This window comes from Burkholderia sp. MBR-1 (assembly GCF_013822785.1).
In the GTDB taxonomy this organism is placed as follows: Bacteria; Pseudomonadota; Gammaproteobacteria; order Burkholderiales; family Burkholderiaceae; genus Burkholderia; species Burkholderia vietnamiensis.
Genome location: NZ_CP053612.1, coordinates 283,500 through 340,506 on the forward strand (window position 1 = coordinate 283,500; position 57,007 = coordinate 340,506).

Annotated in this window: 54 protein-coding genes and 3 pseudogenes; 25 read left to right on the forward strand and 32 right to left on the reverse strand. The window is 61.4% G+C overall.

Going from position 1 to position 57,007, the window contains the following annotated elements:
• Positions 1–488 precede the first annotated feature (488 nt).
• Positions 489–1,448 (forward strand): DUF4268 domain-containing protein, encoded by a 960-nt coding sequence (locus tag MBR110_RS31045; protein WP_181709866.1) that lies wholly within the window; start codon positions 489–491, stop codon positions 1,446–1,448.
• Between the two features lie 546 nt (positions 1,449–1,994).
• Here the strand turns inward: MBR110_RS31045 and MBR110_RS31050 are convergent.
• From MBR110_RS31050 to MBR110_RS31085, 8 genes are all read right to left on the reverse strand, one after another.
• Positions 1,995–2,345: a hypothetical protein gene (locus MBR110_RS31050; protein ID WP_181709867.1), complete on the reverse strand. Its 351-nt coding sequence runs from the start codon at positions 2,343–2,345 to the stop codon at positions 1,995–1,997.
• Between the two features lie 143 nt (positions 2,346–2,488).
• Positions 2,489–3,481, reverse strand: a complete 993-nt coding sequence (locus MBR110_RS31055) for an IS5-like element ISBmu2 family transposase (RefSeq protein WP_006415802.1) — start codon at positions 3,479–3,481, stop codon at positions 2,489–2,491.
• A 153-nt stretch (positions 3,482–3,634) separates the two neighbouring features.
• A complete protein-coding gene (locus MBR110_RS31060) occupies positions 3,635–3,931 on the reverse strand; it encodes a hypothetical protein (protein ID WP_181709868.1) in 297 nt (98 codons plus the stop codon).
• Position 3,932: 1 nt separating this feature from the next.
• Positions 3,933–4,235 (reverse strand): hypothetical protein, encoded by a 303-nt coding sequence (locus MBR110_RS31065; RefSeq protein WP_181709869.1) that lies wholly within the window; start codon positions 4,233–4,235, stop codon positions 3,933–3,935.
• 284 nt (positions 4,236–4,519) lie between these two features.
• On the reverse strand, positions 4,520–4,903 hold the full coding sequence (locus tag MBR110_RS31070) for a hypothetical protein (RefSeq protein ID WP_181709870.1): 384 nt from the start codon (positions 4,901–4,903) through the stop codon (positions 4,520–4,522).
• Between the two features lie 98 nt (positions 4,904–5,001).
• The gene (locus tag MBR110_RS31075) at positions 5,002–5,625 is read right to left on the reverse strand and encodes a hypothetical protein (RefSeq protein ID WP_181709871.1); all 624 of its coding nucleotides are present in this window, start codon (positions 5,623–5,625) and stop codon (positions 5,002–5,004) included.
• A gap of 326 nt (positions 5,626–5,951) precedes the next feature.
• Positions 5,952–6,146, reverse strand: coding sequence for a hypothetical protein (locus MBR110_RS31080; RefSeq protein ID WP_181709872.1), 195 nt, complete (start codon positions 6,144–6,146; stop codon positions 5,952–5,954).
• A 228-nt stretch (positions 6,147–6,374) separates the two neighbouring features.
• Positions 6,375–7,838 (reverse strand): DNA cytosine methyltransferase, encoded by a 1,464-nt coding sequence (locus MBR110_RS31085; protein ID WP_181709873.1) that lies wholly within the window; start codon positions 7,836–7,838, stop codon positions 6,375–6,377.
• A 211-nt stretch (positions 7,839–8,049) separates the two neighbouring features.
• Here MBR110_RS31085 and MBR110_RS31090 point away from each other — a divergent pair, with 211 nt between their 5' ends.
• On the forward strand, positions 8,050–8,460 hold the full coding sequence (locus MBR110_RS31090) for a hypothetical protein (protein ID WP_181709874.1): 411 nt from the start codon (positions 8,050–8,052) through the stop codon (positions 8,458–8,460).
• 287 nt (positions 8,461–8,747) lie between these two features.
• On the opposite strand, the pseudogene MBR110_RS31095 reads toward MBR110_RS31090, so the two are convergent.
• Positions 8,748–9,160: pseudogene (locus MBR110_RS31095) on the reverse strand (EamA family transporter); the annotation flags it as partial.
• A 68-nt stretch (positions 9,161–9,228) separates the two neighbouring features.
• Entirely contained in the window at positions 9,229–9,663 is a 435-nt protein-coding gene (gene merR / locus MBR110_RS31100; RefSeq protein WP_027813560.1) for an Hg(II)-responsive transcriptional regulator, read from the reverse strand.
• A 70-nt stretch (positions 9,664–9,733) separates the two neighbouring features.
• Here merR and merT point away from each other — a divergent pair, with 70 nt between their 5' ends.
• From merT to MBR110_RS31145, 9 genes and pseudogenes are all read left to right on the forward strand, one after another.
• Positions 9,734–10,084, forward strand: coding sequence for a mercuric ion transporter MerT (merT, locus tag MBR110_RS31105; protein ID WP_027813559.1), 351 nt, complete (start codon positions 9,734–9,736; stop codon positions 10,082–10,084).
• A 14-nt stretch (positions 10,085–10,098) separates the two neighbouring features.
• Positions 10,099–10,374, forward strand: coding sequence for a mercury resistance system periplasmic binding protein MerP (merP, locus tag MBR110_RS31110; RefSeq protein ID WP_027813558.1), 276 nt, complete (start codon positions 10,099–10,101; stop codon positions 10,372–10,374).
• A gap of 18 nt (positions 10,375–10,392) precedes the next feature.
• A pseudogene (merC, locus tag MBR110_RS31115) lies at positions 10,393–10,826 on the forward strand (organomercurial transporter MerC).
• Positions 10,827–10,871: 45 nt separating this feature from the next.
• Positions 10,872–12,551 (forward strand): mercury(II) reductase, encoded by a 1,680-nt coding sequence (gene merA / locus MBR110_RS31120; protein ID WP_027813557.1) that lies wholly within the window; start codon positions 10,872–10,874, stop codon positions 12,549–12,551.
• Positions 12,552–12,568: 17 nt separating this feature from the next.
• Positions 12,569–13,150 carry an organomercurial lyase MerB gene (gene merB, locus MBR110_RS31125; protein WP_080324417.1) on the forward strand — a complete coding sequence of 194 codons (582 nt, stop codon included), beginning with the start codon at positions 12,569–12,571 and terminating at the stop codon, positions 13,148–13,150.
• Between the two features lie 74 nt (positions 13,151–13,224).
• On the forward strand, positions 13,225–14,907 hold the full coding sequence (locus tag MBR110_RS31130; protein WP_011875634.1) for a Mu transposase C-terminal domain-containing protein: 1,683 nt from the start codon (positions 13,225–13,227) through the stop codon (positions 14,905–14,907).
• A 2-nt stretch (positions 14,908–14,909) separates the two neighbouring features.
• Positions 14,910–15,818, forward strand: coding sequence for a TniB family NTP-binding protein (locus MBR110_RS31135; protein WP_009687862.1), 909 nt, complete (start codon positions 14,910–14,912; stop codon positions 15,816–15,818).
• A complete protein-coding gene (locus MBR110_RS31140; protein ID WP_038442277.1) occupies positions 15,815–17,032 on the forward strand; it encodes a TniQ family protein in 1,218 nt (405 codons plus the stop codon). Before MBR110_RS31135 ends, MBR110_RS31140 begins: the two co-directional genes overlap by 4 nt.
• A gap of 61 nt (positions 17,033–17,093) precedes the next feature.
• Positions 17,094–17,717 (forward strand): recombinase family protein, encoded by a 624-nt coding sequence (locus MBR110_RS31145; protein ID WP_003155741.1) that lies wholly within the window; start codon positions 17,094–17,096, stop codon positions 17,715–17,717.
• 173 nt (positions 17,718–17,890) lie between these two features.
• Here the strand turns inward: MBR110_RS31145 and MBR110_RS31150 are convergent, their stop codons facing one another.
• From MBR110_RS31150 to phnC, 5 genes are read right to left on the reverse strand one after another with little or no spacing between them, the layout of a single operon-like run.
• The gene (locus tag MBR110_RS31150) at positions 17,891–18,775 is read right to left on the reverse strand and encodes a LysR family transcriptional regulator (protein WP_080324167.1); all 885 of its coding nucleotides are present in this window, start codon (positions 18,773–18,775) and stop codon (positions 17,891–17,893) included.
• A complete protein-coding gene (locus MBR110_RS31155; RefSeq protein WP_009238667.1) occupies positions 18,772–19,782 on the reverse strand; it encodes a phosphonate dehydrogenase in 1,011 nt (336 codons plus the stop codon). The genes MBR110_RS31150 and MBR110_RS31155 overlap by 4 nt, the downstream gene beginning before the upstream one ends.
• A gap of 24 nt (positions 19,783–19,806) precedes the next feature.
• On the reverse strand, positions 19,807–20,604 hold the full coding sequence (gene phnE, locus MBR110_RS31160) for a phosphonate ABC transporter, permease protein PhnE (RefSeq protein ID WP_024569577.1): 798 nt from the start codon (positions 20,602–20,604) through the stop codon (positions 19,807–19,809).
• Positions 20,605–20,616: 12 nt separating this feature from the next.
• Positions 20,617–21,477, reverse strand: a complete 861-nt coding sequence (phnD, locus tag MBR110_RS31165) for a phosphate/phosphite/phosphonate ABC transporter substrate-binding protein (protein WP_038442281.1) — start codon at positions 21,475–21,477, stop codon at positions 20,617–20,619.
• A 2-nt stretch (positions 21,478–21,479) separates the two neighbouring features.
• On the reverse strand, positions 21,480–22,298 hold the full coding sequence (gene phnC / locus MBR110_RS31170; protein ID WP_020200553.1) for a phosphonate ABC transporter ATP-binding protein: 819 nt from the start codon (positions 22,296–22,298) through the stop codon (positions 21,480–21,482).
• 517 nt (positions 22,299–22,815) lie between these two features.
• Between phnC and merE the strand changes: the two genes are divergently transcribed.
• Positions 22,816–23,052, forward strand: a complete 237-nt coding sequence (merE, locus tag MBR110_RS31175; protein ID WP_027813555.1) for a broad-spectrum mercury transporter MerE — start codon at positions 22,816–22,818, stop codon at positions 23,050–23,052.
• A 492-nt stretch (positions 23,053–23,544) separates the two neighbouring features.
• Here merE and MBR110_RS31180 read toward each other — a convergent pair whose 3' ends face one another.
• The 3 genes from MBR110_RS31180 to MBR110_RS31190 are packed head-to-tail and all read right to left on the reverse strand — an operon-like array spanning position 23,545 to position 25,362.
• Complete coding sequence (locus MBR110_RS31180) at positions 23,545–23,769, reverse strand: DUF1289 domain-containing protein (protein ID WP_027813965.1); 225 nt, start codon at positions 23,767–23,769, stop codon at positions 23,545–23,547.
• A gap of 3 nt (positions 23,770–23,772) precedes the next feature.
• Complete coding sequence (dmeF, locus tag MBR110_RS31185) at positions 23,773–25,080, reverse strand: CDF family Co(II)/Ni(II) efflux transporter DmeF (RefSeq protein ID WP_027813554.1); 1,308 nt, start codon at positions 25,078–25,080, stop codon at positions 23,773–23,775.
• A 9-nt stretch (positions 25,081–25,089) separates the two neighbouring features.
• On the reverse strand, positions 25,090–25,362 hold the full coding sequence (locus tag MBR110_RS31190; RefSeq protein ID WP_027813553.1) for a metal/formaldehyde-sensitive transcriptional repressor: 273 nt from the start codon (positions 25,360–25,362) through the stop codon (positions 25,090–25,092).
• Positions 25,363–26,070: 708 nt separating this feature from the next.
• Here MBR110_RS31190 and MBR110_RS31195 point away from each other — a divergent pair.
• The 3 genes from MBR110_RS31195 (at position 26,071) to MBR110_RS31205 (ending at position 28,403) form a co-directional block, all read left to right on the forward strand.
• On the forward strand, positions 26,071–26,211 hold the full coding sequence (locus MBR110_RS31195; protein ID WP_164531308.1) for a hypothetical protein: 141 nt from the start codon (positions 26,071–26,073) through the stop codon (positions 26,209–26,211).
• Between the two features lie 113 nt (positions 26,212–26,324).
• Complete coding sequence (locus MBR110_RS31200) at positions 26,325–27,983, forward strand: NRAMP family divalent metal transporter (RefSeq protein WP_027813552.1); 1,659 nt, start codon at positions 26,325–26,327, stop codon at positions 27,981–27,983.
• 198 nt (positions 27,984–28,181) lie between these two features.
• Complete coding sequence (locus MBR110_RS31205; protein ID WP_027813551.1) at positions 28,182–28,403, forward strand: hypothetical protein; 222 nt, start codon at positions 28,182–28,184, stop codon at positions 28,401–28,403.
• 566 nt (positions 28,404–28,969) lie between these two features.
• Here the strand turns inward: MBR110_RS31205 and MBR110_RS31210 are convergent.
• The 9 genes from MBR110_RS31210 to MBR110_RS31250 all read right to left on the reverse strand — a co-directional run bounded on the left by MBR110_RS31210 (position 28,970) and on the right by MBR110_RS31250 (position 39,673).
• Positions 28,970–29,572 carry an undecaprenyl-diphosphatase gene (locus MBR110_RS31210; RefSeq protein WP_027813550.1) on the reverse strand — a complete coding sequence of 201 codons (603 nt, stop codon included), beginning with the start codon at positions 29,570–29,572 and terminating at the stop codon, positions 28,970–28,972.
• A gap of 31 nt (positions 29,573–29,603) precedes the next feature.
• Entirely contained in the window at positions 29,604–30,809 is a 1,206-nt protein-coding gene (locus MBR110_RS31215; RefSeq protein ID WP_046196988.1) for an MFS transporter, read from the reverse strand.
• 108 nt (positions 30,810–30,917) lie between these two features.
• Positions 30,918–31,418 carry a DUF2127 domain-containing protein gene (locus MBR110_RS31220; protein ID WP_034176083.1) on the reverse strand — a complete coding sequence of 167 codons (501 nt, stop codon included), beginning with the start codon at positions 31,416–31,418 and terminating at the stop codon, positions 30,918–30,920.
• 63 nt (positions 31,419–31,481) lie between these two features.
• A complete protein-coding gene (locus tag MBR110_RS31225; protein ID WP_027813547.1) occupies positions 31,482–34,619 on the reverse strand; it encodes an efflux RND transporter permease subunit in 3,138 nt (1,045 codons plus the stop codon).
• A 65-nt stretch (positions 34,620–34,684) separates the two neighbouring features.
• Positions 34,685–35,752 carry an efflux RND transporter periplasmic adaptor subunit gene (locus tag MBR110_RS31230; protein ID WP_027813546.1) on the reverse strand — a complete coding sequence of 356 codons (1,068 nt, stop codon included), beginning with the start codon at positions 35,750–35,752 and terminating at the stop codon, positions 34,685–34,687.
• Positions 35,752–37,146, reverse strand: a complete 1,395-nt coding sequence (locus MBR110_RS31235) for a TolC family protein (RefSeq protein ID WP_027813545.1) — start codon at positions 37,144–37,146, stop codon at positions 35,752–35,754. The genes MBR110_RS31230 and MBR110_RS31235 overlap by 1 nt, the downstream gene beginning before the upstream one ends.
• A 161-nt stretch (positions 37,147–37,307) precedes the next feature.
• The gene (locus MBR110_RS31240; RefSeq protein ID WP_046543880.1) at positions 37,308–37,589 is read right to left on the reverse strand and encodes a DUF4148 domain-containing protein; all 282 of its coding nucleotides are present in this window, start codon (positions 37,587–37,589) and stop codon (positions 37,308–37,310) included.
• A 124-nt stretch (positions 37,590–37,713) separates the two neighbouring features.
• Positions 37,714–38,994, reverse strand: a complete 1,281-nt coding sequence (locus MBR110_RS31245) for a sensor histidine kinase (RefSeq protein WP_027813544.1) — start codon at positions 38,992–38,994, stop codon at positions 37,714–37,716.
• A complete protein-coding gene (locus MBR110_RS31250) occupies positions 38,984–39,673 on the reverse strand; it encodes a response regulator transcription factor (protein WP_027813543.1) in 690 nt (229 codons plus the stop codon). Before MBR110_RS31250 ends, MBR110_RS31245 begins: the two co-directional genes overlap by 11 nt.
• Positions 39,674–39,926: 253 nt before the next feature.
• Between MBR110_RS31250 and MBR110_RS31255 the strand changes: the two genes are divergently transcribed.
• The 8 genes from MBR110_RS31255 (at position 39,927) to MBR110_RS31290 (ending at position 47,880) form a co-directional block, all read left to right on the forward strand.
• Positions 39,927–40,907: a chromate resistance protein ChrB domain-containing protein gene (locus tag MBR110_RS31255; RefSeq protein ID WP_027813542.1), complete on the forward strand. Its 981-nt coding sequence runs from the start codon at positions 39,927–39,929 to the stop codon at positions 40,905–40,907.
• Positions 40,904–42,088, forward strand: coding sequence for a chromate transporter (locus tag MBR110_RS31260; RefSeq protein WP_027813541.1), 1,185 nt, complete (start codon positions 40,904–40,906; stop codon positions 42,086–42,088). The genes MBR110_RS31255 and MBR110_RS31260 overlap by 4 nt, the downstream gene beginning before the upstream one ends.
• Before the next feature lie 34 nt (positions 42,089–42,122).
• Positions 42,123–42,587, forward strand: coding sequence for a hypothetical protein (locus tag MBR110_RS31265; protein WP_269150517.1), 465 nt, complete (start codon positions 42,123–42,125; stop codon positions 42,585–42,587).
• Between the two features lie 203 nt (positions 42,588–42,790).
• A complete protein-coding gene (gene istA / locus MBR110_RS31270) occupies positions 42,791–44,347 on the forward strand; it encodes an IS21-like element IS408 family transposase (protein WP_011875599.1) in 1,557 nt (518 codons plus the stop codon).
• Positions 44,348–44,363: 16 nt separating this feature from the next.
• Complete coding sequence (istB, locus tag MBR110_RS31275) at positions 44,364–45,113, forward strand: IS21-like element IS408 family helper ATPase IstB (RefSeq protein WP_006397350.1); 750 nt, start codon at positions 44,364–44,366, stop codon at positions 45,111–45,113.
• A 73-nt stretch (positions 45,114–45,186) separates the two neighbouring features.
• A complete protein-coding gene (locus tag MBR110_RS31280) occupies positions 45,187–45,549 on the forward strand; it encodes a Fe-Mn family superoxide dismutase (protein WP_226233923.1) in 363 nt (120 codons plus the stop codon).
• Between the two features lie 49 nt (positions 45,550–45,598).
• Complete coding sequence (locus MBR110_RS31285) at positions 45,599–46,840, forward strand: MFS transporter (RefSeq protein ID WP_046196987.1); 1,242 nt, start codon at positions 45,599–45,601, stop codon at positions 46,838–46,840.
• Positions 46,837–47,880, forward strand: coding sequence for a YncE family protein (locus tag MBR110_RS31290; protein ID WP_027813538.1), 1,044 nt, complete (start codon positions 46,837–46,839; stop codon positions 47,878–47,880). The genes MBR110_RS31285 and MBR110_RS31290 overlap by 4 nt, the downstream gene beginning before the upstream one ends.
• A gap of 161 nt (positions 47,881–48,041) precedes the next feature.
• On the opposite strand, the gene MBR110_RS31295 is transcribed toward MBR110_RS31290, so the two are convergent.
• The 4 genes from MBR110_RS31295 to MBR110_RS31310 are packed head-to-tail and all read right to left on the reverse strand — an operon-like array spanning position 48,042 to position 54,328.
• On the reverse strand, positions 48,042–49,727 hold the full coding sequence (locus MBR110_RS31295; RefSeq protein WP_027813537.1) for a TniQ family protein: 1,686 nt from the start codon (positions 49,725–49,727) through the stop codon (positions 48,042–48,044).
• 5 nt (positions 49,728–49,732) lie between these two features.
• Positions 49,733–51,223, reverse strand: coding sequence for an ATP-binding protein (locus MBR110_RS31300; protein ID WP_046196986.1), 1,491 nt, complete (start codon positions 51,221–51,223; stop codon positions 49,733–49,735).
• Positions 51,220–53,424 (reverse strand): Mu transposase C-terminal domain-containing protein, encoded by a 2,205-nt coding sequence (locus MBR110_RS31305; RefSeq protein ID WP_027813535.1) that lies wholly within the window; start codon positions 53,422–53,424, stop codon positions 51,220–51,222. Before MBR110_RS31305 ends, MBR110_RS31300 begins: the two co-directional genes overlap by 4 nt.
• A 1-nt stretch (position 53,425) precedes the next feature.
• Positions 53,426–54,328 carry a TnsA endonuclease N-terminal domain-containing protein gene (locus MBR110_RS31310; protein ID WP_223274428.1) on the reverse strand — a complete coding sequence of 301 codons (903 nt, stop codon included), beginning with the start codon at positions 54,326–54,328 and terminating at the stop codon, positions 53,426–53,428.
• A 236-nt stretch (positions 54,329–54,564) separates the two neighbouring features.
• Here MBR110_RS31310 and MBR110_RS31315 point away from each other — a divergent pair, with 236 nt between their 5' ends.
• Positions 54,565–54,873: a hypothetical protein gene (locus tag MBR110_RS31315; protein ID WP_258570028.1), complete on the forward strand. Its 309-nt coding sequence runs from the start codon at positions 54,565–54,567 to the stop codon at positions 54,871–54,873.
• A 232-nt stretch (positions 54,874–55,105) separates the two neighbouring features.
• On the opposite strand, the pseudogene MBR110_RS31320 reads toward MBR110_RS31315, so the two are convergent.
• A pseudogene (locus MBR110_RS31320) lies at positions 55,106–55,408 on the reverse strand (H-NS histone family protein); the annotation flags it as partial.
• Between the two features lie 311 nt (positions 55,409–55,719).
• Here MBR110_RS31320 and MBR110_RS31325 point away from each other — a divergent pair.
• Positions 55,720–56,973, forward strand: a complete 1,254-nt coding sequence (locus MBR110_RS31325; protein ID WP_181709876.1) for a site-specific DNA-methyltransferase — start codon at positions 55,720–55,722, stop codon at positions 56,971–56,973.
• The last annotated feature ends 34 nt before the right edge of the window (positions 56,974–57,007 follow it).

The window sequence follows — 57,007 nt, forward strand, 5'->3', positions numbered from 1 at the left end:
CACGACGTTCTATCTACCGCCACTCAAGAGCCTGGCAACTTGGCCGATCCGACCGACGTCCAGCGATTTCTACGCGCAGCTGGCCGCAAGGCGCGCGATCAATTCGCGATCGTACTCGGTCAGCAGCTTGGCGCCCCGGCCGACGGACTGGCCGACTGCGTTCCACGTGCGCTCGTGATTAGGATGGCCGCCGCAACGCTGCGGACCCCGGCGCACCGCGCTGTTGGCTAACCTTGTCTTTAGGGTCGTGGACGACGTCATCCTTTCCACGCAACTGATGCCGCTGCGGCTGGCAATGTCGCGCGCCAGGGGATCGAAGGGTTGGCGATGCCGCTGCTCTGCTCGGTGGGCCGGGATCTCGTGATCAAGCATCGTCGCCGGCGAGCGCTGGAGCTGGTAAGCCGCGACGACGGACTGCCCGCGCGCGTCTGGGCGACCTTCCCAGCGCAGTACAATTCGGGACTTCTCTCCTCTGATCCCGCGCCAACATGGAATTTGGAAAAATAGTCAATGTGCCACTGCGCAATGTGTGGAACGGGGAAGCGACCGATTTCACGCCTTGGCTCGCCGAGAATCTCAAGGTGCTCGATGCCGCGTTGGGCATGGATCTCGTCCTTCAATCGCGAGAAGTGAGCGCCGGCGATTTCAGCGCTGATATCGTCGCGCTCGACATTTCAACGAACCGCCGGATCGTTATCGAGAACCAATTTGGCGCGACCGATCATCGTCACCTCGGCCAGATCATCACCTACGCGTCGGCGCTGAACGCGAACGCAGTCGTGTGGTTGGCTGAACGCATCCGAGCCGAGCATAAGGCCGCGATCGACTTCCTGAATGTGAACCTGAAGGAGTCGCTGCAGCTATTTGCGATTGAAGCATCACTGATCAAGATCGACGACTCCCGGCCCGCGTTGAACTTCTCGATTGTGTGCGCACCGACCGAATCACCGATTGCCGATGCGCCCGATTCCGGCGAAGTCAGCGACTTGAAGCGGCGGTACCAGACGTTCTTCCAGGGCCTGCTCGATGAACTTCGAGAAAAACATTCGTTCACGAACGCGAGAATGGGCCAGCCGCAGAACTGGTATTCCTTTTCGTCGGAAAACAGCCGGGTCTACAAATACTCGGTCAATTTCACGAACGACAATCGCGTGAAGGCAGAGATCTACATCGATACGCAGGACAAGGCGCAGAACGAGGCGATCTTCGATCTTCTCCTCCAACAGAAAGACGAGATCGAGCGTCAGTTTGGTGAGCGGCTCGAATGGGAGCGGCTCGACACGCGACGTGGCTGCCGTATTGCGGTGTACCGGGATGGTTCGATTGACGCCGAGACGGCGGAACTGATAAGCATCTCCCATTGGCTCGTAGCCAAGTTGCTCAAGCTGCGGGAGGTCTTCCCGAAATTCCTTTCAGTAGCAGTGCGGTCGACCAAACCGGCCATCTAGCGCACGGTCGGTGGCTCCTCCGCTGAACCCGGTTACATGAAATGAGTGCATTGGCAAACGCCCTGATCGTGGCTGTAGCGCTCATTGTGGTGTTGGGCTTCGCCAGCTTGTGGTTGGTTTTTCGTCCCGACGGAAAGTGGCCCGACTGATTCGATGGGCCGGTGAGAGGTCGCGCACGCTGATCAGGCGTTCGTCGCCGGTCTCCCGGTTCGTCTCGACGAACCGATGATCGCCTCCGTGCTGACGTCGCGAGCACGTCGGTCTGCCGGTCGTATTCCTTGTGCATCGGAGGCCGCCAGTCAGGGTTGGGCGGACTGCTCGACGTTCGGTCAAATCAGGGCGGCAGCGGTGCAGGTACAGCACGCCGTCTTCCATCTTCTCCATAGCGTCACGTCACCGTACCTGATCCACTTGATGCCCCAAGTGCTTCGCTACCATCGCCCACTAGAGACTGTCCAACCTATGGGGTGAGCTAGTGTGCTGCTGATCACGTCGCTCTTGGCGTCCCGGCGAACACCGCTTCTCGCACGAGCGCGCACGCGCTGATCAGTTTGGAATCGCCCGATAGGTCTCGCCTACGCACTCGATCGAATACCAACGCGTCCCTCCGTACTCCGGCCGGGTACTATCGAGGCGCGCGTAGCGCATAGCAAGCATGCGCACTGTCTCGCCTGGTTCCGGAAGCCGATCGAGATCGCCACGAAGAACGAAACCTTTCCCATCGATACTTACCGAGAGCGTTCGCTTCCGTTCGAGCGGCTTCGTCGCAGCCAGATCTCGCGAGCCTGACGAACCATCACTATCGCCTTCGGCAAAAGCCCACAGGGCAAGGTCGCCGATCGACGGTGTGTGCCCCAGTATTGCAGTTTCAATGATCCAACCTTCGAATAGAGGCATTTAATCCTCTAGGGAAACGCTGATCAATGGACCAACTTCCGAAGTTGCAGGCGAGATGGCTTCAAATTTTCTGGATGACGAAGCGAATCGGCGCTCAATTCAGTGAATTTGGCGCGTAAGCGAGCCTCCCCTGCTCGCATTTTTCATACGCATGACGGACTGCTCCCATGGACCGATCGCAACAGATTTCGCGCAATCACCAGATTCGCCAGAGCGAACAGGCTGAACAGTTGCGCGGTGTTCTTGGCCAAGCCCTTGTATCGGGTCTTGCGATGCTGAAACAGATTCTTGACGATATGAAACGGATGCTCAACCCGCCAACGGATCTGCGCCTTGGTTCGCTCGAGCGCGATCACCAGGTCCTTCAGCGCTCCTTCTTGCATCGCCTTGATCTTTCCCCGCCTGGCAGCGACGTGCCACTTCACGGCCTTGCCCGCCATTTCCTCGCGCTTGTCGACGCCAATGTAGCCCGCGTCGGCGAACACCTGCTCTTCATGCCCGTGCAGCAGGGCATGAGCTTGCGATACATCCGACACGTTGGCCGCCGTGCCAACCACACTGTGAATCAGGCCCGAGTCGGCGTCGACGCCAATGTGGGCTTTCATGCCAAAGTGCCATTCGTTGCCCTTCTTCGTTTGATGCATTTCCGGGTCACGGCTCTTCCCGGCATTCTTGGTCGACGGCGGCGCTTCAATGATCGTCGCGTCAACCAGCGTGCCTTCCTTCATCATCAGCCCACGCTCGCACAGCGAGATGCCAATCTCGTCGAACAACTTCCGTGTCAGTTCGTGTTCGATCAGCAGGCGCCGGAACTTCAACAGCGTGGTTGCATCAGGCACGTTCTCGATCGCCAGATCGATGCCGGCGAAGGCTCGCAGCGTGATGCTGTCATACAGCGCGTCTTCCAGTCCTTCGTCCGACAGTCCGTACCACTGTTGCACGAAGTAGATTCGCAGCATCCGCTCAAGGCCAATCGGCGGGCGACCTCGCGTGCCCTTCGGATAGTGCGGTTCGATGGCCGACAGCAAGCGCTGCCACGGAACGACCTTCTCCATCTCTTCCAGGAAGCGTTGGCGCCTCGTCACTCGCTTCTTGCCTGCAATTTCCGCTTCCGCGAAGCCGATCTGCCTCTTCATCGTCGTGGGTCCGTTCCGTGAGCTGTCTTCTAAACGTCCTCGGCTACGTCTGCGATGACCGCCGAGCCGAATAAATCAGCGTTTCCCTAGATCAGTTAGGACTTAATTTAACATAATAACTATCAACGATATTTTGAATTGAATTGCAGGGTTCTAGGTATTGCATAGCAATACCGCGCAAGCGATTCCGTTGAACGCCACCAGGCCAGCCAAGTAGATAACCCACGCGCGCCAGCCATCTGCAACCCGAACGCCGAACAAGCTCGTCACGTAGGCCCACAACACCGACACGGAGAGTAAGACCTTCGCGGCTAGATTCACCTCGAAGCCCCAAAACTGCGTCCAGTAGAGCAAGAAGACTAAACCGGCTGCATAGAGCACGGCCAGCGCCGTCGCGCGCCCAGAAGTCGGTCGATGCAGCTCGACTCCGAAAATCGTCTTTTTCAACATATCAGGGCTTTACGGCTTCGATGATCTGGTAGATCGCGATCACGTAGCCGAGCGCAATCGCCAAAGAGCAGACGATCCGCGCCGACAGCGTGTTCGATAGCCGCGCCTTCACCCCTGCGATCAAGAGTCCGAGACAAGCCCCACCTGACGCCACAATGGACGCCCAGTGAGGGAATACAACCCCGCTCCCATCGGGCAACGTTGAAACCACCAACGGCGCGAGCACCAGAATGAAGCTGGCAACGAGTGGGCGCGCCCAATTATTTCTGCTGTACCACGACTCGATTTCTGTCTTCGCTTCCATAGTTCCTCCTGTTTCGGCCTCAAACGTTCGAGGCAGCGGCAAAAAACATGCGCAGCTCAGCCAGCGGCATCAACTATGCTCGCTCGATGATTGCGTGAGCCAAATCTCCCTTTACCGGCACTCGCTCGCGTTTTTGTGCGTCGCGCCGCCATGCCTTGATGGATTCTTGAATTTGCATCTATCCCCCTTGCTGAGTTGCGACGTGACGCAGAAAGATCTCTCCGCTCGACTGAGCACTCCCACACTTGTGCCACCGAAGAGGAGCGCAGCCGCTACCGGCATTCCTAGAGGATCCGAAGCCTCGACAGCATGATCTCGCGCCGCCCCCGAGTGAGCGTGTTCTCCTCCCCACTTACGCCTCCCGGGCTGCCAGAATTCTGCGAAAACGCGGCAAGGCACACCATGAGTTCTTTCGTGGCTCCTAGACCGAACCCGAGTTCCGCCGCTTCCGGATCCAGCAATGGCCCCCGCATCAAAACATTGGCGAGATCTCGAATCGTGTTGACCATCAGATGGTCCTCGGGCTTCCATTGCTCCGGTTGGAGATTGAGAAGTTCCCTCAGCCGATGGGGCATCGCCCGTCGTGCCACCTTTGTGGCCGCGCCGTTCGTGATCGGGTCAACGGTCGTCGTCCCGACCATCAAGTCCCAGAGAAATTCTGGATTCATCTGTTCTCCTTTTCGATCTCGTAAACTTGATTGTGTGTAACGAGCGCCACCTCTCTCTGCCGCTACACCTCCATACCACGCGTATCGACGCAGAGACACTACGCGAGCGTGCGTACTGGCTCGGCCCGCCACAGTGCGCGTGGTGACGCGACACCAGAATTTTCAGTGGCCCGAAGAGGTCTGTCGAACACGTGGGCGGCAAGTCGCACCAGCTCACTTCGTCCGGAGATTTGATCTGCGACTGACTCTCCTGTCGCGCGCGGTCGCCGTCTCCCAATCGACGAAAGAAGCATCTCCCCCTTCTGCGTCAGGCCGACCTTCCACTCGCGCGACCCGAGTTGCAGAGATTGCGCCACCACCGCGCAAGCTTCATCGGTCTCGAACATCAGGTCATCTCCGCGCAGTGCAAGGACGCCTCCCTGCACCGTCGCGGATTGGTACACGGCTGTGGTTTGTGTTGAGCGTCGGAAATGACGCCAGAGATCCCGCGTGGCGTCCCCGATCTCTTCGGGCGTCGCAAGAAGCCACAGTTGCTGCGCGGCATGCGTCCACGCGTGAACGTCCGATACACGAAGGGCGACTCGGCGGTTCATTAGGTCGGCTGCTACATGCACCGCGGCGCAGTACGCGAACGTCTGACCACCCAGGGCTTTAGCGACATCCGCAACCGCGTGCTGATACGCTTCAAGCCCCGCTTCCCGCGAACGTGAGACCGTATGCATAGCCACTCCTTTAAGCCTGGATTCCCGCCGCGCCCGATCGTTGTATCTTCGTGCGTGTGGCGCCCAATCCCAGAAAGTTTCCCTTCACATCTTGATTGCGGTACGGAGCCAAGGTGGCCACGTCCCAACGTCGCCCTTCACTTGAATTGCCCGCTCGACCGTCCCGTGTGGCCCGCTCAAGTATCGAAAATGGTCGGTGGCAATAAAGCGACCTTGTACCGCCAGATGGAATGCGACGTTCGCCGGTATCCAGGGACTGGCGATGGAGAAACAGCAATGCGTGCCGCAGAACGCCGCGAGGGCGACAACTGGAACTAACACTCTGCCTAACCTCGCCGGGGAAAGCCATCCAACCGTCGAAGTTCGGCGACCATGGCGTCCCCCCGCGACCTCAGCAATTCTGCGAGAATTTCCGCGTCGTTAGCCGCATCGATCGGGTCGCGCTGCAGGGCGCTCTCCAGAGCTCTCTTTAGCCAGTCCGACGCGCTCGGGTCGCGTATCACCTGCTCGATCGGTGTCATGCTGCCTTTCCTGCTCGGTCACGGTATGCGGACGTAGCGTGGCACACTTTCCCGAAACGCAGAAATCATACGACTCGGCCCTCCATGTCTGACATACCTGGTCGGGCCACCCGCGCAACATGCGCGAAAAAAAAGCCCCATCAGAGACGGGGCGTGAGATCGATGCTGTCGACAAGAGACTTCGCTTCATCCGTCAACGCGGCCCAAGCGCGCACTCGCGCGATTGTGTCAGTGGCATGAGTGGTTCGCCTCGCCCCGTTCCTCGGAGTCCTCTCCTGCAGCATCCGATAACGTGGCTGTTAGCGGTACGACGCCCTGGTGTCTCGCTTGCACAAAGCCAGTCAGCGTCTGTCCGATCAGGCGTCCGATTGCCGAAAACGCCGGATAGACGACTGACTGCCCGAGCATCTCATGCGCAATCGTGTCGGACAGCCCGTCGATCAGCTCCGGTGGGACGCCCTTGCATGCAGCATGCTCCCGCGGGGTCGGATTTCGGAGCAGATCCGGGTTGTTCGGGTGTCGGATCTTCGGATCGCTGCTCCGATTCCGCGCGATGCCCTTCGTCAACGTCGGCATTCGTACCGAGGCGCGATCGACGATCTGCATGTGAAAGTTGTGGCCCGGTTTGAGGTTTTCCTCTCGCCGTTTCAACCCCGCCATCGGATTCCAACGCGGGTCCTCGTCGTCGAGTGACTCCAGTACCTCCCCAAGCGTTCGCTCCCGGACAGCCGGCCTTTCCAGCTTCCCCCAGTCAAAATCGATCCCCCGCGTCATCGCGACCAACACCCATCGGACCCGGTGTTCCAAAACGTTCCACTCAGCACCGCTGACCTGCGCCTCGTGGATGTCATAGCCCATCGCCGAGAGCTGCGTACGCATAATCTCCGCGCTTGCTGAACTCGAGTATGCTGGGACACACTCAACGACCGCGACCACCGGCTGGATCCTCGCGATCAACGTGAGCGCCGCGAACACGAGGTGCCCTACTTCGGGGTGCGATTCTGGAAGGTTCAAACGACGCTTCGCTCGTCCCGCCGGTGATGCACCAGAACACGGTATGCCGATTTCCAGCGCCTCCGCTTTCGGCATCACCGATAGTGCCCACGGGTCAACGGCCACTTCCTCCATTGGGGAAATAAACGCCTGTGTGTGTTCCGACCACACGGGATTTTTCTCCATCGCCTGTTCGATGAGGTCGTTGCGGACGTCGTTTGCGAACACGAGGTTGGAAGTCACCCCCGCCTCATGCAACCCCTGATGAATCGCATGGGACATTACGCCGCCGCCGTGCGAAACACTCGCGATACTGATCGGCTCACCGTTCGTCATTTTCTCCTCGAGCCGCCCCAACCGCTCCTGCCGGAGGTTCTCGGTTGCGAGCGGCAGGATGTAGATCGTGCCCGCACCGATCACAACCCGGATCTCGTCCATCCCTTCGAACTGCTCCAGCAGTTCGCGGCTATTGATGTCGATCACGGGATACTGCCGTTCACCCCGCTTGCGTATCGAGACGGTCCGTGTGCCGTCATCACATACCGAGAGCACGAGCCGCCGCCCCTCGGATACCACCTCGAACCGCCGGCCCGACGTAAACCCAGCGCGTTGCAACTTGGTCCCTTCGAGCCAAAGGCGCGGCCGGCCCCGTTGAGCGCCAACCTTCGTCGTCCAGTACGTCTGCGTCTGAAAGCCCATTTTTTCTCTCCTGAGCGCCCCGAGGTGGGGCGAGTTGACAAAGCGTCAGGAGATACGGGTGTCCGCCTGGAAGCGGCGCTCGGTTCGCGTCCGAGCGAGTGAGATCAGACCAAACGAGATTCCTGCATGCGGGAACCGCATTCCGGCCAGCAACAGTATTTCAAGGGGCTATGCCACCTCTCTCAGCGATGGGAGTAACCGGAGATCGACGATGAACATTCCCCATGAGTTGCCACAATTTCTGTACGAAACCAGCACATGGCAAGACCTACGTACCAACCGAGCAAGCTACGCCGAGGCGTTTTTCCACCATCTGGTGGAGATCGCCGAACCCGCGCAGGTTGCCTTCAACGATCTCATGTCCAGCTTCGATGGTCTCCCGATTGGGATCGAATGCCGGCACATCTCACGGAACGCCTGGGCTTTTGTCAGCCTCGACATGATCGAGACTGGCCAGTGGCGCTGCACGTATTTCGACGAGACATCGTTCTCAGGGCATATGTGCTACGCGACGATGGAAAGTGCGGTCGAAGAAATGATCCAGTCCGGATACCGCATCATCGATACCGGTGCGCTTGACCGTCGTGCTTCGACCGTGGAATGGCAACGCGGCTTACTGTGAACGAACAATAGAGTTTGACACAGCGCGCACAATAAAATCAGATGCTTAGCGATCTACTGGGTTAGGCACCGATGAAATAGAGCTTGACACTAACGCAATCCAACACAATTCGCAGAAGCATTTTGCGACAAAAGAGTTTGACACAAGTTGTAATGCCCCAAGGGTACACCGGCGCCGACTGCCGAAGCTTCTAGCCTCTGATCAGAGCGGGAACGGCACCTCGTAATCTTCGTCTTGCCCGTGGCATATCGCCTGCTCGCCGTTCTGCACGCGCTCAGTTCGCGCACCTAATGCTTGTGCCGGTGATGCACATCCGGGAAGTGTGCATGCGAATGGGTGATGGGCAGGTGCACATGCGGATGGGTATGGGGTTCATCGCTATCGAATGGGAAATCGTGCTCGTGCTGGTGATGTTCGTCGTGGCGATGGCGATGCGTGTGTTCGAGAGGCTCGTGCGTATGCTCATGCTCATGTCGTTCACGCACGTGCAGCCAAATGCCCAGCGCCATCATGGCGGTGGCGATCCAGAAAGACACGGACGGCCACTCGGGCCAGATAAGCAACGATAGCGCCACGCCGAAAAGCGGCGCAACCGAGAAGTAGGCGCCGGCCCGGGCTGACCGAGGTGCCGGAGCGCGATCACAAAGAACACCAGACTCACGCCGTAGCCGGCAAGCCCGGTCAGCATCGCAGCAGCGACCGTGATCGCGCCCGGTAACGGGTGCCCTCAAGAAACGGACTTTTGCGTACGTTAATGGCGAATGGCACTTACGCGGCGCCGACGTCACGTGGTTCTTCGCCTCGCTGCAATGAGGCAATCAGCGGACACGACACGTTGCCCTTGCGCGAATGGCACGCGCACACGAGCTGGGTGAGCACGGCTTCCATGCGTTCGAGATCGGCGAGTTTGTCCTGAATGTCGCGGAGCTTGTGCTCCGCGAGGCTGCTCGCCTCGTCGCAATGCGTCCCATCCTCCAGTTTCAACAGGTCCGCTATTTCGTCGAGGCTGAAGCCCAGCCGCTGGGCCGACTTGACGAACCGAACCCTCGTCACATCGCCTTCGCCATAGCGGCGAATGCTGCCATACGGCTTATCCGGTTCCAGCAGCAATCCCTTGCGCTGATAGAACCGGATCGTCTCCACATTGACGCCGGCGGCCTTCGCGAAGGCGCCGATGGTCAGGCTTTCGCTACCGTTATCCATACCGCTTGACTCCGTACATAGGTACGGAAGTAAGGTTACGCTACTCAGTGGATATTCGGAAGGGCAGCGTATGGCGGAACAGCAGAATGGGCGCGGCGCACTTGCCGCCGGCGGACTGGCCGCTATCCTCGCGTCGACCTGCTGCCTCGGGCCACTGGTGCTCGTCGCGCTGGGTGTGAGCGGCGCCTGGATCGGCAATCTGACTTTGCTCGAACCCTGGCGGCCGGCTTTCATCGGCGTGGCACTGGTGGCGTTGTTCTTCGCCGGCCGACGCATCTTTCGGCCCGTTGCGGTGTGCAGGCCCGGCGAGGTGTGCGCGATTCCACAGGTGCGCGCCGCGTACAAGCTCATCTTCTGGATCGTTGTCGCGTTGGTACTGATCGCGGTTGGTTTCCCCTACGTACTGCCCCTGTTCTATTGAACCTGGAGTTCATCATGAAAAAGCTGCTTGCAGCACTCGCGCTCGCCGTTGTTGCCGTCCCGGTCTGGGCCGCGACGCAGACGGTTACGCTGTCTGTGCCCGGCATGACGTGTGCCGCCTGCCCCATTACGGTCAAACACGCGCTGTCCCAAGTTACGGGCGTCGAAAAAACGGATGTCCGTTTCGAGCAGCGCGAAGCCGTCGTGACGTTCGACGATGGCAAGACGAGCGTCCAGGCACTGACCAAGGCTACGGCGGACGCGGGCTATCCGTCGTCGGTCAAGCCCTGAAACTACAGAGGTACTGCAATGTCATTCGTCACGCGCGCGGCCGATAAGGCCGGTTTGCTTGGCAGCATCGTGTCGGCGATGGGCTGTGCGAGCTGCTTCCCGCGATCGCCAGTCTGGGCGCCACCATTGGTCTGGGCTTCCTGAGCCAGTACGAAGGGTTGTTCATCCGCATCCTGCTACCGGCCTTCGCCGGCGTCGCGCTGTTCGCCAATGCGGTCGGCTGGCTCAAGCATCGGCAGTGGCGCCGTACCGTGCCCGGCCTGATCGGGCCGCTGCTGGTGCTGGCAGCCGTGTTTGTGATGCGCGCCTATGGCGAGCGCAGCGGCTGGCTGCTCTATCCCGGTCTCGCCATTATGGTGGCGACATCGCTCTGGGACCTGTTCTCCCCGGCCCAACGCGTCTGTGCCACCGATACGTGTGATTCGTGCACGGGCAGCGTGCGCAAGGGTTGAGTAGTGGCGCATCTAACTAAATCCATGAAAGAACGGAGCAAGGCGATGATGACCTTGAAGATTGACGGGATGACCTGCGCTTCCTGCGCCGAGCATGTCAGGCAGGCGCTGGAAAAGGTGCCCGGCGTGCGCTCGGCAGCGGTCTCCTATTCCAAAGCCCTAGCCGATCTGACGGTCGATGAAGGGGTTAGTCACGACACGCTGACTGCCGCGGTGACGACAGCCGGCTATCACGCCAGGGTGGCTGACGTGCCACCCCACTCAGCAGGCCTGCCCGGCAAGACGCCCGGCTCGGCGGAAACTGGTGGGAAGCGTAGCGGCGGTGATAGCGCGCTGCGGGTCGCCGTGATCGGCAGTGGTGGCGCTGCCATGGCGGCTGCGCTAAAGGCTGCCGAAAACGGCGCGCAGGTGACGCTGATCGAGCGCGGCACCATCGGCGGCACCTGCGTGAACGTCGGCTGCGTGCCCTCCAAAATCATGATCCGTGCCGCCCATATCGCGTATCTGCGGCAGACGAGTCCCTTCGACGCGGGCATTACCGCGACGGCACCGGCCATTGACCGGCCGCGCATGCTCGCCCAGCAGCAGGCGCGCGTGGACGAGCTGCGCCACGCCAAATATGAAAACATTCTCGACACGAGCCCGAACATCAACGTCCTGCACGGCGAGGCGCGGTTCACGGGAAGCCATTCGCTCACGATCACGCTGACCGCCGGCGGCGAACGTACGGTGTCGTTCGATCGCTGCCTGATTGCCACAGGTGCAACTGCCGCAGTGCCGCCGATTCCGGGCCTGAAGGACACGCCGTACTGGACCTCGACCGAAGCGCTGGTGAACGACGCGATTCCCGAGCGACTGGCTGTGATCGGCTCGTCGGTAGTCGCACTGGAACTGGCCCAGGCATTTGCACGGCTGGGCAGCCATGTTACGGTCCTGGCCCGTCACACGCTGCTCTACCAGGAGGACCCGGCGATCGGCGAAGCCGTGACGGCCGCCTTTCGCGCCGAGGGCATCGAGGTGCTGGAACAGACCCAGGCAACCCACGTGTCGCACGCCGATGGCAAGTTCGTCGTCACCACGAACCACGGCGAGCTGCGGGCCGACCAGTTGCTGGTGGCAACAGGTCGTGCTCCCAACACCGGTAGTCTGAATGTGGCGGGCGCCGGCGTGCAGCTCGACGAGCGCGGCGCCATCGTGATCGACGGCGGCATGCGCACGAGCGCACCGGATATCTATGCGGCGGGCGACTGCACCAACCAGCCGCAGTTCGTCTATGTCGCGGCGGCTGCCGGTACACGCGCGGCGATCAACATGACCGGAGGTGATGTACGTCTCAATCTCGATACGATGCCGACGGTCGTCTTCACTGAGCCACAGGTTGCGACGGTTGGCTACAGCGAGGCGCAGGCGCACCGGGCGGGCATCGAGACCGACAATCGCACCCTAACGCTCGACAATGTCCCACGTGCGCTGGTGAACTTCGACACGCACGGCTTCATCAAGCTGGTGGCGGAAGCCGGCACCGGCCGGCTCATCGGCGTGCAGGCGGTGGCGCCCGAGGCGGGCGAACTCATCCAGACGGCCGCGATCGCGATCCGCGCAAGGATGACCGTGCAGGACCTCGCCGACCAGCTGTTCCCGTACCTGACAATGGTCGAGGGGCTCAAGCTCGCTGCGCAGACCTTCTCGAAGGATGTGAAGCAGCTCTCATGCTGCGCGGGATAACCTGTGGGGGGACGACGATGAACCTTGCGCGCCATACGGCCGAACTGGTCGAGCGCCTGGCGATGGCCAACCAGTTGGAAGGCTTTGCAGATCTCTTTGTCGTGCTGCTGCGTGAACTCAGCAAGGGGGCGCCGGTTTCTCCGGCCGCATTGGCCCTGGCCTTGGACTGGCCCATCGAGCGGGTGAGCGTGGCACTCGAACAGGCGGTAAGCACGGAGTGGGACGACTATGGCAACGTCGTCGGCTACGGCTTGACGTTGCGTGAGACCCCGCACACTTTCGAGGTCGACGGCCGGCGCCTGTACACGTGGTGTGCCTTCGATACGCTGTTCTTCCCGGCGCTGATCGACCGGACGGCCCACGTGGTCTCGCGATGTGCCGCCACCGGCACACCGGTCTCGCTCACGGTCACGCCCACCGCGATAGAGGACATCGAGCCGACGGGCGCGGCCGTGTCGCTGATCCTCCCGCAGAACACGCCTGACATCCGCGCTGCGTTCTGCTGTCATGTGCATTTCTTTGCCTCTGCCGCTGTCATTTCCAGAAGACGACTGCACCATTCAGCGCGGTTTGAAGCCTCTTGTGCATACGGCTCCTGACAGCCAGATATCAGGACTCCTCTGCACGAAACTCGTCTATGCTCAATACTCGTGTGCACCAAAGCGAGATGAGCATGGCGACCGATACCGCACCGATTACCGAGCACGGCGTGGCCACCCTGCCAGAACAGGCATGGGAGCGTGCGCGTCGTCGCGCGGAGATCATTGGGCCGTTGGCGCAGTCGGAGACGGTTGGGCATGAAGCGGCCGACGCGGCAGCCCAGGCATTGGGGCTGTCCCGGCGGCAGGTCTACGTCCTGATCCGCCGTGCCCGGCTAGGATCGGGGCTGGTCACTGACTTGGCTCTTGGGCAGTCGAGCGGTGGCAAAGGTAAAGGCCGCTTGCCGGAGTCGGTCGAACGAATCATCCGCGAGTTACTGCAAAAGCGCTTCCTGACCAAGCAGAAGCGTAGCTTGGCGGCGTTCCACCGCGAAGTTGTGCGGGCGTGCAAGCTGCAAAAGCTGCGGGTGCCGGCGCGCAACACGGTGGCTCTGCGGATCGCCGGCCTCGATCCGCGCGAGGTCACTCACCGCCGGGAAGGACAAGATGCCGCCCGCGACCTGCAAGGTGTTGGTGGTGTTCCGCCACCCGTCTCCGCGCCGCTGGAGCAGGTGCAGATCGACCACACAGTCATCGACCTGATCGTGGTGGACGAGCGCGACCGGCAACCGATTGGCCGTCCATACCTGACCCTCGCCATCGACGTATTCACCCGCTGCGTGGTTGGCATGGTCGTTACGCTGGAAGCCCCGTCCGCCGTCTCGGTCGGCTTGTGCTTGGTGCATGCCGCCTGCGACAAGCGCCCTTGGTTGGAAGGGTTGAACGTAGAGATGGATTGGCCGATGAGCGGCAAGCCCAGACTGCTCTACTTGGACAACGCGGCTGAGTTCAAGAGCGAGGCGCTGCGCCGTGGCTGCGAGCAGCATGGCATCCGGTTGGACTATCGCCCGCTCGGGCAGCCGCACTACGGCGGTATCGTGGAACGGATCATCGGCACGGCGATGCAGATGATCCACGACGAATTGCCGGGGACGACCTTCTCCAATCCTGACCAGCGCGGGGAATACGCCTCCGAGAAGATGGCCGCCCTGACACTGCGCGAGCTGGAGCGCTGGCTCACATTGGCGGTCGGCACCTATCACGGCTCCGTGCACAACGGCCTGCTCCAACCGCCGGCCGCGCGCTGGGCCGAAGCTATCACGCGGACCGGCGTGCCAACCGTCATCACTCGCGCTACGGCTTTTCTGGTCGATTTTCTGCCCATCATCCGCCGCACGCTGACCCGCACCGGCTTCGTCATCGACCACATCCACTACTACGCCGATGCGCTCAAGCCGTGGATAGCTCGGCGGGACCGCTTGCCTGCGTTCCTGATCCGGCGCGACCCGCGCGACATCAGCCGCATATGGGTGCTGGAACCAGAGGGGCAGCACTACCTGGAAATTCCCTACCGTACCTTGTCGCACCCGGCTGTCACCCTCTGGGAACAACGACAGGCGCTGGCGAAATTGCGGCAGCAAGGGCGCGAACAGGTGGATGAGTCGGCGTTGTTCCGCATGATCGGCCAGATGCGCGAAATCGTTACCACCGCGCAGAAGGCTACGCGCAAGGCGCGGCGCGACGCGGATCGACGCCAGCATCTCAAGGCAACGGCAACGCCTGTCAAAACCACGCCACCACCGGGCGCTGACATGGATGGGCAGCAGGCAGACAACCAGCCGCCGGCCAAACCGTTCGACCAGATTGAGGAGTGGTAGCCGTGGAAGAATATCCCATCATCGACTTGTCCCACCTGCTGCCGGCGGCCCAGGGCTTGGCCCGTCTCCCGGCGGACGAACGCATCCATCGCCTTCGCGCCGACCGCTGGATCGGCTATCCGCGAGCAGTCGAGGCGCTGAACCGGCTGGAAATCCTGTATACGTGGCCAAACAAGCAACGCATGCCCAACCTGCTGCTGGTCGGCCCGACCAACAACGGCAAGTCGATGATCGTCGAGAAGTTCCGGCGCACGCATCCGGCCAGAGCCGATGCCGACCAGGAGCACATTCCGGTACTGGTCGTGCAGATGCCATCCGAACCGTCGGTAATCCGCTTCTACGTCGCGCTGCTCGCGGCGATGGGTGCGCCATTGCGACCGCGCCCACGGCTGCCAGAAATGGAACAACTGGCGCTGGCACTGCTGCGCAAGGTCGGCGTGCGCATGCTGGTGATCGACGAGTTGCACAACGTCCTGGCCGGTAACAGCGTCAATCGCCGGGAATTCCTCAATCTCCTGCGCTTCCTCGGCAATGAACTGCGCATCCCACTGGTCGGGGTCGGCACGCGCGACGCCTACCTGGCCATCCGCTCCGATGACCAGTTGGAAAATCGCTTCGAGCCGATGATGCTGCCGGTATGGGAGGCCAATCACGATTGCTGCTCACTGCTGGCCAGTTTCGCCGCTTCGCTTCCACTGCGGCGACCCTCGTCGATTGCCACGCTGGACATGGCCCGCTACCTGCTCACACGCAGCGAGGGCACCATCGGCGAACTGGCGCACTTGCTGATGGCGGCGGCCATCGTCGCAGTGGAGAGCGGCGAGGAAGCGATCAACCATCGCACGCTGAGCATGGCCGATTACACCGGTCCCAGCGAGCGGCGGCGGCAATTCGAGCGGGAACTGATGTGAAGCCAGCGCCACGCTGGCCACTGCATCCGGCCCCCAGAGAAGGCGAAGCCTTGTCTTCGTGGCTCAACCGCGTGGCCCTTTGCTATCACATGGAGGTGTCCGAGCTGCTGGAGCACGATCTTGGTCACGCTCAGGTTGATGACCTGGATACCGCGCCACCACTGGCGCTGTTGGCGATGCTCTCCCAGCGGAGCGGCATCGAGCCGGACCGGCTGCGTTGCATGAGTTTCGCCGGCTGGGTGCCTTGGCTACTGGACAGCCTTGATGATCAGATTCCAGACGCATTGGAAACCTATGCGTTCCAGCTCTCGGTGCTGCTGCCGAAACTCCGCCGTAGGACGCGATCCATCACGAGCTGGCGTGCCTGGCTGCCCAGCCAGCCGATACATCGCGCCTGTCCTCTCTGTCTGAACGACCCGGCAAACCAAGCCGAACTGCTTGCATGGAAGCTGCCCCTGATGCTGAGCTGCCCGCTGCATGGCTGCTGGCTGGAATCCTATTGGGGCGTGCCTGGGCGGTTTCTCGGCTGGGAGAACGCCGACACTGCGTCGCGCACCGCCAGCGACGCGATTGCAGTGATGGACCGGCGTACCTGGCAGGCACTGACGACCGGCCATGTGGAACTGCCGTGCCGACGCATCCACGCTGGATTGTGGTTTCGACTGCTACGCACGCTGCTCGATGAGCTGAACACCCCGCTTTCGGCGTGCGGAACCTACGCGGGGTATCTCCGCCAAGTCTGGCAAGGCTGCGGGCATCCGCTGCGTGCTGGGCAAAGTCTGTGGCGACCGTATGAAACCCTGAACCCGGCAATACGGTTGCAGATGCTGGAGGCGGCGGCAACGGCAATCAGCTTGATCGAGTTGAGGGATATCAGCCCGCCAGGCGAGCATGCAAAGCTGTTCTCGTCCGAGCCCCAAACCGGGTTCACCAGTGGTCTGCCGGCGAAACCGCCGAAGCCCGAACCCGTCAATCACTGGCAACGGGCGGTCCAAGCTATCAGTGAGGCGATCATTGAAGCCCGGCACGACCCCGAGACGGCACGCTCGCTGTTCGCGTTGGCTTCCTATGGTCGGCGCGATCCCGCTTCCCTGGAACAGTTGCGCGCCACCTTTGCAAAGGAAGGCATTCCCCCGGAATTTCTGTCACATTACGAGGCTGATGGACCCTTTGCATGTCTTAGACAGAATGACGGGTTAAGTGACAAATTTTGACGACCAGAACTTTCCGGTGCACACTGTCACATAATCGAACGTATACGTGACGGGTGAAAAGGTGCTGATCGGCTACATGCGGGTATCGAAGGCGGACGGATCCCAGTCCACCAATTTGCAACGCGATGCGCTCATCGCCGCTGGTGTGAGCCTTGCGCACCTTTACGAGGATCTGGCCTCGGGCAGGCGCGATGATCGCCCAGGGTTGGCTGCTTGCCTGAAGGCGCTTCGTGAAGGGGACACGCTGATCGTGTGGAAGCTCGATCGGCTTGGCCGTGATCTGCGCCACCTGATCAACACCGTGCACGACCTAACTGCGCGTAGCGTGGGCCTGAAGGTCCTGACCGGTCACGGTGCGGCGGTCGACACGACGACTGCCGCCGGCAAGCTTGTGTTCGGTATTTTTGCCGCGCTGGCCGAGTTCGAGCGTGAGTTGATTTCCGAGCGAACAGTCGCTGGACTTATCTCGGCGCGCGCTCGCGGCAGGAAAGGGGGGCGCCCCTTCAAGATGACCGCCGCCAAGCTACGCCTGGCGATGGCCAGCATGGGGCAACCGGAAACCAAGGTGGGCGATCTCTGCGAAGAACTCGGGATTACCCGGCAGACGCTCTACCGGCACGTGTCGCCCAAGGGCGAACTGCGGCCAGACGGCGTAAAGCTGCTCTCCCTCGGTTCAGCCGCATAAATGGAGGCGACCTGGAACGGGGCGCTGTTCAGTGCGGCAACGATCCGATTACCGGTGTCGACCCTCAAGAGCCGCTCAGAATTTCTGGCCCAGCGCCGGCAGTGCAGCGGTTGCGGTCAGTGAGATGCGCGCAGAGAAGGTCAGCTCTCGGCCAGAAGCAGACATTCGTTTTGCTATTTATATTCTATTGAGCCTAAATCCGGAGAATGGAGAATCAAATCTGCAAGGCTTGCCACCGGACCGCTTAACGAAGTTTCTGAGCGATGTACGAGATAAAGATCTTTGTAAACATCTTCTTCAATCGGAATTGCATGTAACCATCCGCTTGCCTGTTCATGCTTGACCGCGCTTTCCATCACAAGCGAGATTCCTAGCCCTGCGTGGACCGCGTGTTTGACCGCCTCGGTGCTACCTAACTGCATACCCACTGTGAACTCTGCCGAGTCGGCACCGGCATATTGTTGTAGTAGGCGCCCAGTTCCGGTAGCCGCTTCGCCTCCAAGCAAGATCTGGGATTTTAACCACTTAAGTGGAATGGTCGACTCGGCAGCCCAAGGATGGCCGGGGCGAACAATGACAACCATCCTCTCGCGCCGCCATACTGTTGAGACGAACCCAGGACGTGAGTCCCACCACTCCATTACCGCTACATCCACTTCAAGCGTTTCCAGCAAAGCGGCAATCTCGATATTTTTGCCGATCCTCACATCGATCTTGTTTGCTAATTTATCTTGGAGCGCCTTGATATAGGGTTGTAAAAGATAAATGCCGATATTGGAGCTTGCACCAACGACCAGGCTTTTATTGTGGAGGGCTGCCGTAGCCTTATGGCTAGTACGGAGCAATTGTTCCGCATAGGGGAAAAAAATCTTTCCCTCCAATGTCAGGCTTTGCGGCATTGTTGCGCGGTCAATCAGCCGGGCCTGCAAAGACTGCTCCAGCCGCTTGATATGCTGCGTTACTGTTGGCTGGGACAATCCAGTTTGCTTCGCCGCTTCGCGAAAGCCCCCGCATTTGACGACGGCAATGAACGTCGCCACACGCTCCAGATCTATCACGCCGCCTTTACTCCCGGATACGGCTGATTAATCGCGCCCATCGGTTTTTCACCAGCGAGTGCCTGGATGATGTTCATCGCTGCCTGCCGCTCGATTTCAAGCCGAACTTCCTTGACCGCCGATCCCAAATGCGGCGTAAAAAACGTTTGTGCCGTATTGTCGAGCAGCGCCTTGGGGATAGCCTGCGGGCGATCAGCGCGTATCCATTCTTCCATCTCGAAGACATCGGCTGCATATCCAGCTAGTTTTCCAGACGCCAGTGCTGCTATCACCGCATTCTCATCCACGACCGAGCCGCGACATGCATTGATCAGGTAGCTACCGGTTTTCATCTTGGCCAACGCGGTGGCATCGATCAGATGCAGTGTCTCTGCGGCCATCGGAACCATCGGCACGACATAATCACATTTTTCGAGCAGTTCATCGAGCGTGACGCGCTGTACGTGCCAAGCCTTTTCTTGTTCGGCATTGAGCGGAATCGGATCGCAATACAAGAGATTCATTTCAAAGCCAGCCAAGCGCTGGGCGATTGCACGGCCGACCGCCCCCATACCAATGATGCCAAGCGTTTTTCCTGTCAAACCAGAGCCATATAGTGTCGGCCGCCAGCCTTGGAAGTGTCCGCTACGGATTTGCCTATCGCCTTCCAGCATATGCCTTGTCAAACCGAGAAGAAGGCCGATAGTCAGTTCAGCGGTCGGGATCGTAAGCAAATCCGGCACAATCGTAAGCCATACACCGTGGCGTGTGCAGGCGTTGACATCGAAGTTATCATAGCCTTTAAGCGCGGCGCCGATGACACGCAGCTTTGGACATTCCTCGAGAAACGCGCTGTCGATGCTGTCCGGCATGAAAGCCATGAGTGCATCCGCATCTTTGGCTCGCGCAATTACCTCAGAACGCGGCAAGGTTTCCCGTGTGGTGTTGGGGATAACATCGGCGCTAGCGGACAACAATTCGATGATTTCCGGGTGCACCCAGTGGGTGAGGACGACTTTGGGCTTCATAAAAACCTTTGTAAGCTTTGGGAGTTATTTGAACTTGCGACGCAGGAAGGAGCTGAAGGCGTCGACGAGGGTAACCATGCCTAAAATAACCAGCAAAATAGCCGAGACATCCTGGTATTGCATGATGCGCAGAGAGCCCATCAGCTCGAACCCGATTCCACCGGCGCCGACCATGCCCATCACGGTCGAAGCACGGAAGTTGTATTCCCATCGATAGATCGCGGTATCGGCCATTTGCGGAAGCACTTGGGGAAAGATCCCATGAAAAATCACCTGCAATGGCGTGCAGCCCGCTGCATGCGCGGCTTCTACCGGTGCCGGATCGGCATGTTCGATCGATTCCGAAAAAAATTTGGCGATCATGCCAACCGAATGTAAGCCTAGGGCTAAAACACCCGGCAATGCGCCGAAGCCAACGGCTGCCACGAACAGGATGCCCATGATCAGTTCGGGTATCGATCGCAAAGCGTTTAACATGCCGCGTGTGGCTTGATACACGAGTGGATGAGGGCTAGTATTCCGCGCGGCGAGCACTCCTAAGGGAATGGATAGCAATACCGCGATTGCCGTGCCGGCGATACTCATGGCCAAGGTATCCAGTACCGGTTTGACCCAGGTGCCAGCCTGCGAGAAGTTCGGTGGGAACATCTCGCCGGCAATTTTTACCAGGCTTGGCATGCCATCCTTCAATCGCTCGGCATCAAATAGGCCGACGTAATACCAGCAACCGATCACAATCGCCAGCACAACGGCAAACTGCAGTATCGTGCGGTTCCATACGCGCTGGCGCTCGGCCAGAATCAAACCAAAATCAGCTTGCATGCTGTCGCTCACTTAGAACTTCGACAGATCGAGCTTGAGCAGTGTGCCAAGGCTGCGCACCACGTCATAGTCTTTGTCGCTGATCGGGCCGAAACCATCGGCTTTGAAAGGTTTCAGGACTTCCGGATCTTTGAGATTCAAGAAGGCTGCACGGATCTTTTCCTTCAGTTCCGGCTTCAGATTGCTGCGCATGGTCCACGGGTATTGCGGATATGGCTTCGATTCGGCAAGAACTTTTACTTTGTTGGGATCGACCAGTCCGCGCTGAACCAGGGATTCAAAAATCGGCTTACTCAAGCCGCCAGCCTGCGCGTGACCGTTTTGCACGGCCATGGCCACCGCGTCATGCGCACCGACAAAGTGTTCGCGATAGTTTTCGCCGGCTTTCAAACCGTTTTCCGCCAATATCGACTTCGGAATCAAATGGCTGGAGGTGGATGCCACATCACCGTAAGCGACATTCTTGTTGACGATATCACTGATTTTGGCGATGCCGGCGCCAGTATTGGCGATCAATACGGACTGGTAGGTAGTGCTACCCTTTTGCTTCATCGCTGCGAATGGCTCGATGTCGCTCTTTTGCTTAGCCAGCACATACGACAAGGGGCCAAAATATGCCATGTCGATACGGCCGTGACGCATGGCTTCGATCATTGACGAGTAATCAGTGGTAACCACCAGCTCAATTTTCTTTCCCAGCTCTTTTTCCAGATAGATTTCGAGCGGCTTGTTGTTTTTAATTACGGTCGATGCGTTTTCGTCCGGCAGTAGCGCAACTTTGAGCGTTTCTGGATCGGGATTGGATGATGCATGGCCAATGCTGCAGACGGCGGCAAGCAAGACAGACATTAATGCGGATGCGAGTTTTTTCATAATCAATCCTTTACGGTAGCAAGTTGCATGGGAAATGAAGTATCGATAAGCCGTTCCTCTCGAGCGTCTTGTGGAACGCTCAAAGAAGAACGGGGTACTTGTTCATACAGCGTGTCGTAACTGGCTTGATCCAAAGTCTGCGGTGCGGCATCAAAAATGACTCGGCCATGGGACAGGCCAATAATACGGTCGGCATAACGTTGAGCGAGGTCTACCTGATGCAGGCTGACGACCGCCGAAATCCCGTCCTCTTTACAAATGCGGTGCAGCAGACTTAGCACTCGCTCTGCAGTAGCAGGATCGAGGCTGGCTACCGGTTCATCAGCCAACACCAGTTTAGGTTGCTGAGCCAGAGCCCGGGCAATACCGATGCGTTGCTGCTGGCCGCCGCTCAATGCGTCGACACGGCTTAAGGCTTTGTGCAATAAGCCGACTCGGTCCAGACTTTGCAGGCATATGGATTGATCCTTCGCCGGGAGGGGGAATAGACTGCGTAATGCCGTGTGGTAGCCCATTCGGCCCATCGAAACGTTTTGCAAAGCCGTCAGTCGGCCAATCAATTGATGCTGTTGAAACACCATGCCAGTCTGTCGGCGATGCATGCGCAATGCACGCGAGTTCGCCAAATTTCCTAAGCCGGCGACAATGGTGGTGCCGCGCTGCGACGCATGCAGCGAATTAATACAGCGAAGTAGCGTGGATTTTCCAGCGCCGGAAGATCCGAGCAATACGGTGAACTGTCCCTGATGGAGTTTGAGAGTGGTGGGATACAGTGCAATCGCATCACCATAACTGACTGAGACATTCTGTAGTTCGATCATGACACCTCCGGCAGATTTGAATTCGTAATCAAAAATGATGACCTGATTACGAATCTGAATTGCAGCGATGGTAATGTCGTGATATGACACCATGATGACTCGTTGATGTCATTTTTGAGACATGGTCGCGGGTGCCTGTGAGGGAAATAAGTTGTGCTATCTATGCCAAATATAGACGCCTGCTATCGGTCGATAGCCGCCGATCCAAGCGCGCAGCACGAGGGGCAGCTCTCAGCCTCAAACTGCCGCTCGGGTTCTCACATCAGTTGGTCGCTCTTGGCCGGCAGCAGCCCGTCGTTGCCTGATGGATCCAACCCCTCCGCTGCTATAGTGCAGTCGGCTTCTGACGTTCAGTGCAGCCGTCTTCTGAAAACGACAGCCGCCGCGGGTCAGCAGTGGGCCGCGACACGCCCCGGCATCGAGGTTGTGAGCGTCCGGGACGCCTTCGCCGTGGGCCGCGAGTGTGCCGAGCGGCTGTTGGGGGCCACCTGCCTGCGAAACGCGGGGAGCACAAACCGTGCGTGATCCAACTGCACCCGGATTAACTCGTAGCGCCCGCTGGCGCGCCTGGCTCTGGGGTGCGCTCGCGGCGCTCACGTGCCCATGCCATTTGCCGATCGTGCTGCTGGCACTGTCCGGCACGGCGGCCGGAGCACTCGTCAGCCAGCATCAGGGCATCGCCGTGGTCGTGCTGCTGGCGTTTTTTGCCTTGTCGCTCACATGGGCGCTGCGCGCGTTCCGGGCGCCCCGGTGATCTGCGCATCGGTGCGCTCAGTCACGCGTCGGGTGTCAGGCTGAGGCATGCTTCAACCTGACGTCAGGCCTGCGACCAAAGCGCGTCACGTTAGGGTTGACTTCCTCATTGGTGGACACACGTTTCTCCGTGTCGAAGACCCTAACCTGACGATCTCGCCGCTAAACGTACGAAAAAGTCCGAATCTTGACGGCACCCCTATGCGGGCGCCGCTTTTTGCGCCGTGACCATCGCGCTGGTTTGGCTCCAGCGGCGGCCTCAGAGAACATAAGGCACGTCAAGCCTGCTGCCGCGGCAGCAACGGCCTGAATTCGCGCAAGCCAGTCCTGGCGCTGCGGAAGCCGCCGGGAGTCGCCGGTCAGGTTGATATGCTCCGGGTCTGACGCCATCTGCTATAGCAACGGGGCGTCGCCGGTAGTGTTAGTGTGGCCGTACAAGGCGGCTGCGGCGCCCTTCAGGCAAGTGTGTTTCACGGCGCTACACCGCACTTCGTCATTCCGGAGTTCCAGAGCCCGTGGCGCCCCGGCCATCGCCGTGCGCCGGCCCTCGTACAAGTTTTGCCTGCTGTCGCGCGCGATCGTTGATGACCTGATGCCGCCGATGGTCCGTCATTGTCTTCCAGTTGCGGATTTCATCGCGTGTGCGCAGGCAGCCGGTGCAGAACCCTGTCCGACCATCCATGACGCACACGTCGATGCACGGTGACCTGACGGCCATCGCTCAGGCTGCGACACGCGTCGGGTTGACTTCCACCGTCACGTGCGACAAGCCCCGGAAGCGTTTGAGTGCTGCGTGATAGAAGCCAGGGCTGCGTTGCGGCTCGGTAGTCGCAACCGACACCACCGCGCCCATGTGACCGGGTCCCAGGCGCCATACGTGCAGGTCGATTACCCGGTCGCCATGGCCCTCGATCGTGCGACGGACATTGTCAGACAGTTTGCGGTCCAGATTCATGTCGAGCAAAATCCCGCCCGTGTCGCGCATCAAACCCCACGACCAGTTCGCGATCACCAGTGCGCCAATCACGCCGGCAAGCGGGTCCATCCACATCCAGCCGAACGTACGCGCCAGCACCAGCCCAATGATGGCCAGCACGGAGACGGCTGCATCCGCGATCACGTGGACGTACGCCGAACGGATATTGTGATCCCGGTTCGCAGCGGTGACTGCGTCGTCATGGTCGTGCTCATGCTCCTCGAAGGCGAGTTCGTGCAAGCCGTCGCTCAACCGGACGACGGCCTTGAACTCGTGCGGCTCCGGAATCTGGTCGGTTGACTCCAGGTAGCCGCCCCGGTCAACGAACGTGAACGCTTGACGTGCGCCGTCCGGGCGTACCGTCGTGACCGAAACCCCGTCTGCGGCCAGGCGCGAATCCTCCGTCGCCGGCGTTATGCGGAAGACGGGCGGCACGCCGTCCTCGAAAACCGAAACCTCGAACACGCCAGACGGAGTGAATATGCGCCGGACCTCATCGTCATGAGCATGGTCGCCGTGATCTTCGTCGCCATGGCCGTGACCGTGACCGTGCCCATGTCCATGCGCATGCCCGTGGCCATGACCGTGATGGTCACCGCTCAGCAGCCAGACGCTCGCCAGGTTGACCAGCAGTCCGACCACCGCGATGGGAATCGCTTCCCCGAAATGGATTGGCACCGGCGAAAAGAAACGGGATACCGCCTCATAGGCGATCAGCAGCGCAATCATCGCCAGCACGATGGCGCTGGTGAACCCCGCCAGATCGCCAAGCTTGCCGGTTCCAAACACGAAGCGCGGATCCGACGCGTGCCGGCGCGCGTAAGTGTAAGCAAGCGCCGCGATCAGCATGGCACCCGCGTGCGTTGACATGTGCAGACCGTCGGCGACCAGCGCCAGTGAGCCGAACAGACTGCCGCCAAGAATCTCGGCCACCATCATCGCACTGCAAAGCGCAATGACTGCCCAGGTCCGCCGCTCGTTCTGCGCGTGTGCCGCGCCGAGATAGATGTGATCGTGTCCGGCGCCAAAGGCTGCGCTCTGGAAATCGCTCATGTTGCCCTCTTACCTGAAATAGCTGTGGATCACTTCGATCAGCTCCTCTGTGCCGCTGACATGCCCGTGCGACGGATCGGCATCGACCAGATGAGTTCGGACATGGTCCTCCAGCACCACTGCCAGAAGACCATTCATCGCGCCACGGCAGCTCGTAATCTGCTGCAGCACCTCGGAGCAACCGCGCTCTTCCTCGAGCGAGCGCTCCACCGCTTCGAGCTGCCCCTTGATGCGGCGCACCCGGTTGAGCAGCTTCTGTTTCTCGCGAATTGTGTGGCTCATGAAAGGCATCTCCGTGAAGACTGGACGGGACTGTAGCACATTTACAAAGATATAGGGGGTATAGGTATATTATTTGGCCGGAAATTCTCCGGCATCATGCCCGTTCGTTGATCGAGTTGGACCCGTGGCGATGACCGCGTCACCCACAAAACCGCCTGAATTGGCGATTCATGGGGCCAGGATCGGCACGCAACACGAATTTTTTGCCCCCAGCTTAGATCCGGTTGACTCAGGATACCCCCACCCCCTACAATCCAACAATCTTCACGGACGGGGCAATTGCCTTGGACACCTGCAGTAGTCGACCTTTGATCCGTTTCGCTGCCTGACTGGCAGGACGTCCCCGCGCTCACCTATCAGCCGCCGTCCTGCCGTCAGGCAGACGGTGCGCGCCGCAGTAACGCAGCCCCGTGCACCCCAGAAAGCGCCATCGACCCGCGTGCTTGCGCGAAGTCAATGGCATCGTGACGCGAGTCCCACTCGCGTGCGCATCTGCTCCCTGTGAGCAGCGCGTGAACCTGTACGGGCGCATCTGGCGCCAGAAAGGAGCCGAAATGCCGGACTGTGACAGTTACCCCATATGCCGCTCATCCCTGCTTTTCATCAGGGCAAACGGGTAGCACGCACCTCACGGCGCCCATGATGCGCCGGTCTCCGTGTCTGCCCGCGCCCCACGTTTCGCGTCCTGCCAGACGCACGGAGAACATCATGAACTTTGGCCTTCTCGTGTCGCAAAACCCGCACATCGACGACTCGCGTGCCTGCTACGACACCATGCTGTCGCTGCAGCCCCGCACACCGAACCGCTTCGCTGCATTCTGGCGCTGCGTCAGCCGACTCATCTCGTAACAGGCCGTAAGCCATTTCGGCATGCGCGACGGACGCGTTTTTCCAGCGACCGGTCCGCTCGCGCATGCTTGACCGCCACAGAGTTGTTCCAGCGCAATCCGGGAACCATAAAAATGTCTACGCCAACTGATCTCTCACCACCCACGCTCGGGCGGGAACGCACCGCAGTCCTCGATTCGGCCCATCTGGGCGACATCAAGGGAGCGCTCGGCACCATTGCCCACCACGACACCGCCCCGCGCACGACATGGTGGGCGCGCTTTCGAACGTTGCTGGCTATTCTGGGCCCGGGCCTGATCGTCATGGTCGGCGACAACGACGCGGGCGCCTTCAGCACCTATACACAGGCTGGCCAGAACTACGGCACGACGCTGCTGTGGACGCTTCTGCTGCTCGTGCCCGTCCTCTTCGTCAACCAGGAAATGGTCCTGCGGCTCGGTGCGGTCACCGGCGTCGGGCATGCGCGGTTGATCTTCGAGCGCTTTGGCAAGTTCTGGGGGGCGTTCAGCGTGATCGATCTCTTCCTGCTCAACGCGCTCACGATCGTCACCGAATTCATTGGCATCACGTTTGTGCTCGACTTCTTCGGCCTCTCCCGTATCGCGGGCGTCTGCATCGCCGCAGCGCTGACGATGGCCGCTGTCAGTACGGGGAATTTCCGGCGCTTCGAGCGCTTCGCCGTCGTGCTGTGTGCGCTGAGCCTGCTCCTTGTTCCCGTGCTGGTGTCGATACATCCGCCGGTTGGCCAGATGACGCGCGACTTCTTCATCCCGAACTGGCCTGCGCACTCGAAGCTTTCGGATGTGATGCTGCTCGTCATTGGTATCGTTGGTACGACGATCGCACCCTGGCAGCTGTTCTTCCAGCAGAGCTATGTGATCGACAAGCGCATTACGCCGCGCTTCATGAAGTACGAGAAAGCCGACCTGTGGATCGGCATCGCACTGGTGCTGATCGGCGCAGTGGCCATGATGGCGTTCAGTGCCGCGCTGTTCTCGGGAAAGCCCGAATTTGGCAATTTTACGGATGCGGGCGGCGTCATCACCGGCCTTGAAAAATACGCCGGCCGTACCTCGGCCGTGCTGTTTGCGATTGCGCTCTTCGATGCGGCGATCATCGGCGCAGCGGCAGTCTCGCTGTCGACCGCCTATGCGATTGGCGACGTGTTCAAGATCCGTCACTCGCTGCATCGGGGCGTGACGGACGCGAAAGGCTTTTACCTTGTGTACTTCGGCATTGTCGCGCTGGCTGCCGTAATCGTACTGATTCCCGGTAGCCCCCTCGGACTGCTGACCGAAGCGGTCCAGACGCTCGCCGGCGTGTTGCTGCCGAGTGCTACGGTGTTCCTGCTGCTCCTGTGCAACGACAAGGCCGTGCTCGGACCATGGGTCAACTCCAGAAAGCTCAACCTGTTCACAGGGGCGGTGATCTGGGTGCTGGTGATGCTGTCGATCATCCTGACCGCGTCGGTGATGTACCCGGATATCAGCGGTGAGACGATTCTCGTAGTACTCGCGGGCGGAACCGTGCTGGCCATCGCTGGCTATGCCGTGACGGCTGCGCTGCGCAGAGGTAGCAGGGACCCCGTGGGCTCAACCCAGGCATGGCCAGAGGGCGCACGCGACACGTGGCGCATGCCGCCGCTGAACGATCTGCCGGCGCCGAACCTGACGCTGGCCAAGCGTGTCTGGATGGGAGTCCTGCGCGGCTACCTGCTGCTGGCCGTGGGGCTCGTCGTGCTCAAGGTCGTGCAGATGACCCTGTTGAAATAGCGCGCTGCATCAGTCGTTTCACGCGTGCAGCTGCACGCAGCTCAGTTCAGGGCGCGTTTGTTGTGACCCGCACCTCAATCCCGCCGGAGCATACAGCGGGACGCCCGGTGGACGCCAGATGCCGGCCGGATGGCCGTTGAGCGGGGCGCGACAGGAAATGGTAACCGCAGTGGCCGATCTTGCTGAGGAGGAATTGTCGTGAAGTACCTGAAAAACCGGGATGCAGCGTGGATCGCGATGCTTCTGGCCGGGTTTGTGGTCCTGGCTTTCATGTTCGCAGCCAGAAACACCGGCGATATCACATTGGGAGACACCTCGAGCGCGGGTGCGAGAGCGCCTGCACCGCATCAGGTTACGACCCACTGCCTGATTTACGGGAAGTACTGCCTCGGCGAGTCGTTACGTGCAAGCCAGGGCTGAGCAGTGGCGAGCCGGGTATGCCCCGGCCTCGCACCTGAACGCAGGGTGCGCGACGCGCCTACGCCTAATTTCCCGGTGCGGGTAATCGTTAATATCTGAAGCTTCGGGTATTAACGAATCACGGCCAACCCTCTAGTTCGGCCCGGCTGATGCCGTGATGAGGATCGGCCGGGATTCGTAAATTTTCGCCAGAAGCGGTTTAACGCATTGGTGAGTAAAAGAAATTCGTTGTCGTCGAAGGAGCGTGGTATCTCGCAATACTGAATTCTGGAGACTGTGCCCCCTTCGGCAAAGACATGCCCGCTCGCTCCAGGGGTTTGAGGAACCTGGCCCCCCAATGAGTTCAGGCATGGCTAACAGTACCAACGGCAACTTGGCGTCCGCGCCCACAGAAATAGCGATCGCGAGAGACGGAGCATCTGATCGCCGAAGTCGATGGCGTCCAAGAAAAGTGAGTTGAGTGATAGGGCAGCGCTGGCCCACCCGCAAAAACCGCTCGCAAGTTCGTCATAGGACTGCTTCAACCAAGGGATGTCGCGGACCTGTTTGCTGCATGTACGGCTCCGTTAAGGTCGCAGCCATCGTCGGCCAATCGGCATAGCCAATACCTTCCTGTACAAGGCAATCGAAGCCCCGGTTACCACCCTGCCCCCGACTCGCCAGAACGGGCTGCCAAGCATGTAGGCGATCCAGGCGACAATTGCCGCCCCGATCATGTCAAACGGAAAGTGCACGCCAACAAACAAGCGGGCCCACGCAACGGCGATATCGACGATCAGTGCAAGCAGTCCAAGTCGTCTTTTTCCTGCGTAGAAGAGTGTGAAAGAGATCGCAGAAAGCAATGTGGCGTGATCGCTCGGAAATGACGAGTCAGGAGCATGCGCGAGGAATGCATGCCCTATTCCGATTGCGAATGGCCGGGGGTGGTACCACACCATTCCGATCAACTGGTTAATGCCGAGTGCCAGGAAGCCAACAAAACATGCACGCAGGGCCATTTCCCGCCTCTCGTCGCCGCCCGCCAACCACAGGCAGACAAGTATGACAGGAGCCGCCCAGATAGCATAGTTGGCGATGATCACTCCCATTCCGATGAGCCAATGCGGCGTCGCTGGCGTGGCGTTGAGCACGAGAAAAATGGTTTGATTGAGCGCTTCGAGCGTTTCCATAAGAGGCTTTTGTCGTGAAGATCAGGATCGGTCAGCGGTTGCGCTTCTCCAGGCGTGGCGCGAAACGGCACATCACCAGTGGGACGACAGCCAGACCGGCTCCGGCAAAGAACGTCGCCGACGCGCCATGGCGATCCCACAGCCAACCGGCGATGACGCTCGCGACCAGCATGCAGACGCCGCTCGCGAGATTGAAAAGGCCGAACGAACTTCCGCGAAGTGTCTGCGGCGCTGTTTCTGCGACCATCGCCGCGAGAATGCCTTGTGTGAAACCCATGTGCAGGCCCCAGAGCGCAACGCCGAGGAGGACGGTGATGATCGACGCGCTCGTGCCCAGCACAAGATCTGCCGCGATCAGGAGCACGAGCCCCCAGGCGAGTAGAAACCGGCGATCGATGCGATCCGAAAGTGCTCCCGCGGGGTAGGCGGAGAGCGAATAGGCGAGACTCATGACCACCATCACGCCGGGAATCCACGCGATATTCAACCCGGTCTGCTGCGCGCGCAAGACAAGGAAGGCCTCGCTGAAGCGCGAAAGCGTGAAGGTGGCACCGATCGCGACCACGAACCAGTAGCGCTCCGGAAATTCACGCCATGCCCGCCAGTGCAGCGGGGACCGGAAGCGACGAGGCGCACCTTCACCGACCGGCTCCTCAATGCCAAACAGGATCAGGCCGACCGCGATGAACGCGGGTACGACCGCGAACCACAGGACAGTGCGAATGTGATCGGAAAACCCGAGCATCAATACGATTGCGGCAAGGGGTCCTGCAAATGCTCCGATCGTGTCCATCGACTGCCTCAGTCCAAAGCAGGCGCCACGAATCTCCGGGGGCGAGACGTCTGCGACGAGGGCGTCACGCGGCGCACCGCGAATCCCTTTGCCCGCGCGATCGACAAGTCGTGCGGCCGCGACAATCCCGGGTGTGCCGGCCAGCGGGAAAAGCGGCTTGGAAAGCGCGGCCAGCCCGTAGCCGAGCAACAACAGCGCCTTGCGTTTGCCAAGCCAATCACTTACGGGCCCCGAAAAGATCTTGACGATCATTGCGGTCGCTTCGGCTGCCCCTTCGAGCACACCCAGCGCGCTCACGCTCATGCCCATCGTGGTGACGAGAAAGATGGGCAGCAACGCATGAACCAGTTCGGACGAAAAGTCCATGAAGAGGCTGACAAACCCCAGCATCCGGACTGCACGGGGAATCGGAATGCGGTCGATGGTAGATGTATCAGGTAGCATCGTTCGTTGTCTGGAATCGGGAGAAAGCTGTTTTCTACCGGGCATCAGGCCGGTGCGGCGCCGCGGACTGTATCAGCTCCGCCCGACACGGGATCCCAGCCAGGCGCTCTACATTACCGCCTTCTGCCCGTTTCGGAGATATCGGTATTCGTGCCAGGTGAGGGCGATAACGACGATGTCCAAGGCCGTGACGAGCAACAACCAGACTGAGTGCGTGAATGTAAATCGATAGACCTGGTAGCCAATGAACAGGCCGAAAACAATCATGGAAATGGGAAAGTACCAAAGTCTCTCGCACAGCAAACCGATGATCAGCCACAGCTTGATCACGCCGTGTCCGAGCAGATAAATCGCCGCGAATTTCTGGGTGTCGACAGAAAGGTGCTGTACGGTATGAAGGAGAAAGTTGGCGACGAGATCATGGGGATCTTCCGCAAACTCATCCTGCGTGACCAAACGCACAAAAGTCAGAAAAAGCCGCTGCGGAACGAAGTATGTGACAACGCCGGCAGCGATTTCTGAAAGCGCGAAAATCGCCTTGAACCACAGGCTCAATTCAAACACCAGATGGAGCTTCTTCCCGTCAAGCAGCTTGTTCAGACCAATCACGGGGATCTCTCCAATGGTTCGCAATGCGGGTCGCGTTCGCTTCGTCTTTACCGTGACACCTCGTCACTGGCCATCGCCCGTTTCTCCTGATACCGCTGCTTGTCCGGGTTCGACCAGTTCCTCGCGCGCGAAACGCCCGTAACGCAGTGCCAAGGTGGGCAGTACGATCAGGTTCAGTGCGGTCGAGGTGAGCAGGCCGCCAAGAATGACAATCGCCATCGGCCCCTCGATTTCGTTACCCGGCGCGCCGCTCGTCACGGCGAGCGGCAGCAGGGCGAGCGCAGTCACCAGTGCAGTCATCAGGATCGGCACCAGCCGTTCCGACGCACCGCGCACCGCCGTATTTATGTCCCAGGCCAGCCGGTCGACGTGCACCAGATGCTCGTAGTGGCTGATCAGCATGATTGAATTGCGCAGCGAGATGCCGAGCAGCGTGACGAATCCCACCATGCTGCCCAGCGACAGGTTCGCGCCGGTCAGCACGACGCTCAGAACCCCGCCCACGAGCGCGAAGGGCAGGTTAATCATGACCAGCAGCACGCCGCGACGGCTCTTCATTGCGAGGAACAGCAGCAGCGCGATGCCCACCAGCGCAATCCCGCCGTATGCGAGCAGGTCGCGTTGCGACTGCGCGCGCGCTTCGCTCTCACCGCTGAAGACGGCATACGTGCCCGGCGGCATCCTGATCGCGTGATTCACACGCGCCTGTGCTTCCTTTACGAAGTCGCTGACGGGCCGGCTGCCGAGATTGACCGATACCGTCTGCACGCGCTGGCCACCGTCATGTGTGATCTGGTAGCGTCCCGCGACCTGACGGATCGTCGCGAGCGAGCCCAGCGGCACGGCAAGGCCGTCGCCATTGCGCACCATGAGCTTGCCAATGTCGCCGACGGTCTGACGCTGGGCCGGGTCGAGCACAACGGCGAGGTCATAGCTGCGGCTACCCTCGTAGATCTGGGATACGGTCACGCCCGCGTAGGCAGCCTGGAGAGCATCGAGCACCTCGACGGGCCGGAAGCCCCAGCGGCTCAGGGCGTCGGGATTCAGCCGCACGTCCAGTTCCGGAATCCCGGGCGGCGAATCCACCCGCACGCTGGCGACGCCGTGGATCGTGCCGATCAGCTGGGCGATCTGCTGCGCCGTGCGATCGATGACGTCGAGATTGTTGCCGAACACATTCACGACCACCGGGGCCGTGGTGCCCGAAATGGTTTCGTCGATCCGTTCCTCGAGAAACGTGTTGACCGAGGTGGAGAGACCCGGAAAGCGCGCCAGCGCCTGGCGAATCCGGTAGAGCGCCCAGCTCTGGCCCGATGCCCCCATCGGCTTGAGGTCGACTTCGAACTCGGAGAGCTGCACGCCGGTGGGGTCGACCACGCCATTCGCGCGGCCCGCACGCTGTGCCACGAGACGCACGCCCGGCACCTGCATCAGCGCGTTCGAGACCTGCGTGCCGATGCGCAGCGATTCGGCGAGCGAGGTGCCCGGTGCGAGCCCCATGTGAACCGTGTAGTGGCCTTCGCGCAGTTGCGGAATAAAACTCCCGCTCATGAATGGCAGTGACGCGAGCGCCGCGGCGCACATCACCGCGACGATCACCATGACCGCCTTCACATGCTGTTCGACTTTCGTCAGCAGCGCGATGTAACGCGTCTTGAGGCGCCCGATCAGGCGCGGCTCCCGCTCGGGCAAGGGTCCCTTCGCCAGCAGTGCGAGTGCCATCGCCGGCGTGAGCGTCAGGGCGACGCCGAGCGACGCGAGCACGGCGAGAATGTAGGCGATACCCAGCGGCGCAAAGAGCCGTCCACCGATACCCGTGAGCGTGAGCACGGGCAGGAAGATCAGCGTTACGATGAAGGTGGCGAACACCACGGCGCTGCGAACTTCGAGCGAAGCACGCAGCACGACCCGGAAAGCGGGCAGCGGCTGGGGCAGCGTGCGGTTCTCGCGCAGGCGCCGGTAGATGTTCTCGACGTCGATGATGGCATCGTCGACCACCTCGCCGAGCGCGATGGCGAGCCCACCCAGGGTCATCGTGTTCAGGCTGACGCCGAACGACGTCAATACGATGATCGCGACCAGCAGCGACAGCGGAATCGCCACCGCGGAAATCACGGCGGTGCGCACGTTGAGCAGGAACAGGAACAGCACCGCGATGACCAGCACGGCGCCGACGATGAGCGCGGTGCGCAGGTGGCCGACGGCGGCCTCGATGAAGTTGGCGGGCCGGAAGACGTTGGTGTTTACGTCCACACCTTGCCGGGCGAGCGCGGGTCCGAGTCCCGCGAGCGTCCTTTCGATGTCGCGCGTCACGGCCATCGTGTTGGTCCCGTACTGGCTTTCCATCACCACCATCACGCCGGGCTTGCCCATGATCGATGCTGCGCCAACAGCAGGTGCACTGCCCCAGGTCACGTTGGCGACGTCACCCACACGAACCGCCGCGCCGTTGCTGGAACGCAGCACGACACTGGCCAGTTTTTGCGGTGTCGCGATCTGGCCATCGGCGTTGACGGCGATGCGCTGGTTGCTGTTCTCGATGAACCCGGCGCCGCGCACGCCGGTGGCCTGGCGCGCCGCGGCAATCACGTCCGGGATCGACAGGCCGTGGCGCATCAGCTTCGCGGGGTCGACCTGGATCTGCAGCTGGCGCGTCTCACCGCCGAACACAATCACGTCGGCCACGCCGGGAGTGCCGAGCAGCTGCGGTTTGACCGTCCACTGGGCGATGTCGTAGAGGTCCGCGAGCGAGCGCGTCGTCGACGTCAGGCCAATGGTGCGCACGACGCTCGTTGTCGTGGTGAGCGGCAGGAGTTGGGGTGCGGTGACGCCCACTGGTAGCGAGCCCGCAAGCCCGCCGATGCGCTCGGTGACGAGCTGCCTGACCTGCATCACGTTGGCGTGGTCATCGAACACAAGCGTGACCGAGGAGAGGCCCTGCATGGACCGCGAGCGAATCGACTTCAGGCCCGTCATGCCGCCGAGGGCATTTTCAACCGGCTGGGTGACGAGGCTCTCCACCTGTTCGCTGGTCATGCCCGGAGCGGCCGTCTGCACGATGCTCATCGGCGGCGCAAATTCGGGAAAAACGTCGAGCTTGGCGCGCGTCAGCGTAAAGAGCCCGTAGCCGGCCGCCATCACGGCCAGCGAGAAGATGACGCCGCGAAAGCGCAGCGAAAAGCGGATGATCGCGTCAAGCATGGGGCGTGGAATGGGACGTGGAGTCGCGTTGTTCTGGGCAGGTCATGCACGGTACGGTCGCAGGATCAGTCATCACATTCGGGCGGATCCTTGCACGCGGTGGCGATGCCCTGAGGCTTGAGCTCTTCGGAGAGCAGCAGTTGCGCACCCTGCGTCACGATCTGGTCGCCGGCGTGAAAGCCCGACGTGACCATGAAGCCGCGGTCGTCCTCGTTGCCGGCCGGCACGTAGCGTCGCGTAAAGCGCTCGGGGGCCGTGCGCACCCAGGCCCACGTCTGGCCGCCGTACCACACCACCGCCTGCGCCGGGATCAGCAGCCCCGATACGGCCTCGCTTGACGTCGGCACGCGTGCACTCGTGCGCAGATTGGCGGGCAGCGTGGCGTCGGCGACGTAGAGCCAGGGGCTCCCCTGCACGGCCGGATCAACGAGTGGCGAGGCGGAAAGCCGTTGGGCCGGCACCACGCGGCCGTCAGCCGTATCGACGGCGATGCGCTCGGGTGGCGCCATACCAAAACTTGTGGGCAACGTGACGCGCAGCACGACAGCCTGGCCCGACTGAAGGAGCTGGAACAGCCTCGAGGCCGGTGCGGCCGCGGCATTCGCGAGCACGTCGCCGAACTGCTGCCGCATCGCGCCGTCCAGCCCGTTCAGCGTGACCCGGGCAGACTGCAGTTTCGCTTCGTCGCCCTGCATCGTCGACTGTGCAGCCTGCAGGCTCTTCTGCGAAACATTGCGGTCGTCGGCAAACAGTGTGCGGCTGCCCTGGTACTGCGTCCTCGAACTGGCCGCCTGCGCGGTGAAGGTGTCAACGTCCGCGCGCGCGCTCGCGAGCCGGTTGCGCAGATCGAAGAGCGGCTGCAGATCGATGACCATCGCGTCGGCGCTGATGCCGGACTGGCTCATGACGGCGGCAAGCGGCGCCACCTCGATGTGGCTGGCCCGTTGGGCCTCGGGGCTCACGACCACGACCGTTTCACCGTTGACCGTCTGTACGGCGGGCGTCGGAGCCGACCGGGCTGCCGTGGCGGTCGATGCACTGGCGTCGTCAAACGCCTGGTTCAGGATGTACCAGCCTGCACCGGCAGCGAGGGCCAGCGAAATGACGGAAAGTAGGATCAGCCGGAGTTTCATTATGGTGTCTCTTCACTGAGGGTATCGCTCACCGCCTCATGACCCAGGGGTTGCTGCATCGCATCTTCGAGCGCGCCAGCGGCCTGCTGGACCGCGACTACGGCGTCGAGGTGGGCGCTCTTGCTGGTCTGGTAGTCAGCTTTCGCCTGCGTGAAGGTCAGCCGGTCCGCATTGCCGCTGGCGAAAGCCGCCGCCTGGCTTTCGAGTTGCCGGCGGGCACTTGCCAGATGGGCGTCGGACAGCTGCAGCGCTTCGAGGCTCGCCCGGTAGCGTGCCAGCGCGTGCGCAAGATCGCCGAGAATCCTGTCCTGCAACGCGCCGGTACGCGTGGCAGCTTCCTTGCGCTTCGCCTCGGCTTCCCTGATGCCGCCCTGGTTCTGATCGAAGATCGGCAACGTAATGCCGGCGAGCCCGAAGCCAATCTTGTTGGTGCCCGTGTCGTACGTGTAGCCGGAGCCGAGGTGGATGTCCGGATACTGTTTCGCGACCTCGAGCTGAAGCGCCGATTCGGCCGCGGCGTAATCGGCCAGCGAGGCGCGCAGATCGGCGCGATGGAAGATCGCCGCGCGCTGCGCATCCGTTGCGGGCGGCGCAGGCGGAACCGTATCGAAGGCGCTCAGGTCGAGCGTGACGCGGTCGAGCACGGTGACCGGCACGCCGATGGCGGCAGCCAGTTGTGCGAGCGCGTCCTGTTCGGCGCTTCGCGCGGCGGCCAGCTCGCTCTGGGCCTGGGTGTCGGCAAGGACGGCAGCGTCGACGTCGGGCTGCGAGTACTGGCCGACAGCGAGGCGGTGGCGGCTCATCACGGTGATCTGCCGCTCGGCGTCGGCCTTGGCGGACAGGAAGGCCATGCGTTCGCGGGCGGCGTAGAGGGCGAGCATGGCATCCCGGACCTGAGCGCGAACGCTCCACGCTGCGTTGACGATGTTCAGCCGGGCCGCTTCCGAGAGGTGGTTCGCCTGATCGACGCGATAGCCGCGCTTGTGCGCGGTCTCGATCGGAATATCGAGCGACGGCCCCCAGGTGAAGGGCGCTCCCGGCCCCGGGTTAGGCGTGTTGTACTGGAACGGCAACTGCAGGACCGGGTTGGGAATCGCGTTGGCGACGTCGATACCGGCGTTGGCCGTGCTCCATTGCGCACGGGCAAGGTCGAGGGCGGGGCTGTAGTAGAAGGCCGCCAGGGTGAGCATCTCACGATTCCAGACTGCAGGCGGCCAGGGCGTGACGTCGTGACCGGTCTCGCGCGCCACGTAGGCCTGCAGCGCCTCGCTCGCCAGCGTGCGCTCCTCGAATTGCCGGGCAAGCTGGGCGGGGGCGATCGGCTCGGGATGGTAGGTCGTGCAACCGGCCATCCCGGCGAAGGCGATAAAGACAAACGATAATGTGCGGCGCATTCTTGCATCCCATCGGATGGTGTGCCGCCCACCCGGGCAGCGTCCGGGGCGGATGCTACGCCACCGGTTGTGAAGTTTTCGTCAAGAAGGAACGGCCAGGACGCCGCCGGGGCGGGCATGCGGTATTGACGCCAGCTCTGTCAACGCCACATGTGCCGCTCTCAGTGGTGCCTGAACAGGGTCGGGTTCGATTGCTGCCACGTTGGCGCGCCCGCCTGGGCGTTCCCGTTCATGGATGCCCCGGAACCGGAGGTGTCGCAGTTCATTTCGGACATCTTGTCGGGGTAGCTATTTCTGGGTAGACGCATCAATCCTGACTGCTCCGCACACGCCAACTGGGCACGGACCGCGGCGCGCGTCGGGCCGGGGGTTGGCTGGGCAAATGCAAGTAAGGGGGCAATCGCAGAGGATGCGACGAAGAGTGCAGCGATTAGCGATTTCATGAGCGACTCCTTCACAATCTGGTCAATATCTGTTCCGGTAACTTACGGAACAGCCCATAAGCCCATGCTACGCAGGGGTTTGTGAAGTTTTCGTCAAGAACGCATCAGCAAGCGTGCAGTCGACTCAGGTCCGGCTCGTCGCCGGCAGGCGCAGCGAGACGCAGGTGCCAACGCCTGGCTCGCTGTCGATCCGGATCGACCATCCATAGCGATCGCAGACCTTTTTGACGATCGACAGGCCGATTCCGACGCCAGGCGTCGCAGTGCGCGGCGACCCGGCCTGGTAGAACCGGTCAAAGACATGGGGGAGTGCGTGTGCCGGAATGCCTGGCCCGGTGTCTTCGATGTGCAACCAGCCGTCTGCGTAGCGAAACTGAAGGCGTCCGTGTTCGGTATGCCGGACGGCGTTGTCGATGAGGTTGGACAGCACGATCGCGAGCGCCGACCGGTTTGCCAGCACACAAACACCGCGTTCCACAGCATTGACGACCGCCAGGTCCTTTCGGGCAAAACGGTCGGCGAAACGCGTCAGCGACGTTTCAATCAGGTTCGCGAGCGCCATCGGCTCGACCTCGCGTGCCGAATCCTCTCTCGCGAGCGTCAGCAGCGCGTTGCCGAGTTCGCGCATGTTGTCGGCCGCACGCTCGATCTGCTGCAGACGTGTGCGCGACTTGCCGCTGATCGCCGGATCCTGTTCAAGCAGTTCACAGCTCGTCTTGATTGCCGTAAGCGGCGTTCGCAGTTCGTGGCTCACATTCCCCGTGAACTCCTTCTCGCGAGCAATCATGTCGGCAATGCGCCGGTGGTAGTCGTTGAAAGCCTCCACGAGCCCGACGAGTTCCGTCTCATCGTACCTGCCGGGCTGGATCGGTACCGCCCCGCCGAGCCGCAGTTCCTTGACCTGCCGCGCGAGACCGGCAACCTGCCGCACCAACAGACCCGACAGGCCGAAGGACAGCCAGATCGTGAGCAATGCAAAGACACCTGTGCCTGCCATCAGGGCATTGATGACTTCCTTGAAATGCTTTTCGTAAATACTGAAGTTGTAAACGCGGTACAGCCGCGCCGCGCCGAGCGGCTCGATCGCGACGTGGATCTCCCGTCCGTCAATGATGATTTCGTGCGTGCCGGCAGGCAGACTCCCGATCGTCACCGGCAGCGTAATGGTCCGGCTGTCCGCGCCCGAAACATAGCCATTCATTCGGACATCGAAGGGCGGCAGCAGGGACGGGTTGGCTTCGTAACTCTTGAGCACATTCGTCATGTCGTCATGGATGAGTGCCGTGATCAGCCGCTCTTCCTGTGCCTCGGCCAGTGTCCTCACGCCGAGCGCCTGGGCGACCAGCAACGCGATGGTCAGCACCGAGAAGAAAAGCGCGACCTTGAAGCGCAGGCTATTTCGCATCTTGATCAGGTGCAACGAGCCGGTAGCCGACGCCATGGATGGTCTCGACAAGGTCGGCCTCGCCCTGCTCGCTGAGCGCCCTGCGCAGGGTGTAGATGTGCGTGCGCAGTGTGTCGCTGTCGGGCAGCTCCTCACCCCAGACTTCAGATTCAAGCTCGGCGCGAGTGAACATGCGCGCAGGCGACTGCAGCAGGATGCGCAGCAACTGAAGACATTTTGGGGGAAGCTTGACCGGATGCCCGGCCCGTTCGACGGTCATCGTCGACAGATCCAGTCTTACGTCGGCGAATAGAAGATCCATGGTGGCGACCTGCCCGCGATAGCGCTTGATCAGGGCCCCAAGACGTGCACCGACCTCCTTCAGCGAGAACGGCTTGACCAGATAGTCATCGGCACCGTGCACGAAGCCCTCCAGCTTGTCGTCCAGTGCGTCCCTGGCCGTGAGCATCAGCACCGGTGTGTCCCGCCGCGCCTCTTCGCGCAACCTGCGGCAGAGCGTGAGTCCGTCCATGCCGGGCAGCGCCAGATCGAGCAGGATGGCGTCCCACGAGTCGGCGATCGCCATCCGCAGTCCTGCCTTGCCATTGGAAGCAATGTCGACCTCATAGCCGTTACCTTCGAGATAGTCGTAGAGGTTCGCTGCGATCGCGGAATCGTCTTCGACAATAAGAACCTTCATGGACTTGCGTTCGTCACGTCTCGGCTGGAAGAGAGCTTGATGCTACCGCAGACTGCGTGTACTGGAGTCGGGAAAGCCGGATAGACGATGGGCACATCCCTATTGTGGCAGCGCTGGGGCATCCGTGGCCTGTGGTTCATCAGTGTAACGAGCGGACTGGCGCGGCCGGATGACATCGCATCTGGTCAGTCTTCTGCATCACGCCCACAAAGTTAACTTGTAGATATCGCTACATAAACGTAGCATTGTCTACATGAATACGTTGATGACCTGGTCCGTCCTTGTCCTGACGCTACCCACCGGGAATGCGACAGCCCGCATGCGCTTCTGGCGCGCCCTGAAGGGGAAAGGCTGCGCGGTGTTGCGCGACGGCATCTATCTGCTTCCTTACAGTCCTGAAGGGGAAAACATGCTGCGCGAGCTGGTCGCGGCGATCGGCGAGAGCGGTGGCGCAGCGCACCTTCTGCGCGCCCCCAGTCTCGATGCTTCGCAGGACGCGGAATTCCGCGGACTCTTCGACCTGGCCGATGAGTACGATGGCTTCATCCGGACACTGGCCGAAGCGCGCAAGACCGTGTCCGGGCAGTCCGCCACCGAACTGACGAAACTGCAGCGACGCCTGCGCAAGGACTACGAGACCATTGTCGCGATCGACTTCTTCCCTGGGGAAGCGACTACGCGCGCGGAGGTGGCGTGGCAGGATTTCGTGGCCCACGTCGATACGGTGCTCTCGCCTGGCGAGCCCCACTCGGCGGACCGCGCAATCCGCCTGCTGTCCGTCCTGGACTACCAGGGGCGCACGTGGGCAACCCGCCGACGGCTGTGGGTGGATCGCGTGGCAAGCGCCTGGCTGATCCGCCGGTTTATCGACGTGCAGGCCCGCTTCGTCTGGCTGCCCTCGCCGGACGATTGCCCGAAGGACGCGCTCGGCTTCGATTTCGACGGCGCGGTCTTCACGCATGTGGGAGAACGTGTGACGTTCGAAGTGCTGCTGGCGAGCTTCGGACTCGAAGGTGATCCGGCGCTCATGCGGCTTAGCTCAATGGTGCATGCGCTCGACGTGGGCGGCACGCCGGTGCCGGAGGCCATCGGCTTCGAAGCGATCATTGCGGGCACGCGCGAGCGTGCAGCTGACGACGACCAGTTGCTCAGTGACATGAGTCCCGTCCTCGACTCGATGTACACACACTTCGCCGCGGTCGAAAAAGCGCGCGACACGGGAAAACGTTCATGAGCACAACCACCGCACACGCGCCCGGATACAGCCTGGGCCAGATGGCGCTCTACATGCTCAAACTCGGCACGATCGGATTCGGTGGCCCGGTCGCGCTGGTCGGCTACATGCGCCGCGATCTGGTCGAACAGCGTGGCTGGATTACCGAGGGAGACTATCGCGAAGGGCTGGCCCTCGCGCAGATGATGCCGGGCCCGCTTGCGGCGCAACTCGGCATCTATCTCGGCTTCGTGCACTACCGGCTGCTGGGCGCGACCATCGCCGGTCTCGCCTTCGTGCTGCCGTCGTTCCTGATGGTGGTGGTGCTGGGCTGGGCCTACGCGCATTTCGGCGGACTGTCGTGGATGCAGGCCGTTTTCTACGGCGTCGGCGCGGCGGTCGTCGGCATCATTGCGATGAGCGCATACAAGCTCACGACGAAGACGCTCGGAAAGGACCGGCTGCTCTGGGCGGTCTTCCTGATCCTCGCGGCAGTGACCGTCGTGACCGAGTCTGAAATCGCCTGGCTTTTTATCGCCGGTGGCATCGTCAACTGGCTACGCCGCGCGCCGCCTCAATGGCTGGGCAAAGGCGGGATCAACGCGCTGGCCGCGACACAGGCACCGGCCCTTGCCGGGCCGCTGAGCGGTCTGGACCTTCCGCTGCTCGGTCAGATTGCGCTTTTCTTCACGAAGGCGGGCGCGTTCGTGTTCGGCTCAGGCCTCGCGATCGTGCCTTTCCTCTACGGCGGTGTCGTGACGGAACACCACTGGCTGAACGAGAAACAGTTTGTCGATGCGGTGGCCGTTGCGATGATCACGCCGGGGCCGGTCGTCATTACCGTGGGCTTCATTGGGTATCTCGTCGCCGGGCTGGCTGGCGCCTGCATCGCTGCCCTAGGGACGTTCATCCCGTGCTACCTGTTCACGGTGCTGCCTGCGCCGTACTTCAAGAAATATGGGCGGCTCCCCGCCGTCAAGGCGTTTGTCGACGGCATTACCGCCGCAGCCGTGGGGGCGATTACCGGCTCGGTCATTGTGATCGCAAAGCGCTCGGTCATCGACTGGCCGACCGCGCTCATCGCGCTCGCGACCGCGTTGCTGCTCTGGCGTGTGAAGAAGCTTCCGGAACCCGCAATCGTGGTTGCCGCGGCCCTGACGGGTCTCGCCCTCTATCCGCTTGTCCATCTGCACGCCCATTAATCGGGTGCGTTCACGAAAACTGTGAGGATTGCAAATGAAGACACGTCGCACGTTTCTGCATGATTCCGCCACAGTGGGGGCAGGCATGATGCTGGCCCAGGCGCAGCTGGTTCACGCGGCTAGTGCGTCGGGCTTTACCGACAGACTGGTCAACGCGGACGGCAACTACGCGGCGGCACCGCTGCCGTTTGCGTACGATGCGCTCGAACCGGTAATCGACGCCCACACGGTGGAACTCCACTACAACTTCCATCACAAGCCCGCCGCCGCTGCGGCGAACAAGGCGGAAGAAGGCTTGGCCCGGGCACGGGAAACCGGCGACTTTGCGCTGGTGAAATTCCACGAGAAAGAACTGGCGTTCCAGCTTTCCAGCCATATCCTGCATACGATCTACTGGACGAGCATTTCTGGCAAGGTTGGTGAGCCGGGAGGCGAGCTTGCGTATTCCGGCGAACGTGATCACGCATTTCGGCGGATCGTGATCATGGATTCCGAATGATCGTGATCACCCGTTTCGGTTGATCGTGATCGCTGATCACAGGTTTCCGAAACGCGTGATCACGATGCCGGAATGAGCGATCACGGGACCGAAACGGGTGATCACGTAACCGGAACGTAATCCGGGTTTGAGTCTGGCGGTGGCGTTGCGCATGTATTCACCGACGGCGTTAGCCTGCTCCCTTTTTTGCGGGAGAAGTGCCGATGCCGACACCTCGGATGAGCATGCGCAAATTGAAGGAAGTCCTGCGACTAAAGTGGGCGTGTGGCCTGACGCATCGGCAGATCAGCCGGGCTATCGGCATCAGCGTCGGTGCCGTCTCGAAGTTCGCGGCCCAAGCCAGCCAGGCGGGACTCGATTGGGCGGCAGCCGAAGCAATGTCCGACGACGAACTGGACGCGCGCCTGAGGCCTGCGGCAACCAATGCCGCGGCGACGACGACGCGACGCATCGAGCCCGACTACACGGCATTGCATCGCGAGCTGCGCCGCAAGGGCGTGACGCTGCAACTGCTGTGGGAAGAATACGCTGAAGCGAACCCCGGCCAGCGGACGTACCGCTACACGCAGTTCTGCCAGAAGTACAAGGACTGGGCGAAGTCGATCAAGCGCTCGATGCGTCAGCAGCACCGCGCCGGCGAGAAGCTGTTCGCGGACTTCGCGGGTCCCACCGTGCCGGTCCTGGCGAGCGATGGCGGCGTCGAGTTCGAGGCGCACGTGTTCGTTGCCGTGCTCGGCGCATCCAACTACACGTTCGCGTGCGCGACGCGCACCGAGACGATGGCGGACTGGATCGGCAGCCTGTGCGATGCGCTAGAGTTCATTGGCGGCGTGCCCGAGCTGCTCGTGCCCGACAACCCGAAGGCGCTGATCGCGCGACCCGACCGTTACGAACCCGGACTCGGCACGACCACGCAGGACTTCGTGAACCACTACGGCACCGCGATGCTGCCGGCGCGTCCGCGCAAACCGCAGGACAAGGCCAAGGTCGAAGTCGGCGTGCAGATCGTCGAGCGCTGGGTGCTGGCCCGACTGCGCCACTATCGCTTCTACAGTCTGGCTGAACTCAACAAGGCGATTGCAGAACTGATCGCCGACCTAAACCAGCGCCCGTTCAAGCGGCTCGAAGGCAACCGGCGTGAATGGTTCGAACGGCTGGACCAACCCGTCCTGCGCCCGTTGCCCGTGCGTCGCTACGAGATCGCCACCTTCCAGAAGTGCCGTGTGAACATCGATTACCACGTCGATGTCGGCGGCCACTATTACAGCGTCCCGCATAGCCTCGCACGGCAGGAGGTCTGGGCGCGTATCACACGCCACGGCGTAGAGATCCTGCATGGCGGCAAGCGTGTCGCTGCGCACGCTCGCTCGCGCCTCAAAGGCAAACACACGACCATCGCCGAACACATGCCGGCTGCGCATCGCGCGCACATGGAATGGACGCCTGGGCGCCTGCTCAACTGGGGCGCATCCGTCGGCCCCGGCGCCGAGGCTGTCGTGCGGCATCTGCTGACCAACAAACCTCACCCCGAGATGGGCTATCGCGCCTGTCTCGGTCTTCTCTCGCTCGCGCGCAAGTACGGCAAACACCGCCTCGAGGCCGCATGCCAGCGTGCATTGAAGATCGGCTCGCCCACGCGTCGCTCCGTGCTGTCAATCCTGGAAGCGGGACTTGACCTGCAGCCCTCGCTCCCGACCACGCCCGCCGAATGGCGCTCGCCCGAGCACGAGAACGTGCGCGGCCCCGACTACTACCACTGACCCGAAGGAGGTCACGATGTTGATGCAGCACACCCTTACCCAGCTAAAGGCGCTCAAACTGGACGGCATGGCTCGCGCGTTCGAGGAGCAGTCAACGCTCACGGCAAGCACCAGCCTGTCATTCGAGGAACGCGTGGGCATGCTCGTAGATCGCGAGCTGGCCTGGCGTGATACGCGACGACTCGAACGTTTGCTGCGCGCCGCGAAGCTCAAGAACCCACAGGCCTGCGTCGAAGACATTGAATACCGGCAAACCCGTGGGCTGGACCAGCGCATCGTCGCCACGCTCGCCGGCTGCGACTGGGTGCGCAATGCTCAGAACCTGATCCTGACCGGCCCCACCGGCGCGGGCAAGACGTGGCTCGCTTGCGCGTTCGGCCAGCAGGCGTGCCGGCAGGGCTTCTCCGTGTTCTATGTGCGCGTCGCGCGGCTGTTCGAAGAGCTGAAAATCGCGCACGGCGACGGCAGCTTCACACGTCGGCTTGCGCAACTCGCGAAGATTGATGTGCTGATCCTCGACGATTGGGGCTTGCAGGATCTCGACCAGGCGGCGCGCAATGATCTGCTTGAGGTACTTGATGATCGTGTCGGTACGCGCTCGACTGTGATCACCAGCCAGTTGCCGCTCGAACACTGGCACGCGTGGCTGCAGGACCCCACGCTCGCCGATGCGATTCTCGATCGGCTCGTGCATCAGGCCCACAAGCTTCCGGTCAAGGGCGATTCGATGAGAAAGAAAACGAAATCCGAGTCCGCTGACGCCTGATCGTGATCACCGTCGCTATAATCCATTGACCGCGCAACACCACCTTCCAGACTGATCACGTTCGCCGAAACGATTGATCACCATCGCCGAAATCCGCAGCGAGCTCGCCAGAACGATCGACCGCCATTTCGGCTCGTATGCGAAATTCAAGGCGCAACTCGTCGCTGCGACCATTGCCACCGAGGCCTCGGGCTGGGGTGTCGTCGGCTATCTGCCGGCGACCGGCAAGCTCATGATCCTGCAGTGCGAGAACCACCAGAAACTCACCGCGTGGGGCATCCAGCCGATTCTGGTGCTCGACGTGTTCGAGCATGCCTACTACCTGAAGTACCAGAACCGCCGCAACGAATACGTCAACCAGCTGTTCAGCATCCTCAACTGGGACAACGCAGCGTTGAGACTGCAGGCCGCAATGCAGTCGCACGCCCTGGCCTGACAAGGGGGGCGGTACAAGGCCGCATGCAGGCCCGAATGTGGAGACATTGATGCCCCCTGTCCGTGCACCCCTGTCGGACCTGCTGTGGCCGCCGGGCATCGATCGCAGCGCGCGGCTGTTGCTCGCGGCGCGAGGTTTGCGCGGAGTCTGTGATGGTTTCGTTGCGGTACTGCTGCCCGCGTATCTTCTCGCCCTCGGCTTCGAGCAACTCACGGTCGGCCTGATTGGCACGGCCACATTGCTGGGATCAGCTCTCGCCACGATCCTGGTCGGCGTGACCAGCGTCCGCTACCCGCACCGCCCGCTGCTGCTGTTCGCCGCGGCCTTGATGGGCGCGACAGGGCTTGCGTTCGGCTGCCTCTCAACCCTGTGGCCGTTGCTCGTGGTGGCCTTTATCGGCACCCTCAATCCCAGTTCAGGGGACGTCAGTCTTTTTCTGCCGCTGGAACACGCACGCCTCGCCGAAGCGTCGCACCCCGATTCCCGGACAGCGCTGTTCGCGCGTTACAGCCTCGTGGGCGGGCTGTCGGCGGCGCTCGGCTCGCTGCTCGCAGCTTTGCCGCAATGGTTCGCGGTGCGCTCCGGCATGTCCGGACTGTTCGCCATGCGCGCGATGTTCGTCGTCTACGCGCTGACGGGCAGCGTGGTCTTCCTGCTGTATCTGGGTTTGCCAAAGGAGACAGTGCACGCCGCGAAGGCGCACGTGCCACTGGGTCCATCGCGCGCGATTGTGACGCGTCTGGCGCTCCTGTTCAGCGTCGATGCGTTCGCCGGCGGCCTGCTTGTCAACTCGCTGCTGACGCTGTGGCTGATCCAGCGCTTCGGACTTTCGCTGGCTGCGGCCGGGCAGTTTTTCTTCTGGTCGGGGCTGCTCAGTGCCGGCTCGCTGCTTGCCGCGGCGCCGATCGCGCGCAGGATCGGGTTACTCAACACGATGGTGTTCACCCACATCCCGTCGAGCGTGTGCCTGATTGCCGCGGCATTGACGGCATCCCTGCCGCTGACCCTGACGTTGCTGCTCCTGCGCAGTGCACTTTCCCGGCTGGATGTGCCGACGCGTAGCGCCTACGTGATGGCCGTCGTGACGCCCGCTGAGCGGCCTGCTGCCGCGAGCTTCACGGCTGTGCCGCGCAGCCTTGCCGCGGCCGTGGCGCCGTCGATTGCCGCAGCGATGCTCGCAGCCGGATGGCTTGCTGCGCCGCTGATCGCGTGCGGGACGCTCAAGATTGCCTACGATCTCGCCGTGCTTGCCGCCTTCCGCCATATCCGGCCGGATGGAGGCGCGCCATGATTCGCGGCAGTTCATTGTGTGGGCAACTTGCGGCGAGGGTCGCCATGGTCGTCTGGTTCGCGGTGATCGCCGGGGGCGGCACAGGGTGCGTCGCGCACGGTTCGGATGACCCGGCCATCGATACCCTGCCACTGAAGCTGATCGGCGATGTGCCACTACCCGGCTGCGCGTCGCGGTTCGACTACGAGAGCTACGACCCGCAGCGGCACCTGCTGTTCATCGCTCATCTGGGCGACGGCGAAGTCGTCGTTTTCGACACGCTCGCTTCGCGCGTTGTCGCGCGCATTCCGGGTGTGTCCGCCGTACATGGTGTGCTGGCTGTTCCGGCGCTGTCCCGTGTCTACGCCTCGGCCACCGGCACGAACAAGATCGTCGCGATCGACGCGGACACGCTGAAGATTGTCGCGAGGACGCCCGGTGGCGTCTATCCCGATGGGATGGCCTGGGTGCCTGACGTTCAGAAGCTTTACGTATCGGACGAAACCGGCGAGACAGAGACCGTGATCGACGGCTCGACGAACCGGCGCGTCGCGACCGTGTCCCTCGGCGGTGAAGTGGGGAACACGCAGTACGATCCAGTATCGCGGCACGTTTTCGTCAATGTGCAGTCGCGACGCCAACTGGTGGAGATCGATCCCCGCACCGACACCGTGGTCGCCCGCACTGAGCTGCCTGGCGCGCGGGGCAATCACGGTCTGCTGATCGTGCCGGAATTCCGTCTGGCATTGATTGCCTGCGAGGACAACGATCGTCTGCTAGTGCTCGACATGCGCACAATGAAGGAGATCGCGGCGTTCGATGTCGGCGGCACGCCGGACGTGCTGGCGTACGATCCGGCGCTGCGCACGGTCTATGTCGCGGGCGAGGCGGGCGTGGTGTCCATGTTCCACGTGGACACTTCGCACGTGGTGAAAATCGGGGATGGCCGTGTGGGACCGGATGCCCACGTCGTCAGTGTCGACGCAGCATCACACGATGCCTGGTTTGCGCTCAAGGACGTCGATGGACATCCCGTGTTACGGATCATGGCGCCGCGATGAGGGACAGGCGCGGAGCGCAGTTTAGATTGCCGCATGAGGCGCATCGCGATCGAGTTTTGCCTGGCGCAGGAACCTTTCGTTGAGGATCTGGGTGGCGACGGTAGCCGCCCCCGCCAGCCAAGGATCACCAGACGCCGAGCTTGATTTTCTCTCGAATCGCCTTACGGCCGACGTTGATAGGCACGCCCTCCAATGGCTCGGCCTTGCCACGCGGGCGGCCCCTCCCATTTCGGCGTAATTCCCGCTTCAGACAGCTTCGCCAGCGCATCAAACTTCGCAGCAAGTGGCAACACAGGTTCCCATCCGCAATGTTCAATGATTGCCTGGGCCGCGTAATGGCCAACGCCAGACAAGATCACGGCTTCTCTCGCCGGCGCGGCGTCGCCCCGTGCGCTCATCAGTGCGTATGCCCACCACAGTCGCCGCGCCCTGAAGTGCCACGTGGATTCCCGGTTATCCGTGACCCGCGTTAGCGTGTCGGGATATCGCTCGCGTTGCCGGGGCGTGTCGGCAATGCGCACCGGAAGAACCGCGAGTAATCGCTCCTTTGTCACCTGTTGCGGCTTTCCCGGCCTAGCGAGCATCGCAACGGCGGCCTCGTCGACGAGTGCGGCGAAGCGCTCGTCGTCCGGAGATACGGTTTTCGCTGCGGACTGACCACCGCCCACTCTATCTGCTGCCGAAATCGAGAGGGTCTCCTGTATCCACTCCCGGTCATGCTCGTAGAGCCACGAGGTGACACGATATACCTTGCGCCACAGATCCTGGATGGTCGTTTGCGGGTTTCTTCTCAGCTCGTCCCGTATTCGACGCCGGTGCGCTATACGCGGCATCGACACCGCCGCCCCCTCAAGTGTCGGGCCTTCCTCAACTGTCCTGGTGCGTCTAATCGCAGTCTCTTCCTGGGACACACGCTGCAGGCTCAATGCAAGTTCGTCCCGCGTACCAAACAGATACATCGCGAGCAACAGGTGCCGCGTAATCGGCATATCGCATACCGTGCTGTTGCCCGGTGCAAAGCGTATCCAGAAGCTCATCCGCTTCGCGGCGAACGCCGGATCCACTGCAGAGAGGAACGTTTCGCCCAGTTCTTCAATCAGGTGTTCCTGGAACGCTTTCGCCTGTAGCCTTGCCCCCCATTTGAAGCCTAGCTCTCGAATGCGGTTCTGGTACGCCACGCGCAGGCGAAAGGGGTCCACCCGGCCCAGGGGACGGTTAAGCAGATCGCGAGCAAAGCGCGCGTATTGCAGCGGGATCGGTGAGCCTGCCATGCCATCATCTTCCGCCGCAGTCACCTGCCAGCCACAGCGGCAAGCTAGCCACGGTTGGCGTAGTAGTCGCTGGCGAAACTGGAAAGGCCGGTGGCACTGCGGGCAACTCGAAAGCAGGCGCGCGCCATGCCGCCAACACATGCTCACGCCCGGGACGTGGTGCGCCCGGTGCCAGTACCCCATCCCGAACGCATGAATGTCCTCTTCAACGCAGGCCGGGCAGAGATGCGCTTCGCCGTAGAGGCCGACAACACGACGTGGTAACCGGCTCATCATCGCTCCAACGTCAGCCGTCAGCGGCTGCAACACGCCGTCCAGAAACGGCTCGAAAAGCGGCCACAGGGTGTTGCCTGCCAGAAGCGTTTGCAGGGCTGCCTGCGAGCCGTCGTTCACACGATCCGCAAGCCGCATGAGGGATGGCGGTACGATTTGCTCGAGCGAAAACGGCGCACTGTCGAACAGGTCAAGAAAGGTGTCGCTCTCCACCCGGTTGCCCGACAGCACATGATGTCGGGCAACGCGCGACTGGATGGTCTCGTCAGGTAAAGACGGGACAAAGAACAGCAGATTCCGCATCGGCACTAGCAATCGGCATATGCCGTGGAGAATTCCAGCGCGTCTGCCTGCAGCCATCCGGCATCGCGCAGGGCGACAAACGGTGCATCGCATTCAACGAGGCGCCGGGCTTCGGAAGGAACCGGAACTCCCGATTGCTTTACACCGGTCGATGGAATTCCGCTCGTTACCGCGATGGGGGACAAGGATGCCTCAGCGTTTCCGGCGGGAGGACGCCGCATGTCCTGAAGCATCGCCAGGCGCGACGAAACGCGCGCATCCCCATCGATCGCTCCCATCATCGCGGCAATCTGGCTGTCGGGTGGAAGCAGATCCTCGAACTTCGACATGCGCTTCGTGTCACCGCTTCGCAACGCGTCGAGCGCCGGCTTAAGCAACTGCATCCTGGTGTCGGCAATCGTACGCAACAGCTTGAGCGTCAGCCGCTCTTCACCCGTGTGAATCGCGTGTCGCTGGGCGAGCACGAGCAGTTTGATCAGAAAGTCCGTCACCCCTTGAGTTAGATCGTACAGCACCTTCCGAAGCTCGTCCGTCAGGGGTTCGACATGACGAACCCACTGGTATTGCCACGCGGCATCGACTAGCAGTGCCCACGCCGGATCATCGCGCTTCGGTTGCCGGAAGTCGCTCAGCCCCAGACCTGTGGCGCGTCGCGCATTACGCATCACGTCGGAGAATAGTTCGATCATGGAATTGGTCCCCACAAACACGACCGGAATGCCGATGCTGTTGATGAGGTTGACGAAGAAATTAAGCATGTTCTCCTTGCCGCCCGTCTTTGCAACCCGCAGATGCTGCAATTCGTCGATGATCAACACGCCGACGAAATGGGTACTCGCGATCTGCTCGATCTGATGGACGAGTTGGACAATGCCCCGGATCGAACGATAGCGTCTGGCATACCGTTCCTCTCCGATGGCCCGGTCGAGAGCGCGAAAGAACGCGTGGCATAACCCGGTAAGCGAACCGTCGAATGGACATTCGATCTTCAGCCACGGGATCTGGACCTGAACCAGTTCCTGCCTCCGGTATTGCCGGTGGCGAATCGCCTGCGGGTAGAGTCGCAGGATGGACTCCAGTGCCGTCGATTTGCCGATCCCGCTCAAGCCCACGACACTCAGCGTGGAAGCCGTCGAACGGAAGCCGCTTTCTTTTGCCTGACCGAGGGCAAGCGAATACACGTGCCGCCACGTCGACTGCGACAGGGGATTGCGGCCGACATAGCCGCTGCGTATCAAAGCGGACAACGCCGACTCAAGTTCCAGATGAATCGGGAGTGGCTGAACCAGGTGCAGCAACCGGTCGATACAGTGCAGGCGGACTTCCTTCGACAGCCCGGTTTCGCCGCCGGGCTCATCGGGAAACAGCGCCATGCAAGCCGCGGCGTCCGCTTCCGAGCGGATCGGCGGCAATGCCTCAATGAGGGGATTGCCCTGATATTGCGCAATGGGCGAATCGGCATATTCGGCGGCAACGAGTATTCCGGCAGGCGTCATGACCTCGTCCCCTTGTCGCGTAGTCGTCCAAGCAGGCTTAACACTTCGCCGCCGCGCTCGCCAGCATAAGCCTCGGCCACACTCGACGAAGCCGGCGTGGTTACGGGCACATCCACCGCATGCTGATCGGGGCCCGGCAACGTCACCGGGCGTTGCCGCTCGGCTGCCTTTTCGAACGCCCGATGCCTTTTGATGTCCGCTGCCTGGTTGCTGACCGGCACTGGCGCGACCGGCTGCGCCGCTCGCTTGTCCATCTGGGCCTGTCCAACTACCGCACCAATATGCGCGTCCAGGCGGATCCTGTCGTTGAGCGCCGCATATGTGCTTTCGCCTGTCGGCGATCCAGTCATTTTGAGCATGTCCAGCACTTCCTCCAGCCGGCGTTGTGCGACCCGCTCCTCCGAAGCGAGCAGGTCACAGCGCACAAAGTTGCGCTTGCTGTCCTGGAGCCACACGTGCGTCGTATCATTCGGGTCGTACCAGACGGTTACGGTGCGGCGCCCGTCTCTGCGCGCCCTCGCAAACCAGTTTTGCTCAATCGCGTAGGCGCACGTGTAGTACATGCCCTTGAAGCAGATCCCACCGCGCTGGATCGAGGCGCTTTCGCGTGGCAGCAGATGCAGATACACGAGGTCATGAGGTTGCGTATTGGGAGTTGCCAGCCCATTTTCCATCCCCCAACGCCACAGATTGATGGGCGATGGTTCGAGTTCCTCGTGAATCATGTCCGTTGTGAGCCGGTCCGGTCGGCGGCTGTGGTGGTTGTAATGCAGCACGCTGCTGATCATGATGTTGGTGAACTCCGCCAGATCGAGGACGGCATCCAGGCGGTAATCGCGCTGGCCGCGCTCGGCAATCCGCTCCCTGACTGCGCCCGGGATCCAGTGGATCTGCGACGTCTTGTTCAGCAGGCGAAACCGGCTCTCCACGATCGCCTTCCAGTCGGGCCGGAACGGTGGCGCGATCGCTATATCAATGCCCAGCCCAGCCACAAGGCCCTCGGCCGCCTGCCCGAGCATTTCGCCCCGGTCGGCCATCAGTTCGTGCGGAAGATGGTGCGAGGGCCACGCGGACGACTCAATCTCGATGCCGTACGTGCGGCAAAACGCGACCTTGTCGGTGAACGCGTTAAACAGCGCGTGACGGGCGCCGTTCCAGCCCGGTCCTTCCAGGCCAACAAAGATACCGACGATCATGGTCGAAAACACGTCGACGACGACGTAAATCACAGGACGACCGATCACCCAGTTCCGGTTGTACCGGCTCACGAGATAAATGTCGGCGATCGTCGCATCGATTTCGAAGCGGTGACAGGGGCCATACACCCCGTCGCCAGCGCGTCCCGTCAGCCCGCGATGATCTTTCTGCCAGCGCCGCTCGCCCGCACGCGAGCGCTGGACGGTCAGATCGTCAAACGCCTTTTTCCCCCAGTAGCTGAACTGCCGCAGACTCGGCAACTGGTCTAGCGGCTTGAGCGTGAGATCGTCCGTCGATGTGCCGGGTACAACGTGTTCCTCGACGTAGAATCGTCTCAAGGTGCGATGGTAAGCGTCCGTCACGGACGCCACTTCGTTGTTCTTGAAGAGGGAGTACCCGATCCTGATAAAGCTCTTGTCGTCCTCGCCAAGAATCTTTCCGCAATGTGCGCCGCGCGTCGCGGAATGCCTCGGCGGACGCCCGGGGCGCTTGCCGGCAGCGAACACGCGAGCCTTACCAGGTGCTCCGACGTTCTCGTAGTTCGGCAACAATGCATTGCGAATTTGCCCGAACGTCCAGTATCGATAGAGAAGGCGGTACAGGGTCTTGCGTTGCGCCCCTGTCGCTTCGGCATGCAGCGCGACGAGCGCGCCCATCGCGCGTCCCTCGAAAATTTCACCCGGTACTGCCGTGTCGACCAGACGAGCAATGCGCTCCCAGTTGCGATCCCGTATTTCCCGTTCGCCCTTCGGGATATCCTCTTCAACCTGAAGCATATAGGCCGGCAACCGGAACTGACTGGGCCGGACGTCGCCGCGCCGGAACCACATGCGAACATCCTCACTCGCGACGACCCACGGCTTCCTTGGCGTCTCCGCTATCGTAATCAACGTGGTCTTTGCAGCCGCTTCGTCGATCCAGAGAATACGGGCGATCCCTTCAAACGGTAGCTGATCAGACAGTGCTTCGATAACCGTATTGGGCAATGCAATCGTATTGGCCATGTCACGCCGCCCGCTTTATGGGCGCCGCACCACTCGCCATGACCTGAATCTTAGGTGCTTGCGATGTCAACAACATCGGCGTCCTGAGATCAACCAGGAGTACCTTGTGCCAGATCAGATACTTGAAAAGCTTGACGGCATCCGGATAAGGCATGCGCAGCCGATAGCTGACCGTGCGCAGAAGCGACGACAGGGTCCGGTCATGGCTTCCGGCATCCCCAATGCCCTCAACGAACCGGGCGCGTAGCTCATCACTTTGCATGTCTCGCTCGATCTGCGCGCTGCCGCGAAGCCAGATGAGATTTCTGGCGAGCACGGGATCCACGCTCTGCTCGGTGACGATCTGCCAGTCAACCCCGCGCTGCAACCACCAGGCTCTCTCGAGCTCGAGCTTTTCCAGAGTGCGCAGGAGCCTGTTCCCTGACGACAGTTCGTCCGCGTATTTCACGGTACGAGCGTATTCACGCGCCAAACCGTCGTCTGTCCTGACGGTGACGACGAAATCGGTCGTCATCACGAACGGCACCGTTGTTTGAGCATAACGCGGATATCGAATGCCACGCTGCGTCGCGACATCCTGGATCGGCGAAACTGGGAGCAACGGGAACTGCTCCCGGATATCGATCACGCGCTCGGAGAATTCGAGTACCACAAGGTACGCGTATTCGAGATCGGAGAGCACGTGGTGGACGCGCCCAGTCTTGAGGCCCTTAACCTTTCGAGAACGGCCACGCGATGGCACGTCCTGTACGCGAAGCCACGGCTTGTAGTCCACACCGGAACCCTGTCCGTAGCCTTGCGCCACGTACCTGTCGATGTCGTTCTGCGTCTTGAAACGTCGCCCTCGCATATCCGCCCGGTCGAACAAAATCGTGCAGTATAGCGAGGCATTCGTTTGTGTCAAACTCTATTGTTTTGTGTCAAGAACTATTGTCTTGTGTCGAGCTCTATTGTCGGTTCACACTTACGCTTTCTCGATCTCAGGCTGCAGCTGGACCGCGGTCTGATCACGTGGGCCGAACTGATGGAGAAGTGGCTGGAAGTTGCCGGTTAACTACTGCCCGCGTCAACAACAGTGGCCACCCGGACGCGAGCCGCGATGCGTCGCTCTCGCCGGAATGGCTACATCCGGAGAGAGAAATGGATACTTTACCAGTGGCCGGAGCGTACAACCCGCCGGTCCTCAGCGACGCGGACCGCGTTCACTTTGTAATCGAATTCTTACGTGATTGCGAGTTTCCGCGTTTCGGGATGCGCCGCGGCGAACGTTGGGGCTATGTGCTGCACGAGATGACGGAACCGATCTTGCACGCCATTAAAACTGGCGGCCGCTTTCGATTCGCCGGCGGCCAGTGTCTCGCGATCGATGTCTCATTGATCTACGAAGGTCTTCCGAACCTGGAATACAGTCAGCTGATGTCGACGATCCCGCCTACCGACAGAACTTGACCTCGTCGCGCGTGATCACCCACTTTAGCTCGATCGTTCAAATCCCTGCATAGCAGGGATTTTTTTTGGCCACTTCTTTGTGAGACTCACACCAATCGGCAATTCGATTCGCCTCAATATCGGGATACTTACCACCCCAGCGAGTTCAAGCCTCAGCCGCCTCTGCCGTGCGTGCGCCACGTTTGCCGCGCTGGCGTCCGACGGGGGATTTCGCGCCATGATCGCTTTCAACCTGAATTAGAAACCGGCTGCGATTCTTCGCATCGCGAATCCACGCCGGCGGCTTACCCAATCCGTTCCACTCCGCACCCGACTTCGGGTCCCGGAATTTCGGCGGCCGCACCCTCCTCACAACGGCTGCGCGACCAGCGCCTCGCCCTGCTGATTTAAAGCCGAGGTCCGACGCGGTCAGCCCGAATTCGGCAATGTCGGCTTTGATTCGTTCCACGACTTGCGCGACCTCGTTTTTGCGCGCCTCCGCCAACTTCGCCTGCAGGTCGGCCATTTGGGCCGTGAGTTCCTTATACGTCGCCATAGTGTTGCCTTCTACTCCTTTGACAAGCCCCGATTACTGTCGGATGCGCAAGATGAAAATGACGCATTTATCACGTCGGATTGCCCCGGAAATATAGCTGATAAAAATCGGCTTTACTGCTCTTTCCGGCCAATTTCATCTTGTTTGGACGCGCTCGCATTACAAATGTCGGATAAAGACAAGGAAGAGGCGCTGTCACGTGCGCGGCGCCCCACCGCAGATTTGTTTTCTGATTTCGGTATCCGCCCATTACGATCGGCTATGTCAGATGGCTCGCGCTGAGCCCTCACCTCGTCGCCCTCGGAGAGCGCATGCTACAACTGGATTTGTTTGCGCAAATAGTGGGCGCCTACGCGACTGCCGAGGACGGGCGCCTTGCTACTGGCGCGCTATACGAGCACGTTGCCGCGGCATCGGGCATCCCGCCAGCCGTTCGCCGGGAGCGTGTAGCAATCGGGAAAGCTGCAGCGTTGCGCTCTCCATTCGAGCAACGCGTGCGCTGGGCGCAGCAGGCGCTCCGGGCCGCGGGAGTGCTCGAGCGTGTAGCCGGAGCGCGCGGTGTTTGGCAGCTAACCGAAGCCGCCGGGCGCCGCCTGAATCGTGCGCGCCCGACGGTCAAGCTACTCGCATTCTCAACCGATCTCGGCATCGGAATCTGGGCACGCAGCGAAAGTGTTTTTCCACACCTCGGCGAGCCCATTCACCTCGTCGTCAGTTCACCGCCCTACCCGCTCGCTGTCTCGCGCGCATACGGTGGCACGGGCGACACCTCGCTCTACATCGACTTTATCCTTCGCAATCTGGAACCCCTGGTTGCCTCGCTAGCCCCCGGGGCGATGGTCGCGCTGAATCTCTCGAACGACCATTTCCTGCCCGGCAGCCCTGCTCGCTCCACATACCGCGAGGAACTGGTTCTGGCCATCTGCAAGCACCTTCACCTCTACAAGGTCGATGAGGTCATCTGGGAGAACCGCTCGAAAAGCCCGGCGCCGGCTCAGTGGGCATGTGTGCAGCGCTATCAACTGCTCACAGGATACGAGCCCATCTACATCTTTACGAACGACCCGCATCGGATGCGCGCGGACAACCGCCGCGTCCTCGAGCCGCATACCGAACGGCATTCGAAGCTCATTGATCGGGGCGGCGAAGATCGCAGGACGTCTTATGGCGACGGCGCCCACCAGGTGCGCCCAGGGTCCTACAGCCGGCGCACCGATGGACGGATCCCGAAGAACGTCATCCACCACGGCCACGCGTGTGCGGAGACGCGCGAGCACCACCGGGCTGCCAAACGCCTCGGGTTACCCGCCCACGGCGCGATGATGCCGATCGCCGTGGCGGACTTTCTGGTGCGTTGGCTCAGCGAGCCGGGCGATCTGGTTGTCGACCACTGCGCCGGTTCCGGAACAACCGGCAAAGCCGCGGAGCGCAATAGCCGACGTTGGGTCCTCACCGAGCAAATCCTCGAATACGTTCGTCTCAGCGCGGAGGGTTTCCGCACATCACCTGGCTTCTGGTTAAACCCCGCCTTCGAGCCTGTCCGCGGCTCACCCCAACCACGCTAACGCGTGACTTTGACAGGTGCGTTGAACGCACCTA

Coding starts and splice junctions, on each gene's coding strand:
- MBR110_RS31300 (WP_046196986.1), bottom strand. CDS start 51,223: ATGACGCCTGCCGGAATACTCGTTGCCGCCGAATATGCCGATTCGCCC.
- phnE (WP_024569577.1), bottom strand. CDS start 20,604: ATGCAAGCTGATTTTGGTTTGATTCTGGCCGAGCGCCAGCGCGTATGG.
- MBR110_RS31325 (WP_181709876.1), top strand. CDS start 55,720: ATGCTACAACTGGATTTGTTTGCGCAAATAGTGGGCGCCTACGCGACT.
- MBR110_RS31090 (WP_181709874.1), top strand. CDS start 8,050: ATGAACATTCCCCATGAGTTGCCACAATTTCTGTACGAAACCAGCACA.
- MBR110_RS31225 (WP_027813547.1), bottom strand. CDS start 34,619: ATGCTTGACGCGATCATCCGCTTTTCGCTGCGCTTTCGCGGCGTCATC.
- MBR110_RS31210 (WP_027813550.1), bottom strand. CDS start 29,572: ATGGAAACGCTCGAAGCGCTCAATCAAACCATTTTTCTCGTGCTCAAC.
- MBR110_RS31055 (WP_006415802.1), bottom strand. CDS start 3,481: ATGAAGAGGCAGATCGGCTTCGCGGAAGCGGAAATTGCAGGCAAGAAG.
- MBR110_RS31255 (WP_027813542.1), top strand. CDS start 39,927: ATGAATACGTTGATGACCTGGTCCGTCCTTGTCCTGACGCTACCCACC.
- MBR110_RS31260 (WP_027813541.1), top strand. CDS start 40,904: ATGAGCACAACCACCGCACACGCGCCCGGATACAGCCTGGGCCAGATG.
- MBR110_RS31235 (WP_027813545.1), bottom strand. CDS start 37,146: ATGCGCCGCACATTATCGTTTGTCTTTATCGCCTTCGCCGGGATGGCC.
- MBR110_RS31245 (WP_027813544.1), bottom strand. CDS start 38,994: ATGCGAAATAGCCTGCGCTTCAAGGTCGCGCTTTTCTTCTCGGTGCTG.
- MBR110_RS31130 (WP_011875634.1), top strand. CDS start 13,225: ATGGCGACCGATACCGCACCGATTACCGAGCACGGCGTGGCCACCCTG.
- MBR110_RS31200 (WP_027813552.1), top strand. CDS start 26,325: ATGTCTACGCCAACTGATCTCTCACCACCCACGCTCGGGCGGGAACGC.
- MBR110_RS31060 (WP_181709868.1), bottom strand. CDS start 3,931: ATGTTGAAAAAGACGATTTTCGGAGTCGAGCTGCATCGACCGACTTCT.
- MBR110_RS31215 (WP_046196988.1), bottom strand. CDS start 30,809: ATGCTACCTGATACATCTACCATCGACCGCATTCCGATTCCCCGTGCA.
- merP (WP_027813558.1), top strand. CDS start 10,099: ATGAAAAAGCTGCTTGCAGCACTCGCGCTCGCCGTTGTTGCCGTCCCG.
- MBR110_RS31065 (WP_181709869.1), bottom strand. CDS start 4,235: ATGGAAGCGAAGACAGAAATCGAGTCGTGGTACAGCAGAAATAATTGG.
- merT (WP_027813559.1), top strand. CDS start 9,734: ATGGCGGAACAGCAGAATGGGCGCGGCGCACTTGCCGCCGGCGGACTG.
- MBR110_RS31240 (WP_046543880.1), bottom strand. CDS start 37,589: ATGAAATCGCTAATCGCTGCACTCTTCGTCGCATCCTCTGCGATTGCC.
- MBR110_RS31075 (WP_181709871.1), bottom strand. CDS start 5,625: ATGCATACGGTCTCACGTTCGCGGGAAGCGGGGCTTGAAGCGTATCAG.
- dmeF (WP_027813554.1), bottom strand. CDS start 25,080: ATGAGCGATTTCCAGAGCGCAGCCTTTGGCGCCGGACACGATCACATC.
- MBR110_RS31050 (WP_181709867.1), bottom strand. CDS start 2,345: ATGCCTCTATTCGAAGGTTGGATCATTGAAACTGCAATACTGGGGCAC.
- merA (WP_027813557.1), top strand. CDS start 10,872: ATGATGACCTTGAAGATTGACGGGATGACCTGCGCTTCCTGCGCCGAG.
- MBR110_RS31190 (WP_027813553.1), bottom strand. CDS start 25,362: ATGAGCCACACAATTCGCGAGAAACAGAAGCTGCTCAACCGGGTGCGC.
- phnD (WP_038442281.1), bottom strand. CDS start 21,477: ATGAAAAAACTCGCATCCGCATTAATGTCTGTCTTGCTTGCCGCCGTC.
- MBR110_RS31195 (WP_164531308.1), top strand. CDS start 26,071: ATGAACTTTGGCCTTCTCGTGTCGCAAAACCCGCACATCGACGACTCG.
- phnC (WP_020200553.1), bottom strand. CDS start 22,298: ATGATCGAACTACAGAATGTCTCAGTCAGTTATGGTGATGCGATTGCA.
- MBR110_RS31315 (WP_258570028.1), top strand. CDS start 54,565: ATGGATACTTTACCAGTGGCCGGAGCGTACAACCCGCCGGTCCTCAGC.
- istB (WP_006397350.1), top strand. CDS start 44,364: ATGTTGATGCAGCACACCCTTACCCAGCTAAAGGCGCTCAAACTGGAC.
- istA (WP_011875599.1), top strand. CDS start 42,791: ATGCCGACACCTCGGATGAGCATGCGCAAATTGAAGGAAGTCCTGCGA.
- MBR110_RS31180 (WP_027813965.1), bottom strand. CDS start 23,769: ATGGCCGTCAGGTCACCGTGCATCGACGTGTGCGTCATGGATGGTCGG.
- MBR110_RS31285 (WP_046196987.1), top strand. CDS start 45,599: ATGCCCCCTGTCCGTGCACCCCTGTCGGACCTGCTGTGGCCGCCGGGC.
- MBR110_RS31305 (WP_027813535.1), bottom strand. CDS start 53,424: ATGGCCAATACGATTGCATTGCCCAATACGGTTATCGAAGCACTGTCT.
- merB (WP_080324417.1), top strand. CDS start 12,569: ATGAACCTTGCGCGCCATACGGCCGAACTGGTCGAGCGCCTGGCGATG.
- MBR110_RS31230 (WP_027813546.1), bottom strand. CDS start 35,752: ATGAAACTCCGGCTGATCCTACTTTCCGTCATTTCGCTGGCCCTCGCT.
- MBR110_RS31070 (WP_181709870.1), bottom strand. CDS start 4,903: ATGAATCCAGAATTTCTCTGGGACTTGATGGTCGGGACGACGACCGTT.
- MBR110_RS31085 (WP_181709873.1), bottom strand. CDS start 7,838: ATGGGCTTTCAGACGCAGACGTACTGGACGACGAAGGTTGGCGCTCAA.
- MBR110_RS31045 (WP_181709866.1), top strand. CDS start 489: ATGGAATTTGGAAAAATAGTCAATGTGCCACTGCGCAATGTGTGGAAC.
- MBR110_RS31155 (WP_009238667.1), bottom strand. CDS start 19,782: ATGAAGCCCAAAGTCGTCCTCACCCACTGGGTGCACCCGGAAATCATC.
- MBR110_RS31295 (WP_027813537.1), bottom strand. CDS start 49,727: ATGCGGAATCTGCTGTTCTTTGTCCCGTCTTTACCTGACGAGACCATC.
- MBR110_RS31265 (WP_269150517.1), top strand. CDS start 42,123: ATGAAGACACGTCGCACGTTTCTGCATGATTCCGCCACAGTGGGGGCA.
- MBR110_RS31080 (WP_181709872.1), bottom strand. CDS start 6,146: ATGACACCGATCGAGCAGGTGATACGCGACCCGAGCGCGTCGGACTGG.
- MBR110_RS31250 (WP_027813543.1), bottom strand. CDS start 39,673: ATGAAGGTTCTTATTGTCGAAGACGATTCCGCGATCGCAGCGAACCTC.
- MBR110_RS31290 (WP_027813538.1), top strand. CDS start 46,837: ATGATTCGCGGCAGTTCATTGTGTGGGCAACTTGCGGCGAGGGTCGCC.
- merR (WP_027813560.1), bottom strand. CDS start 9,663: ATGGATAACGGTAGCGAAAGCCTGACCATCGGCGCCTTCGCGAAGGCC.